A 57671-nucleotide genomic window follows, 5' to 3' on the forward strand; every position below is an offset into this window, starting at 1 on the left:
ACAGGCAGGCATCGGTCAGCAGGTTGCGGGCATCGTGCGCAGCGAGGATGGCCACCGCAAGGGAAGCCGTGCAGCCATTGATGAGGGCTGAGGCATCCTTGGCCTTGAGATCAAATTTGACCGGACCGATGCCGGCTTGCTCGATGGCTTGCGTGGCGCGCATGCGCTGGCCTTGATACATCACCTCGGCTTCATCGAACCCGGCGATAGCCGCTGCCAGATACGCCAGCGGTGCCAGGTCGCCGGAGGCACCGACCGATCCCTTCTGCGGCATGATCGGATGAATGCCCGCATTGATGAAAGCCAGCAGGCGGTCCACCACTTCCACGCGCGGCGCAGAATAGTTCGAAGCGAAGGCATTGGCCCGCAGCAGCATGGTGGCGCGGCTGACTTCTTCCGAGAACGGCTCGCCGATGCCCGCACTGTGGGCGCGGATCAACTGAGTTTGGAACAGCTCGATGTGCTCGACCTTGATGCGCGTGTCCTTGAGCAAACCGACACCAGTATTGAAGCTGTACATCATGGGCGCTTCATCGTGCATCCATGTGGATTCGATGTAGTCGCGGCTTTGCTTGAGGGCGGCAAGCGAAGACTCGGCCAGGGCGACTTGCAGGTGCGGTGCGCGGGCCACGCTGACGACTTGCGCGGCGGTGAGGTTGAATCCGTCGATGGTAATAGTTTGCATGTGTGATCTCTGATGGAATCGTGTGCGATTACTTGGCCCCAGCCTGGAACCACGCGGCCAGTTCGGCGCGTTCTGCATCGGTCATCTGGGTCATGTTGGCCAGCGGCATGTCCTTGGTCTGGACTGCACGCTGGAAGATCTTGGCTGCGTGCTGGTGGATCAGCTCGGGCGTTTGCAGCATCATCCCGGCCGGTGCGGTGGCAAAGCCGGCCTGGGTCGGTTTGTCCGAATGGCAGCTGGCACAGCGCTGGGTGACGATGGCCTGGATGCGTGCAAAGTCCGGTGCGGCAGCGGCCGCCGGGGCCGCGCCTTCGCCTGTGGAGGCAGCAGAAGCAGCAGAAGCAGCAGGGGCAGCAGGTACGATGGGACGCGGTGCAATCGCCACGGCCACGGCCAGCAGCAAGGCCACGCCAGCGATGGGATAGCCCACCGACACCCGGCCCTTGTGCCGCAGATTGAAGAAGTGACGAATCAGCACACCGGCCGCCATGATCGCCGCCAGCACCAGCCAGCTGTAGGCATGCGTGTAGGTCATCGCATAGTGGTTGCTGATCATTATGAAGAGAATGGGCAGCGTGAAGTAATTGTTGTGCACGCTGCGCTGCTTGCCCTTGCGGCCGTGGATGGGGTCGGGCGAGCGGCCGGCCTTCATGGCCTCCACCAGCTTGCGCTGGCCGGGAATGATGACCATGAGCACATTGCCCACCATGATGGTGCCGATCATCGCGCCCACATGGATGTAAGCCGCGCGGCCCGACAGCAGGTGCGTGAGCAGATAGGCCACCGCCACGATGAAGACGAACATCACCAGCCCCAGCAGCCCTTCGCGCTTGCCCAGCGGCGACTTGCACAGCAGGTCGTAGACGATCCAGCCCAGCACCAGGGTGCCGATGCCCACGCCGACCGCTTCCGGCCCGGTGAGGTTGGCCACGGACTTGTCCACCATCATGGCCGAGGCATTGAAGTAATACACGATGAAGAGCATGGCCACACCGGTGATCCAGGTGGCATAGGCCTCCCACTTGAACCAGTGCAGTTCTTCCGGCAGCTCGGCCGGAGCGACCTGATACTTTTGCGGATTGTAGAAACCGCCGCCGTGCACCGCCCACAGCTCGCCGGAAACGCCCTTCTTCTCCAGATCGCTGCCCGGCTTGGGCGGGCGGATGGAGTTGTCCAGCCAGACGAAATAGAACGAGGCACCGATCCAGGCGATGCCCGTGATCAGGTGCAGCCAGCGGACCAGCAGGTTGGCCCAGTCGATGCCATATGAAACCAGGAGTGCTTCCATGTCTTCCCCACGCAGGATTGCTGTCCGCCACCGCGACCTACTCCGGACAGGCGAGGCATTGCCTCAGGAATGGGCCGCCATGAAAGTCTTCCCCCGCCCTGCGTGTACCAGGGCTGCAACTGGATGAGTGGAGTGAAGGCTTCCCGCGCGCCGGGAAGCGCAGGCACCGTGCTGGTGCCGTGGCTGGTCTCCCGTCGTGCTGCCGCTACGACCCGATGGCTGGTGCCATCTGTTTTATGCCGTCCCGCTAGTGCGGAACGGTTGCACGAACGATAAACGCCGGGACTGCGCAAAACATGGTCATCAACGTATATTTGACATACGAATGACGATATACAAAAATGCCCCCTGGATGTGGGACGCTTGCGCTCGCATCACGCCAGGCCGCCGCCCGAGCCGGTCCGGCACACGACAACGATAATGCGCCTGCCCCGATGCAGCCGCCCCAGAGTGAACGAAAAACCGTCACCTGCCCCGCACCACAAGACCCCGGAGACATCCCCATGTCCAGGCTGCCTGACCATCTCGACATCCACCTCATCCGCATTCTTTATCTCCTGCTCTGCGAGAAGAACGTATCGCGGGTCGCCCTGAAGCTGAACCAGCCGCAGCCCTCGATCTCGGCCTCCCTGCGCAAGCTGCGCGAGCTGACCGGCGACCCGCTGCTGGTGCGTGGTGCGCGCGGCATGGTGCCGACCCAGCATGGCGAGAGCCTGTTGAAGCCCGCCAAGCGCATCCTCGACGAAACCGAGCGCCTGTTCGTGCCCAAGACCGCCTTCGTGCCGCAGGAAGAAGAGCGCACCTTCCACATCGCCGCGCCCGACTACATGAACACGCCCTTCTTCACCGAAGTGATCGCCCGCCTGCGGCGCGAGTCGCCGCGCAGCCGCATCGTCATCCACGCACTGGGGCCGGATACCGATTACGTGCGCCTGCTCTCGGATGGAGAACTGGACCTGGTCATTGCCAACTGGGACGAACCGCCTGCGCATTTGCACCTGTCAAAGCTGTTTGACGATCCCATCGTCTGCCTGATGCGTGCCGACTGTGCCTACGCCAAGCGCACCGCGCGTGAGGCCATGAGCATCGAGGACTATCTCTCGCTGCCCCATGCCGCGCCCTCGCAGATCCTGCCCGGCTATCACGGCACCATCGATACCTTCCTCGAAAAACAGAACCTGCATCGCAACGTGGTGGTGGAGTCGGCGCACTTCCGCATGCTGCCCTACATGGTGGCGCAGACCGACCTGGTGCTGACCGCCGGCCAGCAGTTCGCCAGCTTCTACGAAAAACTCCTGGGCCTGAAAAGCTATACGGTGCCCATCAAGTTTCCGCCGCTGCGTTTTTACCAGCTGTGGCACGAGCGGGTGCACCAGGCCACCGAGCACAAATGGCTGCGCGCCCAGGTCAGCGCGGCGGCCAAGATGATGGCGCAGGGCCGCGCCTGAACCGGTGCCGGGCCGCTGCAGCAAAGGAAACGGGCGGTCCGGCATATATCGGGGGCACGCCAGCCGGTATGCCGGGGCTTATATATCGCACTCCCCGGATTGCATTAGTATCGCCAGCATCAGACCGGCATCCGCACACAGGCCCCACCAAGACGCGGAGCACGGTACTGGGCCGGAACCAACTTCAAGCGGCAAGGCACGCCCCCTCACGGATTGATCACGGGGGGCGCGGTCACATGCCAGGTTCCATCGATAAAAAATACCAGGAGACAATCCCATGCAAGCCACTCGCCATCCGGTGGATGAACGCCTACCCGTATTCAAGCTCTTTGCCCTCGGCATGCAGCACGTGCTGGTGATGTATGCCGGCGCGATCGCCGTGCCGCTCATCATCGGCGGTGCGCTCAACCTGCCCAAGTCGGAGATCGCCTACCTCATCAGTGCCGACCTGTTCTGCTGCGGCCTGGTGACCATCATCCAGAGTGCCGGCATCTGGAAATTCGGCATCCGCATGCCCGTCATGATGGGCGTGACCTTTGCCGCCGTGGGGCCGATGGTGGCCATGGCCAACAACCCGCAGCTGAACATCCTCCATATCTATGGCGCGGTGATTGCTTCCGGCGTGTTCTGCATCCTCGCCTCGCCCTACATGAGCAAGCTCATGCGCTACTTCCCGCCGGTGGTCACGGGCACCGTCATCACGGTGATCGGCGTCTCGCTCATGGGCGTAGGGATCAACTGGGCTGCGGGCGGACAGCCGGTGATCGGCAAGCTGGTCGACGGGGTGTTCGTGAAGGTCCCCAATCCCGATTACGGCTCGCCGCTGTCGCTCTCGATTGCGGCGGTGGTGCTGGTCTCGATCCTGCTCATCACCAAGTACACGCGGGGATTCATCTCCAACATTTCGGTGTTGATGGGCATGGTGGTCGGGTTCGTGATTGCCTTTGCCTTGGGCAAGATCAGCTTTGACGGGCTGGATGCGGCGGACTGGTTCGCCTTCATCCAGCCCTTTCACTATGGGCTGCCGCAATTCGACATCGCCTCCATCATCAGCATGTGCCTGGTGATGATCGTGACGATGATCGAATCGACCGGCATGTTCATGGCCCTGGGCGACATCGTCGGCCGCCGCATCGACGACCGCACGCTGGCCAGCGGCTTGCGGGTGGATGGCCTGGGCACGGTGATCGGCGGCCTGTTCAACACCTTCCCCTACACCTCCTTCTCGCAGAACGTCGGGCTGGTCGGCGTGACGGGCATCCGCAGCCGTTTCGTCTGCGTGGCGGCCGGGGTGATCCTGATCGCCTTCGGCCTGTTCCCCAAGATGGCGCACGTGGCCGCTTCGATTCCGCAATTCGTTTTGGGTGGTGCCGGCATCGTGATGTTCGGGATGGTGGCGGCGACCGGCATCAAGATCCTGTCCAAGGTCGATTTCCATGGCAACCGCAACAATCTTTTCATCGTGGCCATCAGCATTGGCGTAGGCATGATCCCCATTGTCGCACCGACCTTCTTCGACAAGATGCCGCACCTGCTGGGCACCATCTTCCACAGCGGCATCCTGCTGGCCTCGGCCATGGCGGTCGGCCTGAACCTGTTCTTCAATGGTCGCGGCAGTGAAGAGGACGTGGCTCGCTATGCGGTGGCAGCGGCGCAGAGTTCGGATCACTGACGCGGGGCGGCGAGATATGCCGCCGCGCATACGGCCCAGATGAAACCGTTGATGCCATCCGGGCCAAGATGTTTTAAAGTCTCATCTGCGCTGCAGACCGCACCGGGCGGGCTTTGGCGCAGACCGTGAGACGACAGCCGCAAGCAACAATCGGTGCCGACAATCCTGATTTTCAGGGTGGAATGGCGGCACGCACTTGCGGCATCACCCATGAACACAGCGAGGGAGCCGGCGGCACGCCGACCGGCCAGCACATGACGACGACACTGGAACAACTGAACGCAGCCGAGACTTCGGCCTTCATCGCCGCCCTGCACGGCATTTATGAGCACTCTCCCTGGATTCCCGAGCGGGCTGCGCTGCAGCGTCCTTTCCGCAACCTGACCGCCTTCAAGCTGGCCTTGCACAAGGTCGTGACCGACGCCAGCCGTGCCGAACAGCTGGGCCTGATCCGTGCCCACCCCGAACTGGCTGGCCGCGCCGCCATTGCCGGCGAGTTGACGGCCGAGTCCACGGGCGAGCAGGCCAAGGCCGGATTGAACTTGTGCAGCCCTGAAGAATTTGCCCGCCTGCAACAACTCAATGCCGACTACAACGCCAAGTTCGGCTTCCCTTTCATCCTGGCGGTGAAGGGCCCCACCGGTGCGGGCCTCACGCGCCAGCAGATCATCGCCACCTTTGCCCGCCGCCTGCGCAACCAGCCGGAAGACGAACTGCGTGAAGCCCTGCGCCAGATCGGCCGCATTGCCGAGATGCGCATCAATGACCTGCTGGGCTATCGCCCTGTGATGGGGGCGACCGTGATGCAATGGGCCGAAGAAATCGGCGCCCTGTCGGAAGACGAAGGCGCCCTCACCTGCACTTATCTCACCGAGACGCACCAACGCACAGCAGAGCAGATTGCGCAGTGGATGCGCGAGGCGGGCATGCATGTGCATATCGATGCGGTGGGCAACGTGGTGGGGCGATATCTTTCCACTGATCCGCAGGCCAGGACCTTGCTGACCGGCTCGCACTACGACACGGTGCGCAATGGCGGCAAGTACGATGGCCGCGAGGGCATCTTGCTGCCCATTGCGGTGGTGAAGCACTTGCATGAACGAGGCGAGACCTTGCCTTTCCATTTCGAGGTGATTGGTTTTTCGGAAGAAGAAGGGGTGCGTTTCAAGAGCACCTTCCTGGGCAGCAATGCGGTGACCGGCCATTTCGACATGAAGCTGCTGGACCTGCAGGACAAGGACGGCATCAGCATGCGCGAGGTGATCACCCAGGCTGGCCATGATGTCGCGGCCATCCCGCAGATAGCGCGCGACCCGGCCGACATCCTGGGCTATGTGGAGGTGCACATCGAGCAGGGACCGGTATTGCTCAATCGTGATTTGCCGGTAGGCATCGTCACCTCGATTGCGGGTAGTTCGCGTTACCTGGTGGAATTGAAGGGGGTAGCCAGCCATGCCGGCACCACACCGATGGACATGCGCAAGGATGCGGCCGCCGCCGCGGCCGAGATCATCTTGTATGTGGAGCAGCGGTGTTCGCAGGACCAGCATGCCGCGCTGGTGGGCACGGTGGGGCAATTGCAGGTACCGCGCGGATCGACGAATGTGATTCCGGGTGGGTGCCAGTTGTCGCTGGACATACGTGCGGCGGTGGATGAGGTGCGTATGGCTGCGGTGAAGGACGTTCTGGGCAAGATCGAGGAGATCTGTGGCCGCCGCAGTATCGATTTCAAACTGGAGGAAACCTTGAGCGCACCGGCAGCGCCGTGTGCGCCGTGGCTGATGGATCAGTTGCGTGCTGCCACGGAGCGTGCCGGGGTGACGCCGTTCGAGCTGGCGTCGGGGGCGGGGCATGATGCGATGGCGATTGCGAAGCTGACGGACGTCTGCATGTTGTTTACGCGTTGTGGCAATGGTGGCATCAGCCACAATCCGCTGGAGACGATGACGGCGGATGATGCGGAGGTATCGGGGCAGATTCTGCTGGATTTCCTGCGCAGTTTTGAAGTGAAGCGTTAACGATTCAAATGATTTAAATGATTTATCGTTCTGCGCGTCTTCGATACGCGGCGATGCCGCTACTCAGTCCGAACAGGAGTGGGAAGACCGAAGGAAGAGCGAAGGAAGAAAAAAGGTAGTGAATAGGTAGTGAAAAGGAAGAGGCAAGACGAAGCCGCAGGCGAGAACGACCGATGCCGAAGGCGAGCAAAAGGGGGCGAGGCCGCAGGCGAGCCCGAGTGGGGGTTGTCCCCATAGAGCCAGCCGTCGCAGCGGAGCGAAAAGTGGATCAGAAGGATAGTCGGAGCGAAGCGACTCTATCCTTCCCACTTTTCGCTTCGCTGCGACGGGGACCCTCCGCAGGAGGGCTGGCTCTTTGGGGTCGCCTTCTTTTGCTTACTTTTCTTGGCGAGACAAGAAAAGTGAGCGGCTGCCGGGCCGCTCCCGGCGCTCCGTTCCGCCCGGAGAGAGAAAGCAATTAAGCTAGAGCGCAGGAAAGCGATCCGTGCAGACTACCCAAAACACAAAACCAGCAAAACCAGCAAAACAGCAGCATTAAACAAAATTTAACGCAAAACAAAACCAGCATTAACCGGCCCTGAACCCTCCCAACAACCCCACCCGTCGCAGTCGTTAATAGGGCAAGAAAGGGACTCCCCCCTGTCACCTGCGCCGACCCGCAAGTCAAACACATCAACAAGGAACCCAAGAAGGAGTCCACCATCATGCAAGAGCAAGCAACAGGCAAGACGCTGTTGATCAGGAACGCGCGCGTCCTGGTCACCATGAACGAAGGTCGTGAAGAGATCGCCAATGGCGCGCTCTACATCAGGGGCCAGGTCATCGAGCAGGTCGGCAAGACCGAAGATCTTCCGCAAGAGGCCGACGAGATCATCGACGCCAGCCACCATGTGGTCATCCCTGGCCTGGTCAACACGCACCACCACATGTACCAGAGCCTCACGCGCGCCATCCCCAGCGCGCAGAATGGCGAGCTGTTCAACTGGCTGACCAACCTGTATCCGATCTGGGCGGGCCTCACGCCCGAGATGATCCGGGTATCGACGCTGACCGCCATGGCAGAGCTGATCCTCTCGGGCTGTACCACCAGCAGCGACCACCTCTACATCTACCCCAACCAGACCCGCCTGGACGACAGCCTGGAGGCCGCTGCCCAGATCGGCATGCGTTTCCACGGTGCGCGCGGTGCCATGAGCGTAGGCCAGTCCAAGGGCGGCTTGCCACCGGACCGTGTGGTGGAAGAAGAGCCTGCCATCCTCAAGGACACGCAACGCCTCATCGAGACTTACCACGACAGCCAGCGCCACGCCATGCAGCGCATCGTCGTCGCCCCCTGCTCTCCTTTCTCGGTCTCGCGCGACCTGATGCGCGAGGCGGCCGACCTGGCGCGCCACTACGGCGTATCGCTGCACACCCACCTGGCCGAAAACGTCAACGACATTGCCTACAGCCGCGAGAAGTTCAACATGACCCCGGCGCAATATGCCGAAGACTGCGGCTGGGTCGGCCATGACGTCTGGCACGCCCACTGCGTGCAGCTGGACGAGCACGGCATCGACCTGTTTGCCCGCACTGGCACGGGTGTGGCGCACTGTCCCTGTTCCAACATGCGGCTGGCCTCCGGCATTGCGCCCATCCGCAAGATGCTGGACGCGGGCGTGCCGGTTGGCCTGGGCGTGGACGGCAGTGCCTCCAATGACAGCGCCCACATGCTGGGCGAAGTCCGCCAGGCCATGCTGCTGCAGCGGGTGGGCTTTGGCCCCGACGCCATGACCGCGCGCCAGGCGCTGGAAGTAGCCACCCTGGGCGGTGCCAAGGTATTGAATCGCGACGACATCGGCGCACTCAAGCCCGGCATGTCCGCCGACGTCGTGATGTTCGACACGCGCCAGATCGCCTTTGCCGGCGCGCTCCATGATCCGGTGGCCGCACTGGTTTTCTGCACACCCGCCAACGTGAACACCAGCATCATCAACGGCCGCGTGATCGTGCGCGAGGGACAGCTCACCACCATTGACCTGGGGGCGGTGCTGGAGCGGCACAATCATCTTGCGTACCAGCTGGCTGAAGCGGCGCGGTGATCGTCGCAGGCAGGCGTTTTCCATAGCATCCGGATACCGTGCAATCCTCTGGCACATGACGTAATATGTGCAGCGGCTGGCGGCCGGCCTCATGCTTGGCGCGCCTGCCTAAAAAATCAATCAGGGGAAAAAATGAAAGTTCGAAATGCCATCGCCGGCGGTGTCCGCGCGTGCGTGATGCTTGCCGTCGCTGCGACCTTGACTGCCTGTGCGACCCGCACACCCTTGCTGCCCGACAACTACGCCGGCCCTACGGCGGTCCTCAAGGATTCGGCCGACATGCTCTCCATGAGCAAGGCCGACATGTACTACGCCGCCAACATCAATGCCGTCGATGTCGACAACGTACGCTTCGCCACCCGCAGAGCCAGCGAGGGACGCGGTGCCCTGATGCTGCTGCAGAAGGTCGAGCGCCGCATCCCCGCCACACCAGTCAAGGTAGAGATCGTGGCCAGAACGGCCTATGCCATGCCCATCATGGCCGTGACCGGTACGGTCTACCAGGTCAAGGGCAAGGTCGAGTTCACGCCGGAGCGTGACAAGAGCTACGTCGTACGCGGCAAGCTGGGGCCGAGCTACAGCGCGGTGTGGATCGAGGAAGAGGCTGGCGGCACCATGGTGGGCGAGAAGATCGAGGTCAACGGTTCAGCCGAACTGGGATTCCTGGATAAATAAGGGCACTGTCAAAGCCTCGACAAGCAAGTTATTCCTCGATCATGAAAACATTCCTTCTACTGTGCGCCAGCATGTGCGCGCTATTGCTCGGCGGCTGCACCACCTACCCGACGGCTGCCTATCCCGACAGTGCGATGGCACGCGTGAGTGCGTCTGATTTGCCACGCAGGGAAGCGCCATTGAAATTGAAAATGGAAGTGCAGTGGCTGAGGAATGGCCACGCGCCAGAGACCAGCGCGCCAGGGCTGGAAATTGCCTTTCCCGGGCCGGATCCCCTGGTCTTGCGCAACAGCCTGGAAGCGGCATTCCGGCAGACCGGCTTCATCGTGATCAGTCAGGACGATGCAGCCGGCACGGTCAAGGTCACGCTCAATGACGTTTCCGACATTGCCGAGGCGATCAACCAGGGAGTACTCCTGGGCGAAAAATGGGGCGACGGCTACGTCACCAACAAGGAGGAGCTGACGATGTCTCTTGCCATCAATGTTGGTAACAAGAGTGCGAATTCGCCCACAGTGCGCGGCGCATTCTATTCGGTGTTGGCCAAATCGCGCCTGCCCGATGACCCGCGTTTCCAATCGATCAAGTCCGTCCAGGAAGACCTGTTCCAGCAATTGGTGATCAGGTGTCTGCTTTCGCTGAACAAGGACGGCAGTCTGCAACGCCTGCAGGCTCCCTGACCGAGGGAACAGCCGCGCCATCCATAGACAAGGAACCCATGAAGTCCGCCCTGACCTTGAGTTTTCTCGCCCTTCTCACCTTATCCGGGTGTGAAACCTATCGCATCACCGGTTATCAACCATCGCCAGCGACGACAGCGGCTATCCTGGCGTCCAGGCCCGTGCCCGTGGCGGTCATGCCGTTTTCGGCAAGCAAGCCCGGCCTGGCTTCCATCACGTGCCGCGCAGCAGGGCCGGTGACCGTTGCGCCGCATTTTGCGGGCTATATCGAGAACGCCTTCATCATCGAACTGCGCAAGGCCGGCGCCTATGACCCGACCTCGCCCATCAAGATCAGCGGCAAGCTCGAAGAAATCGATTTCAGTACCAGCATCACCACGACAACATGGATGCTTTCGCTGACGGTCTCCGATGCCAACCAGAAAAGCTTCACGGTTCAATCCACCCAGCAGTTCGAGGGGAGCTTGTTTGCCCCGGTCGCCTGCAGCATGGCGCGGGACTATTTCATTCCGGCCGTACAGAAACTGGTGCGCGAGGTACTGCTGGATCCGCGTTTCAAACAGATGACCAAACCGGTGCGGGATCTCCTCACGCAGGCTCCAGACCTCTCCGGCAGTGAAGTAAGATAGCGCGTGACCGGCAGTCTCCGGTCATGCGTCATTTATCAGTAATCAATAATCAACCAAATCAAATCGATCAAGGGGAATCATGCTGAAAAGGATTCTGGGACTGGCCGCGCTATGCGCGACCCTGCTGCTCACTGGTTGCGCCACCGTCAAACCAATGGCCTACTCCACCGATGCGCCGCAGGCTGCGGCCAATGACAAGGTGGTCTACCTGATGACGGCCACCATCAGGAATATCTACCGCCCTTCTTATCAGCCCAAGTTGCTGGTGGCGCATGTCGAGATGCCCAATGCCCAGAGCAAGGAAGAGCGCATCAACTTCAAGATCGATGCCGAAGGCAGCCTCGAAAACAGCACGCCCGAAGTCGGCAATACCTATCTCCTGCGCATGGAACTGCCGCCGGGTGAATACAAGCTGGTAGGCCTGACCTGCCTGAACAAATCCTTCCCCTTCATCGTCAACTATCTCGTCCCCATCCATGCCACCGTCAACCAGACCGTGCCGGGCACCTATTATCTCGGCCACGTGGAGGCACTCCTGCGAGAGCGACAAGGCAGCGAATTCCGTGCCGGACCGCCCATCCCGCTGGTAGATCAATCCATAGGAGGCGCTTCAGGCGGGAGCTTTGACGTGGTGTTCTCCGATCGCTGGACGGAAGACTCAGAACTCTTCGTGACGCATTTCCCTGCCATGAAGGACTTGAAGGTGGCCAGCGCACCGCTGCCGCCATTCGATCGCGCCTATGCCCAGAAATGGTGGGAAGACCACTGAGCCCAGCCTGAGCTGATCCGGCCTTTCCTAGAAATGCCGCTGCCCTTAAAGTGCAGCGGCATTTTTTCTGGAGCCCCCTATCCCCATACCTCCGCCACCCGCAACAGGTTGGTACTGCCCGGCTGCCCGAAAGGCATGCCCGCGGTGATCGCGATCTGGTCTCCCTTGCGTGCAAACCCTTCGCGCACGGCCGCCTGACAGGCGGCGCTGACCATCTGGCGCTCGTCATGCACGGCTTCGCTGATGGTGGAATGCACGCCCCACACCAGCGCCAGCCGCCGTGCCGTGGCCAGTTGCGGCGTGATGCAGAGGATGGGCGCCGCAGGACGTTCACGCGCTGCGCGCAGGCTGGTATGCCCCGAGCTGGTATAGGTCACCGTGGCGCTCGCCCCGAGGATGCCCGTGACGTCGCGCAGCGCCGCGCAGATGGCATCAGGCCGGTTGCGCTCGGGGGCGGCGTATTGCGCCTGCATCAGCGTGCGATACAGCGGGTCCTTCTCCACCTCCGCGATCACCCGGTCCATCATCGTGACCGCCTGCAAGGGGTAGCTGCCATTGGCCGATTCGGCCGAGAGCATCACCGCATCCGATCCGTCATAGATCGCACTGGCCACATCCGAGACTTCCGCCCGCGTGGGTACCGGTGCGGCGATCATCGACTCCAGCATCTGCGTGGCGATCACGATGGGCTTGCCCTGCTGGCGGCAGGCACGCAGGATGCGCTTTTGCGTGCCCGGCACGCACTCCGGCGGCAGCTCCACACCGAGATCGCCGCGGGCCACCATGATGGCGTCGGACACGGCCACGATCTCGTCGAGCCGCTCCAGTGCGGCCGGTTTCTCCAGCTTGGAGAGGATGCACGCGCGCCCCGCCACCAGTGCACGCGCCTCCAGCACATCCTCAGGGCGCTGCACGAAGGACAGCGCGATCCAGTCCGCGCCCATCTCGAGCGCGAAGTCCAGGTCACGGCGGTCCTTGGCGGTCAGCGCGGGAATCGGCAAGACCGCATCGGGCACATTGACGCCCTTGCGGTCGGAGACCACGCCACCATTGACCACGCGCGTACGAATGGCATCGCCCTGGCTGGCTTCCACCTGCAAGCGCAGCTTGCCGTCGTCGATGAGCAGGCTCTGTCCTGCTTGAATGGCCTCGAACAATTCAGGATGCGGCAGGCAGACGCGGTGCTGGTCGCCAGGGGCGGCATCACGGTCGAGGGTGAACACGTGTCCGGCCTGCAGCACTGCCCTGCCCCCGGTGAACTGGCCGATGCGCAGCTTGGGTCCCTGCAGGTCGGCCAGCACGCCGATGGGGCGGCCGACTTCGCGCTCCACCTGGCGCACGATCTGGTAACGCGCGTGATGATCGGCATGGCTGCCATGACTGAAGTTGAAACGGAACACGTCGGCCCCGGCGTCGAAGAGCGCGCGGATCATCTCCGGCGTGGCGCTGGAGGGGCCCAGGGTGGCGACGATTTTGGCCTGGCGCAGGCGGCGCATAACAATCTCCCGTAATGCTGGTTGTGATGGCGTGGTCGACATGCGCAAATGCGCAAGCGATGAGGGCTTGCCCGCGGCAAGCCCTCATGGGGATGATGGTGTCCGCTCAGGAAGCCTTGGCAATCTCGTGATTGGACAGGATCTCCACCGCCCGGCACAGCGCAGAGTGATCCATCCCCGCCAGTCCATTGGCGGCGCAGGCATTCATCAGCTCCTGGGCCGCCGCCGTATTGGGCAAGCTGATGCCCAGCGCCTTGGCGCCTTGCAGGGCCAGGTTCAGGTCCTTCTGGTGCAGTTCGATACGGAAGCCCGGTGCGAAGGTCCGCTTGACCATGCGCTCGCCGTGCACCTCCAGGATGCGTGAGGAAGCAAAGCCGCCCATGAGCGCCTGCCGCACGCGTGCCGGATCGGCCCCGGCCTTGGAGGCAAAGAGCAAGGCCTCGGCCACGGCCTGGATGTTCAACGCCACGATGATCTGGTTGGCGACCTTGGTGGTCTGGCCATCGCCGTTGCCGCCGACCAGGGTGATGTTCTTGCCCATCAGCTCGAACAGCGGCTTGACGTCATTGAAAGCCGATTCCGAACCACCAACCATGATGGTGAGCGAAGCCGCCTTGGCCCCCACTTCACCGCCCGAGACCGGCGCATCCAGGTACTGGCAGCCCAGCGCATTGATCTTCTGCGCAAACTCCTTGGTGGCGATGGGCGAGATGGAGCTCATGTCCACCACGATCTTGCCCGGCGAGAGTCCTTCGGCCACGCCCTTCTCGCCAAAGAGAACCGCCTGTACGTGCGGCGTATCCGGCACCATGACGATGACGATGTCGGCGCGGCGCGCTACTTCGGCACCCGACGTGCAAACCGTGGCACCGCCCTCCAGCAAGGGGGCGGGGGGATTTTTCTGGTCGTGCAGGTAGAGCTTGTGGCCGCCCTTCTGCAGGTTGTCCGCCATGGGTGCGCCCATGATGCCCAGGCCGATGAATCCAACTTTTGCCATGCTGTGTCTCCTCAAGAAAGATGAAATCCTGCTGTCATGTGTTCAGGCTGCCTGCAATCCGTGTTGCGCGATCCAGCCCAGGCCGGCGGTGGTCCCGGCCTGCGGCTTGTATTCGCAGCCGATCCAGCCGCGATAGCCGATGTCCTCCAGCCAGTTGAACAGGTAGCGGTAATTGATCTCGCCGCTGCCGGGTTCACCGCGTCCGGGGTTGTCGGCCAGCTGCACGTGGCCGATCAGTGAGAGGTTGGCCTTGAGCGTATTGGCCAGTTCGCCCTCCATGCGCTGCATGTGATAGATGTCGTATTGCACGAAGAGATTGTCCGAGCCCGTGGCCAGGATCAGCTCCACCGCCTGGCGCGTGGTATTGAGGAAGAAGCCGGGAATGTCGAAGTGATTGATCGGCTCGATCAGCAGGCGGATGCCCTGTTCCTTCAAGCGCGTGGCCGCGTATTTCAGGTTGCCGACCAGCACCTCGCGCGCCGCTTCGCGCGAGACGCCCGGCGGCAGGATGCCGACCAGGCAATTGAGCTGCGGCACTTCCAGCGCGCGGGCATAGCGGATGGCCTCATCGACCCCGGCCCGGAACTCGGCCACGCGATCGGGATGGCAGGCGATGCCGCGTTCACCGGCGTCCCAGTTGCCGGCGGGAAGATTGTGCAGCACCAGTTGCAGGCGATGCGTGCGCAATTGGTCGGCGATCTGTTCCGGTGCGAAGGCATAGGGGAAAAGGAATTCCACTGCCCGGAAGCCGGCCTGCGATGCGGCCTGGAAGCGTTCCAGGAAAGGCTGTTCGGTAAACAGCATGGTGAGGTTGGCGGCGAGTCTGGTCATGGCGGGTCTCCTTGTTTTTCAGTCGAGCAGGCTGATGGCGGTGGGCGCATCGTCGGCGCGCTCGGCCAGGGGTTCGAATTCATTGATGGCATCGATCTCGGTGCCCATGGCGATATTGGTGACACGTTCCAGGATGATTTCCACCACCACCGGGACGCGGTACTCGGCCATCCAGCGCTGGGCCTGGGCAAAGGCATCCTGGATGGCATTGGGATCGGTGACGCGGATGGCCTTGCAGCCCAGGCCCTCGACCACGGCCACATGGTCCACGCCATAGCCGTTCAGTTCGGGGGCGTTGATGTTTTCGAAAGCCAGCTGCACGCAGTAATCCATCTCGAAGCCGCGCTGTGCCTGGCGGATCAGGCCGAGGTAGGAGTTGTTGACCAGCACGTGCAGGTAAGGCAGCTTGAACTGCGCGCCCACGGCGAGTTCCTCGATCATGAACTGGAAGTCATAGTCGCCCGAGATGGCCACCACCTTCTTCTGCGGATCGGCCGCCACCACACCCAGTGCCGCAGGAATGGTCCAGCCCAGCGGCCCGGCCTGGCCGCAATTGATCCAATGGCGATCGCGATAGACGTGCAGGAATTGCGCGGCGGCGATCTGCGAGAGGCCAATGGTGGCCACGTAGCAGGTCTCGCGACCGAAGGCGCGGTTCATTTCCTCATACACGCGTTGCGGCTTGACGGGCGTGTCATTGAAGTGGGTGCGCCGCTGCAGGCTCTTCTTGCGCTGCTGGCATTCGGCCAGCCAGGCCGAGCGGTCGGGCAGGCGCCCGGCGGCCTTCCACTCTTTAGCCACCTCGACGAACAGCTTCAACGCGGCACCGGCATCGCTGACGATGCCGTAATCCGGCCCAAAGACGCGGCCGATCTGGGTCGGTTCGATATCGACATGGACGAAGGTACGGCCCTTGGTGAAGACATCGATGGACCCGGTATGGCGATTGGCCCAGCGGTTGCCGATGCCGAGCACGAAGTCCGAGGCCAGCAGGGTCGCATTGCCGTAGCGGTGGCTGGTTTGCAGGCCGACCATGCCGGCCATCTGCGGGTGGTCGTCGGCAATGGCGCCCCAGGCCATGAGGGTCGGGATCACCGGGATGCCGGTGAGCTCGGCGAACTCCACCGCCAGTGCGGCCGCATCGGCGTTGACCACACCGCCGCCGATGGTCAGCAGCGGGCGCTGTGCCGCGTTGAGCATGTCGAATGCTTTTTCGATCTGGGCGCGGGTGGCGGCGGGACGATAGACCGGGAGCGGCGCGTAGGTATCCGGGTCGAAATCGATCTCGGCCATTTGTACATCGAAAGGCAGGTCGATCAAGACCGGACCGGGTCGGCCCGAGCGCATCAGGTGGACGGCTTGCTGGAACACGCGCGGCACCAGGGCTGGTTCCCGCACGGTCACGGCCCATTTGGTGACGGGCTTGGCGATGGATTCGATGTCGACGGCCTGGAAGTCTTCCTTGTAGAGCCGGGCGCGGGGGGCCTGGCCGGTGATGCAGAGGATGGGGATGGAATCGGCCTGGGCCGAATAGAGCCCGGTGACCATGTCGGTCCCGGCCGGACCCGAGGTACCGATGCACAGCCCGATGTTGCCGGCCTTGGCGCGGGTATAGCCCTCGGCCATGTGGGAGGCCCCCTCCACGTGGCGCGCCAGGATATGGCTGATGCCGCCGTGTTTCTTCAAGGCCGAGTAGAAGGGATTGATCGCGGCGCCGGGCACGCCGAAGGCTTGCAGGCAGCCTTCCTTGACCAATACGTGCACTGCCGCGTCGACTGCTCTCATCTTTGCCATGCTCGTTCTCCAGGATGTCCGTTGGTGGATGTGTGATCGCTGGAGGCCATGCTAGTCATTACAAATCCGGATGATAAGTATCATCACAGTCCACTGATTACTGAGCAAAAGTATGGAAACATCCAAAAAGTATTGAATTACACTCAGGCCGGGAGGGATTGATGGACAAGCTCAAGCAGATCGAAGCATTCGTGCTGGTGGTGGACAAGGGCAGCCTGGCGGCTGCGGCGCTGGAGGAGAAGGTGACGCCGGTGATGATGGGGCGGCGCATCGATGCGTTGGAAAAGCGGTTGGGCACCAAGCTCATGCATCGCACGACGCGGCATTTGACGTTGACGGAGCAAGGCAGCGTATTTCTGGATCATTGCCGCAAGTTGCTGGAGCAGATGGACACGGCCGAGAAGAGCATTGCCGAGGGCCGCCACAAGGCCACAGGCCACCTGGTGGTCTCGACCCCGGCGGCGTATGGCCGACTGCATGTGGCACCGCATGCGCCGGCGTTTTTGGCGGCGCATCCGGAGGTGCAGATTTCATTCAACCTGACCGATCGCGTGGTCGATCTTGTGCGCGAGGGGTATGACCTGGGCATTCGCATTGGCGGCGCGATTGAACCGAGCTTTGTGGCGGTGAGGTTGGCGAGCAACCGGCGGGTGGTATGTGCGGCGCCGGAGTATTTGCATCGTCATGGTGTTCCGCGCACGCTGGATGATCTGGCGCAGCACAATTGCCTGGCGTTCAATTTGCAGGGAGGGCAGCAGCGCGGGTGGTATTTCCAGCAGGGTGGCAAGCCGGTGATCGTCAAGGTGCAGGGCAATCTGGATTGCAATGATGGCGAGTTGCTGCATCGCTGGGCCAGTGAAGGGCTGGGGCTGGCGTGGCGGTCGACGTGGGAGATCCAGGCGCAGCTGGCGTCGGGGGAGTTGGTGACGGTGTTGGATGAGTATGCTTTGCCGCATTACGACATCATGGCGGTGTATCCGCAGCAGCGGCATTTGCCGGCGAAGACGCGTTTCTTCATTGATTATTTGAAGGAAGTTTACGGGCAACAGGACTACTGGAATCGCGCGCGAAAGGCATGACAGCCGCGAGGCCGCAGGCGAGCAAGAAAAGGGCGATGCCGCAGGCGAGCCCGTGGGGGTTGGTCCCCATAGAGCCAGCCGTCGCAGCGGAGCGAAAAGTGGATCAGAAGGATAGTCGGAGCGAAGCGACTCTATCCTTCCCACTTTTCGCTTCGCTGCGACGGGCACCCTCCGCAGGAGGGCTGGCTCTTTGGGGTCGCCTTCTTTTGCTTACTTTTCTTGGCGAGACAAGAAAAGTGAGCGGCTGCCGGGCCGCTCCCGGCGCTCCGTTCCGCCCGGAGAGAGAAAGCAATTAAGCTAGAGCGCAGGAAAGCATTCCGTGCAGACTACCCAAAACGCCAAAACGCCAGAGCACCAAAACACCAAAACACCAGCATTAAGAAAACCTTAACGCTGACCAAAACCTGCATTAACCGGACGTAAATCCGGGCAAAGACGAACAGCTGCCAGCACCGAGATCAAATCAGATCAGAACTGCTCCCACTGATCCGAGTCCTTCTCAGGAGAATCGCCGATCAGCTCGGCGCGCTTTGCTGGCGTGGCTTTCTCGGCAAGACGCGGCTTGGCTGCAACGCGCGGTTTGACGGCGGCAGTCCCGGCTGGCTTGGCCGCGCTCCTGGCTGGCCTCGTCACCGCTGACGCAGCAGCTTGCACCGGCTCCGCACCGAGCCGGAACACGCTCATCGCCTCCGACAGGATGCGTGCCTGGTCTTTCAGGGATTCTGCCGCCGCTGCAGCCTCTTCCACGAGCGCTGCATTCTGCTGCGTACCCTGATCCATCTGGCCGATGGCGCGGTTGATTTCATCCAGACCGGCGCTTTGCTCCTGCGTGGCCGAGCTGATTTCGCCCACGATATCGCTGACCTTCCTGACACTATCGACCACCTGACCGATGGTCGTTCCGGCCTGTCCCACCAGCTCGCTACCGGCCTCGACCTTGGCCACCGAATCATTGATGAGGACCTTGATTTCCTTGGCCGCCGCCGCAGAGCGTTGCGCAAGCCCCCGCACCTCCGAGGCGACCACGGCAAAACCGCGGCCCTGCTCGCCGGCACGAGCGGCTTCCACCGCTGCATTGAGGGCCAGGATGTTGGTCTGGAAGGCGATGCCATCGATCACGCTGATGATATCGACGATGCGCTTGGACGATTCGTTGATGGAATCCATGGTCTCCACGACCTTGCCGACCACTTGCCCGCCTTCGATGGCGATACCTGACGCCGACTCGGCGAGCTTGTTGGCCTGACGCGCATTATCGGCATTCTGCTTGACCGTGGACGTGAGCTGCTCCATCGCCGAAGCCGTCTCCTCGATGGACCCGGCCTGCTCTTCCGTGCGTGCCGACAAGTCCGAGTTTCCTCGGGCGATTTCATCGGAGCCGTGGGTAATGCTGTCGGTCGCCGCACGAATCTTTCCGACGATCATCGCCAGTTGCTCCCGCATCTGCGCCACGGAATACAACAGGCTGGAGCGGTCGCCGTTCTTGAGCGCAACCTCCACGGCCAGTTCTCCGGCGGCAATTCGCGAAGCAACGGAAGCGACATCGCCGGGCTCACCGCCAAGCTGGCGCAGGATACTGCGCGTGATCAGCGTGGCCAGCACAAGTGAGACCAGCAAGCCAAAGGCTGCCACCACCAGCAACAACCGGCGGGCAGCAAAATAATCTTCGTGTGCCTGCTTGGCAGCCGCGATATTTTTGCTCACGACGACATCGCGCAACTTGCCCAGTTCATCCGTCCAGGGCTGCAAGGATCTGGCGGTATCCAACATTGCCTGTCTGGTTGCAGCCGCATCACCTTCGGCCTCAACAAGCTGCAGGACTTTCTTCAACTTTGGAATCACGTCACTGGCAATATCGTCGATACGTTTGAGCAACTGGCGTTCCTGCTCAGTCAGGGTGGAATCGGACTCATAGAGCTTGTGCAGGGTTTTCAGCTGGCCGTCATAGGCCAGGAGCCTGTCCTCAATCCCTTTTTTTTCCGCCGCCCTGCGCGCCGGGTCGTCCGTGCCAAGCAAGCGCTGAAGACCGATGGCCGCTCCCTGTGCTTTCCCGATGCCGCTGGCGACTGCGCTGATTTCCTGCGTGCCATAGTCCCCATTCTGGGTCAGGACGTCATTGAGCCCGCTGAGCTTGAACAAAGCCACGATAACCACAGTGGCCAAGGTCGCCAGGACAATACCGAAGCCTATGTACAGGCGCGTCTGGACTTTGAATTGTGTGAAATGCATACCCCCCCCCTTTTAATGGTCATCGTATAACGGCGCAATTACGCACACACTTTAGGCTCTTTACAACATGCAACACGTGCCGGTGAACCCTATCGGAGGAAAATTAGGCCAAGCAAAGCCGCAGGCGAGTCGGAGACCTCGCGAGGCCGAAGGCGAGCCCGTGGGGGTTGCCGTCCCCATAGAGCCAGCCGTCGCAGCGGAGCGAAAAGTGGATCAGAAGGATAGTCGGAGCGAAGCGACTCTATCCTTCCCACTTTTCGCTTCGCTGCGACGGGGACCCTCCGCAGGAGGGCTGGCTCTTTGGGGTCGCCTTCTTTTGCTTACTTTTCTTGGCGAGACAAGAAAAGTGAGCGGCTGCCGGGCCGCTCCCGGCGCGTTCTTCCGACCGGAGAGAGAACACAATTAAGCTAGAGCGCAGGAAGGGATTCCGTGCAGACTACCCAAAGAAGCAAGCAAGCAAACAAGCAAGCAAATAATTTCCCCAAAACAACAAACCCCGCACCAAAAAGCCCCCACCAGATAAAACTGGCAAAATCTCGCCTGCGAAACACCAGATTCCATACCTCCGTGTCACCAATACGCAGCAACAATCTCCAGCGCCAGCGCTGATTTCCGCCGAAAATCCCACTTATAACTCCAGGTTAATAATGGCTATGTGCCAGCCCTTACATCCCTCACATGAAATTCAACGACATTAGCAACGCTGCCAAAACAATGCGAAAAGCACCCCCACCAGCACCGCCCATTTTTTGCCTGCCCCCGGCCCCCACGCATGCCCAAGCGCATGAACGGCGCCCACGCCAGGCAAGTTTTCCGGCGCATAAAAACGGACCAAACGGAGACAACCCACAATGAACGCCTTGAACAAGTTCTTCCGCCTGGAAGAAAACGGCACCACCGTCCGCACCGAGTTGCTGGCCGGCCTGACCACCTTTTTGACGATGGCTTACATCATCTTCGTCAATCCCAGCATCCTGGGCGATGCCGGCATGCCCAAGGATTCGGTCTTTGTGGCCACCTGCGTCGCGGCGGCTGTCGGCACGCTCATCATGGGCCTGTATGCCAATTATCCGATTGGCCTGGCCCCTGGCATGGGCTTGAATGCCTACTTCGCCTATGCCGTCGTCAAGGGCATGGGCTTCCCGTGGCAGGCTGCGCTGGGCGCGGTGCTGATCTCGGGCTGCCTGTTCTTGCTGGTGAGCGTGCTGCGCGTCCGTGAGCTGATCATCAAGAGCATCCCTCAGTCCTTGCGCACGGCCATACCGGCTGGCATCGGGCTGTTCCTGGCCATCATTTCGCTCAAGAGCGCCGGCATCGTCGCCGCCAATCCGGCTACCTTCGTCACCCTCGGCGACCTGCACCAGCCTGCCCCGGTGATGGCCATCATCGGCTTCCTGGTGATCGTGGCGCTGGACCGCCTGAAGGTGCGTGGCGCGCTGCTGATCGGCATCCTGCTGGTGACGGTGCTGTCCTTCGTCTTCGGCGGCAACCATTTCTCGGGCATCTTCGCCGCCCCACCCTCGATCGCCCCCACCTTCCTGCAGCTGGACATCAAGGGCGCCATCTCGATGGGCCTGTTGAACGTGGTGCTGGTGTTCTTCCTGGTCGAGCTGTTTGATGCAACCGGCACCCTGATGGGCGTGGCCACCCGCGCCGGCCTGATGAAGGACGGCAAGATGGAGCGCCTGAACAAGGCCCTCATGGCCGACAGCACCGCCATTGTCGCCGGCTCCCTGCTGGGCACCTCCTCGACCACCGCCTACATCGAAAGCGCTGCCGGCGTACAAGCCGGTGGCCGCACCGGCCTGACTGCGGTCGCCATCGCCGTGCTGTTCCTGCTGTGCCTGTTCATCGCCCCGCTGGCGGGCGTCGTCCCGGCTTACGCCACGGCACCGGCGCTGTTCTTCGTGGCCTGCCTGATGCTGCGCGAACTGGTGCACATCGACTGGGAAGACACCACCGAATGCGTACCGGCCGTGATCACCGCGCTGGTGATGCCCTTCACCTACTCCATCGCCAATGGCCTGGCGCTGGGCTTCATCAGCTATGCAGGATTGAAGCTGCTGACGGGTCGTATGAAGGATGTATCAGTGGTAATCTGGATCATCGCCGCGATCTTCCTGTTCAAGATCATCTACCTCGGCGGTGAATGAGCGGCCAGACCGCCCCATGAAGTAAAAGGAAAAATCGAAGAGGCAGCCCGATCACCAGCCGGGCCGCCTCTTCGGGATCGTGACAAGAGGGAACCCGACAATCGTCCGCAACAATCGCAGGCGGACAATCCGTTTCCTCTTTTGACGACCCCGGCACGTTTCTTGAATGCCATCTGGCCACGGGAGACACCACAGGCCGGCCACCGCCCCAAGCGGAGGTGCCGCCTGAAAGCAGATCCAACAACAAGAAGCACGCCCCACGATACGCCCTGGAGCGCGCCATAAAGCAGTCTGTTTTGTAGACAATCCATTTCGAGTAAAAGCCAAATGCCAGAGACCACCCGCCCCATCCAGTTCTACTTTCGCGGCCAGACCCACGAAGTAGCAGGCCAACCCACCACCCGCACCGTTCTGCAGCATCTGCGCGAGGACCTGCATTGCACCGGCACCAAGGAAGGCTGTGCCGAAGGCGATTGCGGTGCCTGCACGGTGGTCGTGGGCGAACTGCGCGATGACCAGCTGGAACTGAAGACGGTCAATGCCTGCATCCAATTCCTGCCCACGCTGGACGGCCGTGCCTTGTTCACCGTGGAAGACCTGAAGCAAGCCGACGGCTGCCTGCATCCGGTGCAGCAGGCCATGGTGGAATGCCATGGCTCGCAATGCGGCTTCTGCACGCCGGGCTTCGTGATGTCGCTGTGGGGCCTGTACCTGAAGCATGACAAGGACGGCATCACGCCCGACAAGCGCGAGATCGACGATGCCCTCTCCGGCAACCTGTGCCGCTGCACCGGCTATCGCCCCATCATCGATGCGGCGCGCCGCATGGGCGAACTGCCCAAGGTCGAGTTCGACCGCGACGCCGTCAAGTCCGCCCTGCGCGCCATTGACCAGGACACGCCGCTGGCCGTCACGCATGCAGGCCAGACCTTCCACGCACCGCGCACCCTGGCACAGCTGGTGCAGCTGCGCGCCGACCTGCCCAAAGCGCGCATCCTGGCCGGCTCCACCGATGTGGGCCTGTGGGTGACCAAGCAGATGCGCGAGCTGGGCGATATCGTCTACATCGGCCGCGTGGAAGAACTGCGCGCGATGCAGGTGCAGGACGGCATGCTGGAGATCGGCGCCGGTGTCTCGCTGGAAGAGGCCTATGCCGAGGCTGCACGCCACTATCCGCAAGAGCTGTCGGAACTGTGGCAGCGCTTCGCCTCCCTGCCGGTGCGCAATGCCGGCACGCTGGGCGGCAACGTCGCCAATGGTTCGCCCATCGGCGACTCCATGCCCTGGCTGATCGCACTGGGCACGCAGATCGTGCTGGCCAGCGTGCGCGGCCAGCGCGTCATGCCGCTGGAAGACTTCTACCTGGCTTACCAGAAGTCGGCCCTGCAAGCCGATGAAGTGGTGCAGGCCGTGCGCATCCCGCTGCCGCGCAAGGACGTGCGCTTCCGGGTGTACAAACTCTCCAAGCGCTTCGACCAGGACATCTCTGCAGTCTGCGCCGCCTTCGCGCTGCGCATGGAGGGCGACACCATCACCGAGGCGCGCATCGCCTTCGGTGGCATGGCCGCTACGCCCAAGCGCGCCGCCCACGCCGAAGCGCTGCTGCAAGGCGGCACGTGGAACGAAGCGCAAGTGCAAGCCGCCATGGCCGCGCTGGCGCAGGATTACGCGCCGCTGTCGGACATGCGGGCCAGCGCCGCCTATCGCTTGCGCACGGCGCAGAACCTGCTCTATCGCTATTGGCTGGAAACGCGCACCGATGCGCCCCTGGCACGCCAGGATGTGCGCGCCTTCGCGGTCAGCGCCGCGTGAAGCCCTTGGACCGAACCAGCAGGAGAACCGCATGAACAAGCAAACCGAACAATTCCTCAACACCCTGGTGCAGCCGCCAAAGGACTGGGCCACCGTGGGCAAGCCGCATCCGCATGAATCGGCAATCCTGCACGTGACCGGCGAAGCCACCTATACCGATGACATCCCCGAGCTGCACGGCACCCTGCATGCGGCGCTTGGCCTGTCGCAGAAGGCCCACGCACGGGTGCGCGCCATCGACCTGGAGAAGGTGAAAGCCGCGCCGGGTGTGCGTGCCGTCTTCACCGCCGCAGATATTCCGGGCGAAAACGAATGCGGTGCCATCATCCACGACGATCCAGTGCTGGCCGACGGCCTGGTGCAATACGTGGGCCAGCCGGTCTTCATCGTGGTAGCCGACAGCCATGACCAGGCCCGCCGCGCGGCGCGCCTGGCCGTGATCGACTATGAAGAACTGCCGCCCATCCTCACCCCGCGTGATGCCCATGCGGCGCAATCCTACGTGCTGCCACCGATGCATCTCACGCGCGGCGAACCGGCCGTCGCGCTGGCGCTGGCACCGCACAAGCTGCGCGGGCAATTCGATGTGGGCGGGCAGGAACAGTTTTACCTGGAAGGACAGATCTCCTATGCCATCCCCAAGGAGGGACGCGGCATGCACGTGGTTTGCTCGACCCAGCACCCCAGCGAGATGCAGCACCACATTGCCACGGTCCTGAAGCTGGCGTCGCACGATGTGCTGGTGGAATGCCGGCGCATGGGCGGCGGCTTCGGCGGCAAGGAATCGCAATCGGCGCTGTGGGCGTGCGCAGCGGCGGTGGCGGCCGCCAAGCTGCGGCGGCCGGTGAAGCTGCGCGCCGATCGCGATGACGACATGATGGTCACCGGCAAGCGCCACTGCTTTGCCTATGACTACGAGATCGGCTATGACGATGACGGGCGCATCGTCGCCGCCAAGATCGACATGATCTCGCGTGCCGGTTTCTCGGCCGACCTGTCCGGCCCGGTGGCCACGCGCGCGGTCTGCCACTTCGACAATGCCTACTATCTCTCGGACGTGGAAATCCACGCCATGTGCGGCAAGACCAACACGCAATCCAATACCGCCTTCCGTGGCTTCGGCGGACCGCAGGGCGCGCTGGCCATCGAGTACATTCTCGACGACATCGCCCGCAATCTCGGACGCGATCCGCTGGAGATCCGCCGCAACAATTTCTACGGGCCCAGCGATGCCGAGGGACCGGAGGCACGCAACGTCACCCACTATGGCCAGAAGGTGGAAGACAACGTCATCCACGGCCTGGTCGACCAGCTTGAACGGAGCAGCCGCTACCAGGAACGCCGCCGTGCGGTGGCCGAATTCAATGCGGGCAGCACGATATTGAAGAAGGGCCTGGCGCTCACGCCGGTGAAGTTCGGCATTTCCTTCAACGTGCCGCACCTGAACCAGGCTGGCTCGCTGGTGCACGTCTATACCGATGGCTCGGTGCTGGTCAACCACGGTGGTACCGAGATGGGCCAAGGCTTGAACACCAAGGTCGCGCAAGTGGTGGCCAATGCCCTGGGGGTACCGCTGGAGAAGGTGCGCTGCACCGCCACCGATACCAGCAAGATCGCCAACACCTCGGCCACCGCCGCCTCCACCGGCAGCGACCTCAACGGCAAGGCGGCGCAAGATGCCGCGCTGCAGATCCGCGCCCGGCTGGCCGATGTGGCCGCGCGGCATTTCGGCGTCGAGGCGACGACGGTGCGCTTTGCCGATGGCCTGGTGCTGGCGGGAGAACAATCCCTGCCCTTCGTCGAACTGGTGATGAAGGCCTACCTGCAGCGGGTGCAGTTGTGGTCGGACGGTTTCTATTCCACCCCCAAGGTGCATTGGGATGCCAAGCGCATGCACGGCCATCCCTTCTTCTATTTCGCCTATGCGGCGGCGGTGTCGGAAGTGGTGATCGACACCCTCACCGGCGAATGGAAACTGCTGCAGGCCGACCTGCTGTATGACGCCGGCGAGAGCCTGAACCCGGCGCTGGACATCGGCCAGGTCGAAGGCGGATTCATCCAGGGCATGGGCTGGCTGACCACCGAGGAACTGTGGTGGAACAAGGACGGCAAGCTGATGACGCATGCTCCCTCCACCTACAAGATCCCGGCCATCTCGGATTGCCCGGAAGCCTTCCGCACGGAGTTGTATGCCAACAGCAATGTGTCCGACACCATCCACCGTTCCAAGGCGGTCGGTGAACCGCCACTGCTGTTGCCGTTCTCGGTGTTCCTGGCGATCCGCGATGCGGTCTCGTCGGTGGGCGGGCATCGCGTCAATCCGCCGCTGCGCGCACCAGCCACCAGCGAGGCCATCCTCGACGCGGTCGATGCCGTGCGCGCGGCTACGCTCACCCGGTAATGCGCGGCGGAGAAACATCATGACCACATGGCTGAGCGCATTACGCCGCATGCAAGAGGACAGCGTCCCGGCGGTGCTGGTGACGGTGGCGCAGATCCAGGGCTCGACCCCGCGCGAGCCGGGGGCGCGCATGCTCTATACCGCCGGCGACCAGTTCGACACCATCGGCGGTGGCCACCTCGAATGGCGCGCGGCGCAGATCGCGCGCGCCATGCTGCAGGCCGGCTCCGGCGCGCTGGCAGACCGGCGACGACTGGAACGCATCGCGCTCGGGCCCAGCCTGGGGCAGTGTTGCGGTGGCGTGGTGTTCCTCTGCTTCGAGCGCATTGATGCCGAGTCCACCGCCCTGCACACCTGGCAGACACTGGAGCAGTCCTGGTGCAGCGGTACGGACCGCTGGCGCGCCTTGCCGCTGGATCACGACGCACCCTTGCAACTGCTGGAGAACGATCCATCTGACCTCGGCCTGCCGCCGGACGTCCTCCGTCACGCGCGCCAGACCCAGCTGGTGCGCGACGGCCAGGGCCGCCGCTGGCTGCTCGACCTGTGCCGGGCACATCAACCGCAGGTGGTACTGTTCGGCGCCGGCCATGTGGGGGCCGCCATCGTCAAGGTCTTGTCCAACCTGCCTTGCCGGGTGCTGTGGGTGGATGAGCGGGAGGACATGTTCCCGCCCGGCCTGCCGCCGCAGATCCGCATCGAGGCCACCGACGTGCCCAATGCCGCGGTCGACATGGCCGAGCCCGGCGCGTATTATCTCGTGATGACCCACAGCCACGCCCTCGACCAGCAACTGAGCGAACGCATCCTCAAGCGTGACGATGCGGCGTGGTTCGGGCTGATCGGGTCCATCACCAAGCGCAAGCAGTTCGAGCATCGCCTCTCCGAGCGCGGTTTCTCGGCCGCGCAGCTGGAACGGATCACCTGCCCCATCGGCATCCCCGGCATCTACGGCAAGGAACCCGCCAGCATCGCCATCGCGGTGGTGGCGCAACTGATGCAACTGTGGGAACTGCGCTTTACCCACCCCAAACCCAAGGCATGGCCACTGAGTCTGGCCACACACGCTCTGGACGGCAGAGGCTGAAGGAACACCCTGCCGTCACCCTTCCGGGAATCCTGTCGACACGTCCTGGCTGATCGCACGGGATTCCCCTTCGATTCCACTTTCGCAACACGGAATGCATCGTCACGACCATGCCTTCCAGTATGATGACCACTGAATCGACGGCCCGCGCCCGTGCGCGCGGCGCCGCCTGCATCGAGGAAACACCATGAGCCCATCCCTGCAAGCCTACCGCGCCAGCCTGCTGTATTTCACCAACGATCCCGCCTTCGACGAGCACGCCACCCAATGGCACAGCGATGGCCTGCTGCTGGTGCAAGACGGCAAGATCCAGGCCGCCGGCGACTACGCCACGCTGGCCGCCACCCTGCCGCCCGGCACCGCCATCGAAGACCTGCGCGGCAAGATCCTTTGCCCCGGCTTCATCGATACCCACATCCACTATCCGCAGACCGACATCATCGGCTCCCCCGCGCCGGGCCTGCTGCCCTGGCTGGACAACTACACCTTCCCGGCCGAGCGCCGCTTCCAGCAGCCGGAGCACGCTTCCGAAGTGGCCGATTTCTTCCTGGCCGAACTGCTGCGCAATGGCACCACCAGCGCGGCCGTGTATTGCACCGTGCATCCGCAGTCGGTGGATGCCTTCTTCGCGGCCAGCCATGCACGCAACCTGCGCATGGTGGCCGGCAAGTGCCTGATGGACCGCAATGCGCCGGATTTCCTGCGTGATACGGCCGAGTCGGGTGTGCGCGAGAGTGAGGAATTGATCGGGCGCTGGCACAACAAGGGACGCCAGCATTACGCCATTACCGTGCGCTTTGCGCCGACCTCCACCCATGAACAGATGAAGCTGGCCGGCGAACTGGCGGCACAATATCCGGACACGTATATACAAACCCACGTGGCCGAAAATACGGACGAAGTGAAATGGGTGAAGGAGCTCTATCCCGACGCCCGCAGCTACCTGGACGTGTATGACGGCTATGGCCTGATGCGCCAGCGTGCGCTGTATGCCCACTGCATCTGGCTGGATGACCAGGATCGTGCGCGCATGGCGGCCACGCAATCGGCGGCCACCTTGTGCCCGACCTCCAACCTGTTCCTGGGCAGCGGCCTGTTCGACTTCGCCCGCGCCGATGCGGCGCGCGTACCGCTGTCGCTGGCCACTGACGTCGGCGGCGGTACCAGCTTCTCGATGCTGCAGACCATGAACGAGCTCTACAAGGTCGCCCGCATGGGCGGCACTTACCTGCCGGCGCAACGCATGTTCTATCTCGCTACCCTGGGCGGTGCCCGCGCGCTTCAGCTGGAGGGCACCATCGGCAGCTTCACGCCGGGCTGCGACGCCGACTTCATCGTGCTGGATCCGCAGGCCACGCCCTTGCTGGCCCGCCGCAGCGCCACCACCGACAGCCTCGAGGAACAATTGTTCGCACTGGCCATTCTGGGTGATGACCGTGCCATTGCCGCGACCTATTCGGCGGGCGTGCGGGTGCACCAGCGCTGAAATCGTTCATATCGGTCCCGATGCGGGTGGAACCGGGCTTGCCGTTGAGGCAAGTCCGGTTTTTTTGGGGGACTTCATTTGTGGCCATTGATCCAACTTTTTCGCATGCGTGGAAACGCGAATTAAAGGAAGATCCATGCCGGATCAATTCTGGTCTGCAGCGGAATGTGCGAAACCTATGAAGCCTTTTGATATCTGCCCAAACTGTGCCGGCCAGGGAACTGTTCACTATGTCGTCTCGACGGAAAACCGCACATTTGGAGGAGAGACGTTCATCGTACCGGTGCAATATTTCTCCTGCGAGCGCTGCACAGAAAGATTCCAGACAATGGAAATGGAAGACAGCTTGGTCAAGGCCCGCGAAATGTACTGGGCAAAGCAATGCAATAGCGAGAAGTAGCGATTGAATGCTCTGCTTAGATCACTCGACCGACACCCGGCTTGCAGTCGCCCGTGTCGCCTTCTTGTGCTTCTGAATCCCCTCAGCGCGGCTGATACAGATAAAGAAAAGCCTCCACCGCCCGCTGCGCCGACGCCTGCAGCTGGTCCGCCGGAATCTCGGTGACCACGTTGAGCATGCGCACTTCCATCCATTCCGCTTCGATCAACGCGCGAAACTGCATGGCGGCGATCCAGGCGTCAGAGGAGCGCAGCTTGCCCTCCTCCATCTTGACCTTCAGGAAATCGGCAATGCGCGTCCAGCCGCGCTTCGGCCCCCGCTCATACAGCAGCGGCCCCAGCTCGGACTTGCCCGCGTAATACATCCCCAGCCGCTTGACCGCCACGATCTCGGGCCGGAACACCACGCCCAAATAATGATTCGCCAGCCGCAATAAACCTGCGCGTACTTCGTCTTCATTACGCAAGGCCATGAACAATTCTTCAAACTGGCAACCCACCTGCTTGATCATCACCTCCACGAAGATTTCTTCCTTGGAGCTGAAATAGTTGTACAGCGTGGCCTTGGAGCCCCCGATACGGGCCGAGATTTCCGCCATGGAGGCGCCTTCGAAACCGATTTCGTTGAATACCTCGGCAGCGATGTCGATCATCTGCTGCCGCCGTTCTTCACTCTTCTTGCGCATGATTGTCCTGTAATGCCGGCCAGAAAACCGGCCAATCCCGAATTATAGGCGACGATGCCGCCGAAAGCCGCCTGATTGCCATCAAATCGCGGCAAAAAATCCCTGTTGCGGCAATGCCGCAAAAAGACGAGCAATTTATCGCAAAGCGCCTTGACACTTCACAAAAGCGAATACTATACTGAACTGTACAGTTTTTAAACATCGACATCCTGATTCAGTCGTTCACTCCACTCTCCACGCAAATGAACAAGAACTCATCTCTCCCCGACCAGCGCGCGCCCTATCCGGCGCTGCGGTCCGAGCGGCCTACCCTGCCGTGGCGGCGGGCGGCGGCGGTCTCGGCGGCCGTGCTGGCAGCGGCGCTCATGGCCGGCTGCGCCTCCTTCACCGATCTGGGTGCGCGCGCCGAACCCAAGTCCATCGATCATTACCAGAGCAGCCAGACCCTGGCCGCCACGGGAGTGCAAGCGGCCTGGCCGAACGACCAGTGGTGGACGGTCTACGGTGATGCCCAGCTCAATGCGCTCATCGCCGAAGCCCTGCAGAGCGCACCCTCCATGGCCGTCGCCAAGGCCCGCCTGATGAAGGCCGAGGGCACGGCCCAGCAACAAGGGGCGGCGCTCTATCCGCAGGTGAGCGGCAATGCCTCGCTGGACCGCATGAAGCAGTCCTACAACAACGGCGTGCCGCCGGACTTCGTGCCCAAGGGCTACAACAACGAGACCCGCGCCACGCTGGACTTCAGCTATGAAATCGACTTCTGGGGCAAGAACCGCGCCGCATTGGCCGCAGCCACCTCGGAACTGGAAGCCAGCCGTGCGGACGCCGCCCAGGCGCGCATCACCCTGGCCACCTCGATCGCCTCGGCCTACGCCGACCTGGCCCAGCTCTACGCCCAGCGCGACACCAATGCAGCTGCGCTCAAGGTGCGCGAAGAGACGCTGGACCTGTTCAACCAGCGCTTTACCAATGGCCTGGAGACACGCGGCTCGGTCAAGCAGATGGAAGCGCGCCGCGCCATCGCCCAGGCCGACCTCAAGGCCACCGACGAATCCATCGCCCTGCAACGCAACAAGCTGGCCGCACTGGCCGGGGCCGGCCCGGATCGCGGCCTGCAGCTGGCGCGCCCGCAGATCGACCTGTCCAAGCCCTTCGGCCTGCCCGCGCAACTGCCGGTGGAACTGCTGGGCCGCCGTCCCGACATCGTGGCCGCGCGCCTGCGCGCCGAAGCGGCGGGCAAGCAGATCAAGGTGGCGCGTGCTGCCTTCTATCCGAATGTGAACCTGTCGGCTTACTTCGGTTTCCAGTCGCTGGGCATCGACATGCTCACCCGCAGCGGCTCCGACATCGGCAGCTTCGGCCCGGCGATCTCGCTGCCCATCTTCAATGGCGGCCGCCTGCGCGGACAGTTCCGCTCGGCCAGCGCCAGCTATGACGAAGCCGTGGCCAACTACGACCAGGCCGTCACCCAGGCCCTGCAGGATGTGGCCGACGTCGGCGTGAGCGAGAAGGCCCTGGCCGGTCGACTGCAGGATGTGCAGGCCGCAGCCGACGCCGCCGAAGAGGCCTATCGCATCGTCAGCAACCGCTACAACGGCGGCCTCAACACTTACCTGGACGTGCTCAATGCGCAGGACACGCTCATCAGCAACCTGCGCCAGCTCTCCGACCTGCGCTCGCGCCTGTTCACCCTGGATGTCGCGCTGGTGCGCGCCCTGGGCGGCGGCTACCGCGCCGCCGGCGACAGCAAGAGCCAAGACAGCGCCACCGCGCCCCACACCGAACAGCAAGCGAAAGGTTGAACATCATGTCCCACAGCGATTCCCAAGCGGCCCACACCCTGGCCGAAGAAACCCGTCAGCGCAATGAAGAGGCCTCCAAGGCGGCCGCAGCACAAAAGCGCAAGAAGCTCTTTTCCATCTTCGGTGGCGTGGTCGCCATCGCCGCCATCGGCTACGGCAGCTACTGGTACCTGATCGGCTCGCGCTACGTCGAGACCGACAACGCCTACACCGCCACCGAAGTGGCCACCGTCACCCCGGCCATCAACGGCATCGTGGCCGCCGTCGACGTGGTCGATACCCAGGCCGTCAAGAAGGGCGACGTGCTGGTACGCATCGACGACGCCGATGCCAAGCTGGCCGTGGATCAGGCCGCCGCCGACCTGGACCGCACCGAACGCAAGGTCAAGGGCTACTTCGCCAACGATGCCGGCCTGGCCGCCCAGGTGCTGGCTCGTGAAGCCGAGCAGAAGCGCGCCAGTGCCCAGTTGCTGTCGGCGCAGGCCGATATGAAGCGCGCTGAAATCGACCTGCAGCGCCGCGAGGCGCTGGCCAAGTCGGGCTCGGTGTCGGGTGAAGAATTGAGCAATGCGCGCACTGCCCTGCTGACCGCCCAGGCCAACCTGAAGGCAGCCGAAGCCGCTGAAGTGCAGTCGCGCGCCAACATCAAGGCGACCCAGGGTGCGCAGAAGGCCAGTACCGTACTGACGGCCAATACCACCGTGGACGACAACCCGGAAGTGGTCCTGGCCCGCGCCAAGCTGGATCAGGCCAAGCTGGACCTCGAACGCACCGTGCTGCGCGCTCCGGTCGATGGCGTCATCGCCCGCCGCCAGGTGCAAGTCGGCCAGCGCGTGCAGAGCGGTGCCAGCCTGCTGTCGGTGGTGCCGCTGCAGCAGATGCACGTGGATGCCAACTTCAAGGAAGGGCAACTGACCAAGGTGCGCATCGGCCAGCCGGTGACCATGAAGGCGGACATCTATGGCGGTTCGGTGGAATACCACGGCGTCGTCACGGGTCTCTCCGGTGGCACCGGTTCGGCCTTTGCGGTGATCCCCGCGCAGAACGCCACCGGCAACTGGATCAAGGTGGTGCAGCGCCTGCCGGTGCGCATCTCGCTCGATCCCAAGGAACTGGCGCAGCGTCCGCTGTCGGTGGGCCTGTCGATGGTAGTGGAGATCGATACACGCGGCCAGGTGCAGGCCGGTGACGTCCAGCCCAAGTCGGCCAGCACCGAGTCCCGCGCCGCCGCACTGTAATCCGGCGACGACAAGGAAAGACTCATCATGTCATCCACACCAAGCGCAACGGCGGGCGACCTGCCCGCCCCCAAGCCTGCCGCCCAGCCCGGTCCCTTCGAGGCCCCGCTGACCGGCGGCCAGCTGGTGGGCGCCGGCATCCTGCTGGCCGCCGCCAACTTCATCGCGGTGCTCGACACCACCATCGCCAACGTCTCGGTCTCGACCATCGCCGGGGCCCTGGGGGCCTCGACCAGCCAGGGCACCTACGTCATCACCTCCTATGCAGTGGCCGAGGCCATCACGGTACCCCTGACCGGCTGGCTGGCCAATCGTTTCGGCACGGTGCGCGTGTTCATCCTCTCGATGGTCATGTTCGGGCTGTTCTCGGCCCTGTGCGGCCTGGCCAATTCGCTGGGCATGCTGATCGCCTTCCGCGTGATGCAGGGCTTGGCCGGTGGCCCGCTGATGCCGCTGTCACAAACCCTGCTGCTGCGCATCTTCCCCAAGGAAAAAGCGCCAGCTGCCGTGGGGCTGTGGGCCATGACCACGCTGGTGGCACCGATTGCCGGCCCGATCCTGGGCGGGGTGCTGTGCGACCAGTACAGCTGGCCCTACATCTTCTGGATCAACGTGCCGGTGGCGCTGATCTGCGGCTATCTCGGCTGGCGCATGCTCAAGCGCTTCGAGACCAAGACCAGCAAGCTGCCCATTGACCGCGTGGGGCTGATCCTGATGGTGGTCTGGGTGGCCGCCCTGCAACTGATGCTCGATGAAGGCAAGGAAAAGGACTGGTTCGCCTCCACCGAAATCGTGCTGCTGGCCGTGACTGCCGTGGTGTTCTTCATCGCCTTCCTGATCTGGGAGCTGACCGAGCACAATCCCATCGTTGACCTGCGGGTGTTCCGCCATCGCGGCTTCACCGCCAGCGTGACCACCATCTGCCTGGCCTTCGGTGCCTTCTTCGGCTCGGTGGTGTTGACGCCCCTCTGGCTGCAGGGCTACATGGGCTATACCGCCACCTGGTCGGGCTGCATCTCGGCGCTGACCGGCATCCTGGCGGTGTTGACCGCGCCCATGGTGGCCAAGATGTCCACCACCATCGATGCGCGCAAGCTGGTGTGCATCGGCGTGACCTGGCTGGGCTTCATCACCTTCCTGCGGGCCTTCAACACCACCGACATGTCGTTCTTCCAGATCGGCTGGCCGCTGTTCCTGCAGGGGATCGGACTGCCGCTGTTCTTCGTGCCGCTCACCGGCCTGGCGCTTTCCAGCGTGAACGAGGAGGAGACCGCATCGGCCGCCGGCCTCATGAGTTTCTGCCGCACCATGGCCGGGGCGATTGCCACCTCCATCGTCAATACCAGCTGGGAAAACGACGCCACCTACTTCCACGCAGAACTGTCCGGCCTGGTCGATCGTGGCGGCGATGCGGTCAACGCCATGATGGCCTCGGGCATGAGCGCCGAGCAGGCGACGGGCTCGCTGGCGCAGACGGTGCAGAACCAGGCCGTGATGCTGGCCACCAACCACATCTTCATGATGGCCGCGGTGTCCTTCTCGCTGGCGGCGCTGGCGGTGTGGCTGGCACCAAAACCGACACGGGTGGCCGATACGACCTCGGCGCACTGATCGAGCAGCTCTCCCCCACAGTCCGTCTCCCCCCTGCGGACTGGGCAGGCGGCCACTTCGGTGGCCGCCTGTTTTTTTGGGCGGCCGACGCAGCACAGGTGATTTTGCTAGACTGCCCCATCGCTGTTCCCCACGCCCTATCGAGGAGACACCCTGCATGAGAGCCCTGCAAGCCCGCCGCTTCGCCATCGACGGCCTGACCCTGTCCGAGATCGACCGTCCCGTACCACGCCGTGGCGAGATCCTGGTGCGCGTGCGCGCCGCCAGCCTGAACTACCGTGACCTGGCGATCCTCTGTGGCGGCTACATGCCCCAGCTGCCCCTGCCCTATACCCCCTGCTCCGATGCCTGCGGCGTGGTCGAGGCGGTGGGCGAGGATGTGAGCCGCTTCCGGGTCGGCGAGCGCGTCATCCCGGTGTACATCCAGGGCTGGCGCGATGGCGCACTCACGCCCGAGCAGCGCAACGGCGGCAGCCTGGGAGGACCGCTCACCGGGGTGCTGCAGGATTACGTGGTGGTCCCCGCCGAAGAAGCCGTAGCCGCGCCGGACTACCTGGATGATGACCAAGCCAGTACCTTGCCGATTGCCGCCCTGACCGCCTGGTCTTGCCTGCAACAGGGCCGATTGCAGGCCGGCCAGACCGTGCTGGTGCAAGGCACCGGCGGCGTGGCCCTGTTTGCAGCGCAGTTCGCGCGGGCCGCCGGGGCGCGCGTGATCGGGCTCACCTCGTCTGACGCCAAGGCAGCCCTGCTGCGCAGCCTGGGCGTGGACACTGTCATCAACTACCGGCATACCCCCGCCTGGGGCCAGTCGGTGCGCGAGGCGACGGGCGGACGCGGGGTCGACATCGTGGTCGAAACCACCGGCAGCAGCCTGTCTGAATCGCTCACGGCGGTGCGCTTCAACGGCTTCGTGGGCGTGGTCGGCTTCGTCGGCGGGATGGAGACCTCGCTCAACATCCGCCAGCTGATCGGCCCCATGATCCGCATGCAAGGCGTGGTGGTGGGTTCGCGCGCCGCACTGGAGGCGATGATCCGCATGATGGCCCTGCACCAGATCCGGCCGCTGATCGACTCCCGCTTCCCCCTGGCCCAAGCAGCCGAGGGCTTTGCCCGGATGCAACGGGGCGAGCATTCGGGAAAGATCGTCATCTCTTTCGATTGAATTCGAGGCCCCAGGCGGGTCAAACGCGGGCTGTGCGCTTGGCTGCACCGGGTCAAGGGCGTACAATCCCGGCTCATGCATGCGGACCACGGTCCGCATTTTTGATTTATGGCGGGCCCGTGCAGCGGGCCGCCATGACGTCCCGCCGCCAGCGTGGCTTGATGAACCCGTGTGATCCACGGAGATCCAGGCCAGCCCGCGCGGCCATGCTTCCCGAACTTGCAAGAAGCGATCCCCGCATCGCCACCCAGACTCATGACCAAAGACCTCGCCGCCCACACGCCGATGATGCAGCAGTACCTCCGCATCAAGGCCGACCATCCCAACACGCTGGTGTTCTACCGGATGGGCGATTTCTATGAACTCTTCTTCGACGATGCCGAAAAGGCCTCACGCCTCATGGGCGTCACGCTGACCCAGCGCGGCTCTTCCAACGGCAACCCGATCAAGATGGCGGGCGTGCCCTTCCACTCGGTGGAGCAATACCTGGCGCGCCTGATCAAGCTGGGCGAGTCGGTGGCGATCTGCGAACAGATCGGCGACCCGGCCACCAGCAAGGGACCGGTGGAGCGCAAGGTGGTGCGGGTGGTCACGCCCGGCACCCTGACCGATTCCGACCTCTTGCCCGAAAAGGCCGAGCGCTGCCTGCTGGCCATGCAGCTGCTGCCTTCCAAGTCGCGCAAGCAGATGCAGGTCGGCCTGGCCTGGCTGTCCATGGCCAGCGGCGCGCTCAAGATGATGGAGTTCACGGTCGAGAGCACGCTGCTCGATGGCCGCGTGAAGCAGGAGCTGGAACGCATCTCGGCCGCCGAGGTGCTGGTGGCCGACGGCCAGCTGGAGCAGTGCGAGCCGCTGCTGCCCAACCGCGCCGTGACGGTGCCGGACTGGCATTTCGACCAGCCCAGCAGCGAGAAAGCCCTGCTCGACCAACTGGGCGTGGCCACCCTGCACGGCTTCGGTGCCGACGGCCTGGGCCCGGCCATCTGTGCCGCCGGTGCCCTGCTGCGCTATGCGCAATCGACCCAGGGACGCGGCCTGCAGCACGTGCGCACGCTCACCGTCGAATCCGAAAATGAATTCATCGGCCTGGATGCGGCCACCCGCCGCAACCTGGAACTGACCGAGACCATCCGCTCGCAGGATGCCAATGCGCTGGCCCCGACGCTGTTCTCCACGCTGGACCACTGCCGTACCGCGATGGGTTCGCGCCTGCTGCGCCACTGGCTGCATCACGCCCTGCGCGACCAGCAAGTGGCGCGCGAACGCCACGCCGCCATCAATGCGCTCATGCGCACCGACGCCTGCTCGGGCCTGTCGGCCACGCTGGCGGCGGTGCCCGACATCGAACGCATCACCACCCGCATCGCCCTGCTCTCGGCGCGTCCGCGCGACCTGGCGGGCTTGCGCAGCGGCCTGCAGCAGTTGGGTTCATTGCGGGCCTACGTGGAAATGTGCGCCCGCGACGCCGAAGCACCACTGCTGGGCCAGTTGCACGAAGACCTGGCCACGCCCGTGGAATGCCTGGACCTGCTGGAACGCGCCATCATGCTGGAGCCCGCCGCCATGGTGCGCGACGGCGGCGTGATCGCGCGCGGCTATGACGCCGAACTGGACGAACTGCGCGGCCTGTCGGAAAACGCCGGCCAGTACCTGCTGGAACTGGAAGCGCGCGAACGGGAACGCACCGGCATTGCCAACCTGCGCGTGGAATACAACAAGGTGCATGGCTTCTACATCGAGGTCACCCACGGCCAGACCGACAAGGTGCCGGAAGACTATCGCCGCCGCCAGACCCTGAAGAATGCCGAACGCTACATCATCCCCGAGCTGAAGGCTTTCGAGGACAAGGCGCTCTCGGCGCAGGAACGCTCGCTGTCGCGCGAAAAATTCCTCTACGAGCAGCTTCTCAACGACATGGGTGCACACATCGTGCGCCTGCAATCCATCGCCCATGCCCTGGCCCAGCTCGACACGCTGGTGGCCCTGGCCGACCATGCCGTGCGCAACAACTGGTGCGCGCCGCAGCTGGTCGATGAGCCCTGCATCCAGATCGAACAAGGCCGCCATCCGGTGGTGGAAAACCAGATCGAACGCTTCATCGCCAACGACTGCCAGCTCGCCGCCGAACGCAAGCTGCTGCTCATCACCGGTCCCAACATGGGTGGTAAATCGACCTTCATGCGCCAGGTGGCGCTGATCACCCTGCTGGCCTACGTGGGCAGCTTCGTGCCCGCCACCAGTGCGGTGATCGGTCCGATCGACCGCATCTTCACCCGCATCGGCGCCGCCGATGACCTGGCCGGCGGCCGCTCCACCTTCATGGTGGAGATGACCGAATCGGCCTCCATCCTCAACAACGCCACCGAACATTCGCTGGTGTTGATGGATGAGGTCGGCCGTGGCACCTCGACCTTCGACGGCCTGGCCCTGGCCTGGGCGATTGCCAAGCACCTCATCGATGTGACGCGCAGTTTCACCCTCTTCGCGACCCACTACTTCGAACTGACCCAGTTGCCCGAGATCCACCCGACCGCGGCCAACGTGCACCTGTCGGCCGTGGAGCACAAGGACAGCATCGTCTTCCTGCATGCCGTCCAGAGCGGCCCGGCCTCGCAGAGCTACGGGCTGCAGGTGGCGCAACTGGCGGGGGTGCCGGCTCCGGTCATCCGCGCCGCGCGCAAGCATCTCTCGGCGCTGGAAAGCCAATCCATGCAGCCAACGCCGCAGTTCGACCTGTTCAGCTCCCCTTCCTTCATGGAAACGCAAGCTGAAGCTGAAGAAGCAGACGATGAACGCAATCCCGCCAGCGCGGTCGAACCCGATCCGCTGGCCCAGGCCCTGCTGCAATCGCTGGACGGCATCGACCCCGATGCCCTGACGCCGCGCCAGGCGCTGGATGCGCTCTACCAGTTGAAGGCCTTGAGCCGGGGACAATAACAACACCACGACAACACCACGGGGACGCCGGCTTGACGCCGCCCTTTGAACCGCAGAAAGACTGCATGCCGATCCGCCCGATCCGACGCATCCTGCTGTGCACCTGCTTCACCGCTGCCATCGTCATGGCGGGCGGTGCGGCATGGGCCGCCGGACAGGACTTTTCGTTCGGCGTGATCAACCATGCCGCGCCCGGCGTCAAGGGCGATGAAGCGCTACGCCAGGCCCTTGCCGAGACCGATGCCGACAATCTCGCCTTCGTGGTGGTCAACGGCATCAAATCCCCTTCTGAACGCTGCGATGACGCGCTCTATGCAGAGCGCCATGCGATGCTCTCGCAGGCGCAGAACGGCATCTTCGTGTCGCTGGCCGGCAGTGACTGGATCACCTGCCGCGACCGCGAGAACCGTTCGGACGCCATCGAACGCCTGGCACGCATGCGCGAGATCTTCTATGCCAGCGAATTCTCGCTGGGCGCGAGCCGGCTGCCGATGCTGCGCCAGTCGCTCACGCCCAAGTTCCGCAGCTATGCCGAGAACACCCGCTGGGAAATCGGCAACGTGCTCTTCGCTACCGTGAACCTGCCGGCGGCCAACAATCACTTCCTGCTCGATGGCGGACGCAACAATGAGTTCGAGGACCGCCTCATCGCCAATCGCAACTGGCTGCAGCACCTGTTCGCCTTTGCCGCCCTGAAGAAGAGCGCGGCCATCGTCTTCTTCAGTGATGGCAACCCCTTCGGGCCGCCGCCCAAGCGTTCCTTCTTCCGCGCCCAGCGCGATGGCTTTGCGGAGACGCGCAAGCTGTTCTCCGACCTGGCGGGCAAATTCCAGGGCCGCGTACTGGTCGTGCACGCCCAGGGCGGCAAGAGCAAGACGCCTGCACAAATCCTGTGGAGCGGCAACCTGGGCAGTGTGGGCGTGGGCGAGCGCTGGCTCAAGGTGGTGGTGGATGACCATCTGCCGCAGCTGTTTGCAGTGGCCGATGCGGATGGCGAACGGCGCTAGGCGCTTGGATCTTGCTGGAAAACGAGGGTTTCCGGTCCATATGAACAAAAACGCCCGCAGAATGCATCTGCGGGCGTTTTTTCTTGCGCGCCGGAAGAAAATGCCCGATCGACGGGTTTTCTCCGGCGCTGCGGTCAGCGATCAGCGATCAGCGACCAGCGCTCAACGATCAGTTCAGCGGCTGGCTGCGGAAGTGGTCGCCGGCGTCGCCTTCATCTTCATCATCGTGATGATGGTGGTGACCATGGGCACCGTGCACGTGGCCGTGGGCCACTTCTTCTTCGGAGGCGGCGCGCACTTCGGTGACGGCCAGTTCAAAGCGCAGCGCGATGCCGGCCAGCGGATGGTTGCCATCGAGCACGGCCTTGCCGTCCGCCACTTCGGTGACGGTGAAGATGACCGACTCTTCGCTGTCGTCGTCGGGCGAACCTTCGAACTGCATGCCCACTTCCAGCGGCTGCGGCAGGCGCTCGACCGGCTCGATCTTGACCAGCTCGGAATCGTATTCGCCGAAGGCATCTTCCGGCTCGACCTGGATGGTGGTGCTGTAGCCGACTTCCTTGCCGTCCAGCGCTTCTTCGATCTTGGGCAGGGTGTTGTGATAGCCGCCGTGCAGGTAGACCATCGGCTCGCTGCTTTGCTCGATCAGGTTGTTCTGGGCATCCGACAGCTTGTAGTTGACGGAAACGACGGTATTCTTCGCGATCTTCATCGTAAGGGTCCTTTGTATCGATAGTGGTGCGGGAGCGGCAGCTGCTGCGGAAGCGTCGCGCGGGACACCTGCCACCCGGGTTGGGGCCTAAGAACCATCCCCTTGCCATTCCCGCGAGGCAAGGACGCTTTCAAAAACGGTATCTCGACTCCGCGATTATACCTGCATCAAACTTGGCCGCCGCCAAAGGCGTACGGCTGCGCTGGCACCTCTATAATGGCGACCATGAAAAAACTCGATCTGCTCGGCGGCATCACGCCCGCCCAATTCCTGCGTGACTACTGGCACAAGAAGCCGCTCCTGATCCGCAACGCCATCCCCGGTTTCACGGCACCGCTGCCGCGCCAGGAACTGTTCGACCTGGCCCGTCGCGATGAGGTCGAATCGCGCCTCATCACCCATCGCACCGATGGCTGGGACATGCAGCATGGCCCCTTCAACAAGCTCCCGCCCTTGAAGCAAAAGGCCTGGACCCTGCTGGTACAAGGCGTGAACCTGCACCACCCGGCCGCCGACGCCCTGCTGCGCCAGTTCCGTTTCGTGCCCGATGCACGCCTGGACGACCTGATGATCAGCTACGCCACCGATGGCGGTGGCGTCGGCCCGCATTTCGATTCCTATGACGTCTTCCTGCTGCAAGCCCACGGACAACGCCGCTGGCGCATCAGCGCGCAAGACGACCTGACGCTGGAAGAAGGCGTGCCGCTGAAGATCCTCAGCAACTTCCAGGCCGAACAGGAATTCGTGCTGGAACCGGGCGACATGCTCTACCTGCCGCCGCAATACGCGCATGACGGCGTAGCCATCGGTGAATGCATGACCTATTCGGTCGGCTTCCGCTCGCCGGCCTACCAGGAACTGGGCGAATCCTTCCTGGAATTCATGATGGATACCATCGACCTGCCCGGCCGCTATGAAGATCCTGACCTGAAAGCCACCGCCAAGCCGGCGGAATTGCCGCTCGACATGGTGGCGCGCATCCGCGACGAACTCAACAAGATCCGCTTCACCGACGACGACATCACCATCTTCCTGGGTGAGCATCTGTCGGAGCCCAAACACAGTGTTTTCTTCGAGGCGCCGGCCCAGGAATTATCGTTTGCTCGCTTTTTCCAGGGCGCCAAGAAACGTGGCCTGGCGCTGCATCGCAAGACGCGCATGCTGTACCGTGGCTCTCACGTCTTCATCAATGGCGAATCCTTCCAGGTCAATCGCGGTGACAAGGCGATCCTGGCGCGCTTGGCCGACTCGCGTGTGCTGGAGAAAACCGACCTCGACCTGGCCTCCGAAGACCTGCTGGAAGCATTGCATCAATGGCATGAAAGTGGCTGGCTCGAGATTGTTCGAGACTAATCAAATTTATCGCGAACACTTCTCGAAATCACTTTAGAAAATCCCGGAGAGCGGCTTGCGTCAAGACTTTGCGGGCCGCTCCAACGCGATGTAAGTTCTTACAAATTCTTACGAATTCCCATAGTGGCGATGTGATTCCGGAAAAAAATAGCTATAATGATGGGCTGGAAAGTTTTCGTTGTCAGGCGTTGTTTCGGCAGTCAAAAAGAAGCAAGAACCGAAGCCCGACCGTGAGGTCTTACCCGCGGCGAAAGCCTCCCAGTAGAGCGATAATTACCGGTAATTATTCATCGCACAATTTTTAAATATTGAAGGAATATTCATGAAAAAGACTCTGTTGATCGCTTCGTTGTTGGCTGTTGCCCTGGCTGCTTGCGGCAAGAAGGAAGAAGCTCCGGCACCTGCAGCTGCTCCTGCTGCTGAAGCTCCGGCCGCTGCTGCTCCGGCTGCTGATGCAAAGCCGGCTGACGCCGCTCCTGCTGCTGACGCTGCCAAGCCGGCTGACGCCGCTGCTCCGGCTGCTGACGCTAAGCCTGCTGACGCTGCCGCTCCGGCCGCTGATGCAAAGCCGGCTGAAGCCGCTCCGGCCAAGTAATCTTCGGATTATTTTCGGAAAAAACCGGTCGCAAGACCGGTTTTTTTTCGTCCCTGTGTTTCGTCCCTGCTCCGCGTATCGCCCCGTCTTTTCCTTCATCTCCGCCGCTCTTTCCCTCTCCCCCTCGGCATCCAGACTGCGCTGTTCCTTGATCTGGCGCAAACGCATCAGATCGTCCCACAAAGCCTTCGCAGCACCCCGTCCATATGCACGTACTGACAATGGCCTGACGGGCTGCCAAGGCCCTTTTTTCTTATCGGGGATACAAGATCGACGCATGCACGCATGCCGCGCTACGGGTACCCGCAAAAATGAATCTTCAACGTGAATGAAAAGAGAAACAAATTGTTTCTGCGGCGGTGCGACAGTGCTGGGACCAGCCTGACAAAAAGCTGACCCACTCGCGTTTTTTGACTACACGTCCAGCCAGGAAAAACCTTCTTCCTGGCAGGCAATGCCGATGTCGCCAAAGGTCGTGCCGAGCACGCTTTCGATGGCCGCGCGGGCCAGTTCGGGGGTGTTGTTCTGCTGGCTCAGGTGAGCGCCGATGACGCGCTTGAGCCGGCTCTTGTCGAGCAACCGGAGGATCTCTGCGCTGGCATCGTTGGCCAGGTGGCCGTAGTCTCCACCGATGCGGCGCTTGAGGAAGGCCGGATATGGCGAGCGATCCAGCATCTCGCGGTCGTGATTGCATTCCAGCAGCAGGGCATCGCAGGCATCGAGGGCCTGCACCAGGTGCGCGGTCGGCTGGCCGGCGTCGGTCAACACGCCCAGGCGGCGGTCGCCATCGCTGGCCACGTACTGGACCGGCTCACGGGCATCGTGCGGAACGGTATAGGGAGAGAGTTCGAGGTCGCCGATGGCAAGCTTCTGGCCATCGGCACAGAAACGCACATCGACATCGTTGGCCTGCTCGGCCACCGCTTGCCAGGTGCCGTAGCTGAGCCAGACCGGGATGCGATAGCGTCGCGCGAATTTGAAGACGCCGCTGACGTGGTCTGAATGTTCATGCGTGACCACGATGGCCGAGACGTCCGAAGGATCCAGGCCCAGGCGCAGCATGCGCTTTTCGGCTTCGCGCAAAGTAAAGCCGCAGTCCAGCATGACCGTTGTCCCCGAGGAGGGACGCTGGTCGCCGGCTGCGGCCGAGATCAGCAGCGCATTGCCTTCGCTGCCGCTACCGAGGCTCGCGAACTTCATCTGAGCCCCGGGTCCTGCTTACTTCAGCTGGTCGTTGAGCAGACCGAGGATCTTGTCGGAGATACCCGAGGTATCCGGACCACCCTCGCCGTTCTGCACGACGATGTTGCTGCTGTCGGCGCCAGCACCCTTGACCACGATGCGGTACTTGGCAGCCTTCTTGTCCTTGTCCTTGGAGCTGAAGATGCGCGAGAAGAAGCCGTCATCCTTCTTGTCCTTGGCGTCCTGGTTCTGGTCCACGTAGCGCACGTAGTAGATGCCCTGGCTGCGGTCGCGATCTTCCACGGTGAAGCCCACGCGATCCAGTGCCAGGCCGACACGGCGCCATGCGCGGTCGAAACCTTCATCCACTTGCACGCTGTTGCCGGTGGCGGTCTTCTGCAGGCGCGAGCGGGACTGCAGCGAGGGGGCGTTGGCCACGGCGGCCTTGGCCTTGGTTTCTTCAGCACCCAGGCGCACCATCAGGCGCGACAGGAATTCAGCTTCCAGGCCCGGATCGGAAGGACGCGCGGTCCACACCGAGGTTTCCTTGGCCGAACCGGTCAGCACTTCTTCGGCACCGCGATGGCTGATGAAGATTTCGGTGGTGCCGTTGGGGCCGCGCTCCAGGCGGGTGCGGAACTTGTCGCGCTCGCCGGTGGAGTACAGCGAATCAAACACCTTGCCCAGCGTGTTGCGGATGAAGTCCTGCGGGATCTTGGCGCGGTTCTCGGCCCAGTCGGTTTCCATCACGCCGGTATCGGGCGATTCGATGTTGATCAGGAAACCGCTGTCCTGCCAGAAGTCCTTGATCTGCGGCCACAGCTGTTCCGGGGTCTGCTTGACCACCAGCCAGCGCTGCGAGCCATCGCGCTCGATGCGGATCTCGTCGCCCTTGGAGGTCGGCGCCACGGAGGTGACATCGGTGGTCGGCTTGTTCTGCTGTTCCAGCTGGTAACCCGACGCAGTGGCCACGCCCTTGTTGGCTTCAGGGATGGCGTAGCGGTTGTCGCGCTGCAGCTGGGTCAGGTCGGGCGGCACTTCCAGGCGCGGGCCACGGGCCTTTTCGGCGCTCTTGTAATCGATACGGTCGCCTTCGAGCATGTTGCCGATGGACGAGCATCCTGCCAGTCCGGCCAGCGCCAGTGCGACGACGATGCTGCGTTGGGTAAGTGTGTACGCGGAGCGGGAGACCGGACGAACGTTATTGCTATTAGTCATATCGTTACTAGTGAAAGCGGAATCGGATTTCAGGAGACCTGCGCCAAAGCGGCCAAGCCGATCAGTTTAAGACGCCGGACTCGCGCAGGGCGGCACGGACGGTGTCGTGGAAGGACGCACCCAGCGGCGCCAGCGGCAGGCGCATGCCCGACGGGATCAGGCCCATCTCCTGCATGGCCCACTTCACCGGCACCGGGTTGGGCTCGACGAAGAGCTTGTTGTGCAGCGGCAGCAGCTTGTTGTTCAGTTCCACGGCACGGGCGATGTTGCCGCTCATGGCGGCCACGCACAGCTCGTGCATGTCGCGCGGGGCGACGTTGGCCGTCACCGAGATGTTGCCGGCGCCGCCATACAGCATCAAGGCGATGGCGGTAGCGTCGTCACCGGAGTAGACCGCGAAATCCTTGGGGGCCAGGCGGATCAGGTCGGTGCCGCGGGCGATGTTGCCGGTGGCGTCCTTCACACCCACGATGCCCTTGACCTGCGCCAGGCGCAGGATGGTCTCGTTGCTCATGTCGGCCACCGTACGGCCGGGCACGTTGTACAGGATCACCGGCAGATCCACCGCTTCGGCGATGGTCTTGAAGTGCAGGTACATGCCTTCCTGGGTCGGACGGTTGTAGTAGGGCACCACCTGCAGCGAGGCGTCGGCGCCGACCTTCTTGGCGAAGGCGGTCAGCTCGATGGCTTCGGCGGTGGAATTGCCGCCGGTACCGGCGATGATGGGGATGCGTTTGGCCGTATGCTCGACCGCGACCTTGATCAGTTCGCAGTGCTCTTCCATCGAGACGGTGGGCGATTCGCCGGTGGTACCGACGATGACGATGCTGTCGGTTCCCTCGGCGATATGCCAGTCGATCAGCTTGCGCAGGCCGTCGTAGTCGAGGCTGCCGTCCGGATGCATGGGAGTGACGATTGCAACAATGCTACCCTTGATCATGGTGTGCGTATGTAAGGTGGTGGTCAGAATAAAGGCCTGATTGTAGCGGATAGACGCCTCATCAGGTCAATTTGCGGCTGCTACAGTTGAAAGCGGACGTAAAAAAAGCCGGAGAACCCGCCCCTGCGGGCCCCGCGACGGCCTCAAACCCGCTTGCCGCCGGTCAATCACTCAATAACCCAGCCCCATGGCTTCGCGCACGTCGCGCATGGTGTCCTGGGCCAGCTTGCGTGCCTTGTCACAGCCATCGGCGACAATGGCGCGCACCAGCGAGGGATCATCCAGGTAAGGCTGGGCACGTTCCAGCATCGGCTGCTGCTCTTGCAGGATGGCATCGATCACCGGTTGCTTGCACTCCAGGCAACCGATCCCGGCCGAACGGCAGCCCTTGGCTGCCCATTCCTTCACTTCCGACGGGGAATAGACCTGGTGGAATTGCCAGACCGGGCATTTGTCCGGATCGCCCGGATCGCTGCGGCGCACGCGCTGCGGGTCGGTCGGCATGGTCTTGACCTTCTTGGTGACCGAAGCCGCATCTTCACGCAGGGCGATGGCATTGCCATAGCTCTTGGACATCTTGGCTCCATCCAGCCCCGGCAGGCGCGAAGCCTCGGTCAGCATGGCCTGCGGCTCGGTGAGGATCAACTTGCGGCTGCCTTCGAGATAGCCGAACAAACGTTCACGATCGATCATCGACAGGTTCTGGGCATCGTCCAGCATGGCCTTGGCCTGTTCCAAGGCTTCATCATCGCCCTTTTCCTGGAATTGCGTGCGCAGTTCCAGGTACAGCTTGGCGCGCTTGCTGCCCAGCTTCTTGGTGGCAGCCAGGGCCTTTTCCTCGAAGCCTTTTTCCTTGCCGTACAGGTGGTTGAAGCGGCGCGCGATCTCGCGCATGATCTCGATGTGCGGCACCTGGTCCTCACCCACCGGCACCTGGCTGGCGCGGTAGATCAGCACGTCGGCCGCCTGCAGCAGCGGGTAGCCCAGGAAGCCGTAGGTGGCCAGGTCGCGGTCGGCCAGCTTTTCCTGCTGGTCCTTGTAGGTCGGCACGCGTTCCAGCCAGCCCAGCGGGGTGGCCATGGACAGCAGCAGGTGCAGTTCGGCGTGCTCGGGCACGCGCGACTGGATGAACAGCGTCGCCTGGGCAGGATCGACCCCGGCAGCGAGCCAGTCGATCACCATTTCCCAGGTGCTGGTCTCGATCACGGAGGGATCGTCGTAATGGGTGGTCAGTGCATGCCAGTCGGCCACGAAGAACAGGCAGGGCAGCTCGGACTGCAGCTTGACCCAGTTCTTCAGGGCACCGTGATAGTGGCCCAGGTGCAGCGCGCCCGTGGGGCGCATGCCGGAGACGACGCGGTCAGGATACATGGCGTTTGGCGTGGGTTGGCGGTTGGCGGTTCGACATGAACGGGATCAACTCGGTGAACAATCAGAACAACAAGGAAATGGGGAAGGTAATGAGCTGCAGCAGCTTGCTGGCCACATACATCACCGGCGCCATCCACCAGGTGTAGATCACCTTGAGCAGCACCAGCGCCATGACGATGAAGAAGCCGTAGGGCTCGATCTGGGCGAATTTGTAGGCGTATTTGTTCGGCAACAGGCTGGTGAGGATGCGACCGCCATCCAGGGGCGGGATCGGGAACAGGTTGAAGGCGAACATCACCAGGTTGGTCAGCACCCCGGCCTTGGCCATGAGCATGAAGAATTCTTCTTGCACCCCGCCCAGCACCAGGGCATAGATGGCCAGCGTCCACAGCAGCGCCATGAAGAAGTTGGCCGCAGGGCCGGCCAGCGAAACCCAGGCCATGTCGCGCTTGGGCTTGCGCAGGTGGCCGAAGTTGATCGGCACCGGCTTGGCATAGCCGAACAGGAAGGCACCGCTGGTGGCGAAGTACAGCAGGATGGGAATGAGGATGGTACCGAAGGGATCGATGTGCTTGAGCGGGTTGAGGCTCATGCGCCCCATCGAATAAGCAGTCGTATCCCCGAAAAACTTGGCCGCATAGGCATGGGCCGCCTCGTGCAGGGTAATGGCGAAGAGCACGGGCAGCGCGTAAACCGCGACGGTCTGGATGAGTTCGTTCATGGGCGGGGATTTTAGCAGAGGGACAACGAACTGCCCCGGATTCGCTCAGGGCAGGTCCGGCGCGCCGGGTGGGAAGGACAACTACTTCGCTTATGCAGCCTGCAAACCGAAGATGCCGGCGTCTCCCCTGCCCTGCCGCACCAGCACGGGCTCATTGTCATCGGTGAGATCGATCACGGTAGTCGGCTCCAGGCTGCAGGCGCCGCTGTCGATGACCAGGTCGATCTGCTTTTCCAGATGGCTGCGGATGTCTTCGGCACTGGTCAGCGGCAAGTCTTCGTCCGGCAGGATCAGGGTGGTTCCCAGCAGCGGCTGGCCCAGTTCTTCCAGCAGCATGTGGGCGATGCGGTTCTCCGGCACACGCAGGCCGATGGTCTTGCGCGAGGGGTGCGAGAGGCGGCGCGGCACTTCCTTGGTGGCTTCCAGGATGAAGGTATAGGCCCCCGGCGTGGCGGCCTTGAGCAGGCGGTACTGGCGGTTGTCGACCTTGGCGTACTGTGCGATCTCGGAGAGGTCACGGCACAGCAGGGTCAGGTGGTGCTTGTCGTCCACGCCACGGATGCGGCGCACGCGTTCGACGGCATCCTTGTTGTCCAGCTGGCACACCAGCGCGTAGCAGGAGTCGGTAGGCAAGGCCACCAGGCCGCCCTTGTGGATGATCTGCGCGGCTTGCTTGATCAGGCGCAGCTGCGGGTTGTCGGGGTGAATCTCGAAAAACTGGCTCATGATGCGGTTTCCGTTTCCAATCCAAATCCAAATCGTCAAAAGCACAACGGCGGTGTCGCCACCGCCGTTGTCGCTGCCCGCCGGGCTTAGCGCTGGCCGCGCAGGGCGGCGATGCGCTGTTCCAGCGGCGGGTGTGTCGAGAACAGCTCCATGATGCCGGGCTTGTCGCTGATGCCCAGGGCTGCCATGTTCTGCGGCAGGCCTTCCGGCGAAAAGCCGCCCAGGCGCGCCAGGGCATTGATCATCGGCTGGGGCGTACCCAAGAGGCGCGCGGCACCGGCATCGGCCCGGAATTCACGATGGCGCGAGAACCAGGCCACGATGATCGAGGCGCCGATACCGAAGACCACCTGGCACACCATCACCGTCACCATGTAGCCGATGCCGGGGCCGGAGGACTCGTTGTTGCGGCGCAGGGCCGAATCCACGAAATAGCCGACCACCCGCGACAGGAACACCACGAAGGTATTCACCACGCCTTGGATCAGGGTCATCGTCACCATGTCGCCATTGGCGATGTGGGCCACCTCGTGGCCCAGCACGGCTTCCACTTCCTCCTGCGTCATGCCCTGCAGCAGGCCGGTCGAGACCGCCACCAGGGCCGAATCGCGGAAGGCACCGGTGGCAAAGGCATTGGGTTCGCCGTCATAGACCGCCACCTCCGGCATGCCGATCCCGGCGCGCTGGGCCAGCTTGCCCACGGTCTGCAGCAGCCAGGCTTCGGTACCGTTCATGGGCGTTTCGATCACGCGCGCGCCGGTGGACCACTTGGCCATGCTCTTGCTCATCAGCAAGGAGATGATCGATCCGGTGAAACCGACCACCAGCGAGAACACCATCAGCATCGGCAGGTTCAGGCCGGAACGAGTGAGGAAGCGGTCCACGCCCAAGAGGGAGAGGATCACGCTCATCACCACCAGCACGGCGATGTTGGTGGCGATAAACAGCAGGATGCGTTTCATCGGGGAAAACTCCTATCGGAAAAGTGGTTATTAGATAGGAATCGGCCGGCTGAATTCAAGGGCTTCACAGCCCCCAGTCGTGCCAGACCGGCTTGACCCCGGTGGGCAGCGGCGGCAGTCCGCCCAGGTCCATGCGCGACTCGCCCGGACCGTGGAAATCCGAGCCCATCGAGGCCAGAAAGCCGTAACTGCGCGCTACCTGGGCGTATTCCTGGTACTGCTCCGGCGTATGGCTGCCGGTATTGACTTCGATGGCCGCGCCGCCCAGCTGCTTGAACTCGTCGAAGAGCGCGCCGAACTGGGTCTGGGTGTACTTGTAGCGGCCCGGATGGGCGATCACTGCCACCCCGCCAGCCCCGCGGATCCAGCGCACCGACTCTTCCAGCGTGGCCCAGCGGTGCGGCACGTAGCCGGGCTTGCCCTCGGTGAGGTAGTTGGCGAAGACTTCCTTGGTATCGCAGCAGGTGCCGCATTCGACCAGGTAGCGCGCAAAGTGCGTGCGCGAGATCAGGTCGGGATTGCCCACGTGCTTCAACGCACCTTCATACGCACCGCAGATGCCGTGCCGGTCCAGCGCCTCGGCGATCTCGCGGGCGCGGCGTTCGCGGCCGTTGCGGGTGGCGGCCAGTCCTTCAACCAGGTCCTGGTTGGTCTCGTCGATACGCAAGCCCACGATATGCACCGTATGCCCGGCCCAGGTGACCGAAATTTCCACGCCAGCGACATGTTCCATGCCCAGCGCGCGCGCGGCCGCACGGGCGCGTGCCACGCCGCCCACTTCATCGTGGTCGGTCAGCGCCCATACGCCCACACCATTGGCCTTGGCGCGCGCGGCCACTTCTTCCGGCGGCAACAGGCCGTCGGAGACGTTGGAGTGGCAATGCAGATCGAACTTGAGTTCAGACATAGGAAGTCGCAATGACCTCAGCGACCGCGCCGGTCGCTTGTGGCTGCCGCCGGTCAGGGAGGTCCGGGTGATTGGAATGTTTCCATTTTACGCGCTTGGTGCCGACCCCGCACTGCACCGCACGATGCGGCCGGCCTCAGGCCGGCTGCTGCAGGAAAGCCTCGATCAGTTGCGCCAGCCGTTCGGGCTGGTCGTGATGCAGCATGTGGCCGGCATCGGCGATCATCTCCACCTGCGTCTTCGGGATACAGGCGATGCGGCGGTCGATTTCTTCACGTTTCAACGAAGCCGGACCGAAGAAACGCCAGATATCGCTGTCAATCGCCTCGATCCACAGCACCGGCGCGGTAATGCGGCTCCAGCAGGCCATCATTTCATCGACCCGGTACAGGATGGGGCTGACCTGCTTGTGGGCCGGATCACCCAGGATCTGCCACAGGCCGCTCTCATCCTGCTGCGCCCAATGCTGGGCCAGGAAACCGGCGCGCTCGTCCGAGAGGCGTGCATTGTTCTTCTGCAGCCGCGCCGCGACCTCTTCGAGCGTCTCGTAGCCGCGCAATACGGGACGATTCTTCATCTCGTCCAGCCATTGCGTGAAGCGTCCCGGCGCCTGCTCCGGCTTGGCCGTGGGCAGGCCAATGCCTTCCAGGTTCACCAGCCGCTTGATGCGCTGGGGCCGCACGCCCGCATACAGGCTCACCACGTTGCCGCCCATGCTGTGGCCGAGCAGGTTGATGGGCTCCTCGCCGGCATAGTGGTCGAGGATGGCGTCGAGGTCGGCCAGGTAATCGGGGAACCAGTAGGACTGCGCCGGGGCTCGCTCGGTCAGGCCGAAACCGCGCCAGTCGGGGGCGATCACATGCCACTCCCCTTGCAGGGCATCGACCATGAACTGGAACGAGGCCGACATATCCATCCAGCCGTGCATCATGAAGATCTTGGGGGCCTGCGGGTCGCCCCAGTGGCGCACGTGGTAGCGCAGGCCGCGCACATCGAGGAATTCGGAACGGGAGGTTTTTTTGGCGATGGTTTGGCGCATGGCTTGTCTTTTTTGTCGGTACTGCGGGGCGGAACGAAGGATCAAGCCGCAAAGTATAGACAAAAGTGAACGATCGTGCGTCCGCCCTGCCCCGCCAGCCGCCTCAGGGAAGGAAACGCCCGAGGTCGAAGGTGGATGTATGACCGATCTGGGCGAAGTTCTGCTCCAGCCATTCGGAGGCGCGCTCGCGGCCCTGCTGGAACAGGCTGCCGATGAAACTGGCCTGGGTATTGAGCTTGGAGAGGTTGGTCAGCTGCTCCATCAGTTCATTGGCATCGATCATGTGGATGTTGAGCTGGCGCAGCCGCCGCTCCAGCGAGCCGAAGGCCAGGGTTGAATTCTCGGCCTCGCGCTTGGCCAGGGCCAGTCCGCTCAGTTCGGTGAAGAAGGCCGAGCTGAAGCTGATTTCCGAGAGCCGCTGGCCGATGTCGTGGCTGGAGGTGGGCGTGCCGGCGCGGCGACTGGGATGCAGCAGCACCACCATCACGTCGCGCGCGGCACAGGAATGCAGGAGCGGGAAAATCGGCGGGTTGGCGGTCAGGCCGCCATCCCAATAGGCTTCGCCATCGATCTCGATGGGCCGGTGCAGCGAAGGCAGGCAGGCCGAGGCCAACAGCACTTCCACCGACAGATCGGGGTTGCGGAAGATCTTCAACGTGCCGGTGCTGACCTGGGTGGCCGCAATGAACAATTTCAGTTCACGCTGGCTGCGCACGCGTTCGAAATCGACCTGCTCCACCAGGATGTCGCGCAGCGGATTGATATCCAGCGGATTCAATTGCGTGGGCGAGAAGAAGCGCGTCATCGCCAGCAGTGCCTGCATGCCGGGCAGTGGTGCGGGGTTGGCGATGACGGGCGCGCCTTCGGCCGTCACATGGTCCAGCGGCACGCCATTGGAGAGCGCAGTCCAGAAGCGCTCCAGCGCGGCGCGGGCACCGTCGCGGCCATCCTGCACGTAACCCTGGGCCATCACCGCCGCATTCATGGCCCCGGCCGAGGCACCGCTGATGCCTTCCAGGTCCAGCCGGCCATCCTCCAGCAAACGATCCAGCACGCCCCAGGTGAAGGCGCCATGCGAGCCCCCGCCTTGCAGGGCCAGACTGACGATCTTGTTCGACATGATGTCCTTTATCTTCACGTGCCGCGTGACAGGCCCGCACGATGAGGCCGGGCGCAGGGGCAGTGGCGCTGTCACGCCGGCGTCACCACTTCGGCTTATGCTGCACTGCACTATCATGGTATAACAGGAAGACGGCTGGAGATAGTGGCAGCTTGGACAGACATGTTGATTCCAGGAGGAAACATCCTGCCATCCAGCTCAGCCATTGTAACCATGTACTGACGTAACGACGGACACAGCAGAGGACACATGAAATCGATTTGCGTATATTGCGGTTCTTCCCCCGGCGCTTCCCCGGCCTATGCCCAGGCGGCGCGCAAGCTGGCCCAGGAGATGGTGAAGAACAACATCGCCCTGGTCTATGGCGGCGGCAATGTGGGCCTGATGGGCATCATCGCCAGTGAAGTCATGAAGCTCGGCGGCGAAGCCACCGGCGTCATCCCCAAAGCCTTGCTGGACAAGGAACTGGGCCACGATGGCCTGACCCGCCTGCACATCGTCAAGGACATGCACGAACGCAAGGCCATGATGGCCGAGCTGTCCGATGGCTTCGTGGCCATGCCCGGCGGCATGGGCACCCTGGAAGAACTGTTCGAAGTGCTGACCTGGGCCCAGCTGGGCTTCCACTACAAGCCGATCAGCCTGTACAACGTGGACGGCTTCTACAACAACCTGATCGCCTTCGTCGACCACCTGGTCTCGCAGCGCTTCGTCAGCAGCGACCAGTCCGGGCTGATGATGCATGAGGCCGATCCGGTCAAGCTGATCGAACGCTTCCAGACTTTCAAGCCGACCTACAAGACCAAGTGGGCCGATCGGGAAGCGGTGGCCAACCTGGTGCCCTGACACCGGTTTTTTACACAAGCGTTCACCTGGCAGCACCAAGAACAACGCCCGTCCCTCTTGCGAGGCGACGGGCGTGTTGTTTTCTTCACTTCGGCTTGAAACCAGCGTAGATCAGGCCTCCAGCGCCTGGCGGAAATCGGCCACCAGGTCATCGGTATCTTCCAAGCCCACGGAGACACGAATCAACGATTCGGCGATGCCCATGCTGGCGCGGCGCTCGGCGCCCATCTCGTAGAAGATGGTGTGCGCCACCGGGATCACCAGCGTGCGGGTGTCGCCCAGGTTGCTGGCCGCCACGGCCAGGTTCAGGCGGTTGAGGTAATCGAAGCAGTCGATGCTGTCCTTCAGCTCGAATGACATGAGGCTGCCGAAGGAGCGGAACAGCTGCTTGCACAGGGCGTGCTGCGGATGCGACTCCAGCCCCGGATAGTAGACCGCCGCCACGCGCGGATCGGCTTCCAGCATCTGGGCCAGCGCCAGCGCATTCTTGCATTCACGTTCCTGGCGCAGGGCCATGGTCTCGGCGCCGACGGCGATGTGGTGTGCCGCTTCCGGACCCAGCGTCGCGCCGAAGTCGCGCAGCGCCTTGGCGCGGATCTGCGCCATGCCCCATTGCGGGGCCGGGTTCTTCTTGTAGCTGTCGGCAATGTGCGGGTAGCGCGTCCAGTCGTATTCACCGGTATCGGTCAGGGCCCCACCCAGGGCATTGCCGTGGCCGCCGATGGACTTGGTCAGCGAATTGACCACCAGGCCGGCCCCGACCGTCTTGGGACGGAACAGGTAGGGCGAGGTCATGGTGTTGTCCACCACGTAGAGGATGCCGCGCTCGCGGCACAGTTCGCCGATGCGCTTCAGGTCCGCCACCTGGGTGCGCGGGTTGGCGATGGTTTCCACGAAGACCAGGCGGGTCTGCGGCGTGATGACCGCTTCCACGTTCTTCACATCGGTAGCATCCACCATGGAGACCTTGGCACCCTGCGCGCCCACCGTCATCCAGAGACTATTGGTATTACCGAACAGGAAAGCCGACGACACCACATGATCGCCCTCGCGCAGCAAGCCCTGGACGATGGCACCAATGGCGGCCATGCCGGTGGCAAAACAGATGGTGGACTTGCCGTCTTCCATCTTGGTGATCTTGTCTTCCAGCGCCGACACCGTCGGGTTGCCCTGGCGGCCATAGCGATAGCCGGGCTGCTTGCCCTGGAACACTTCGGCCAGCTGGCGCGCATCTTCGTAGCCGAAGGTCACGGAGGTGTGGATGGGCTTGTGCAGCGAGCCGTGTTCGATGCCCTTCTGGCGGTCGCTGTGGAGGATGGTGGTGGTGAAGCCGTAGGTCTTTTTATCGTTCATCGCGTAGTCGGAAAGGCAGAAGAAATGAGCAAGGCCGGCGCAGGGCCAAAGGCAAAATGATAAGCCAGATTCCCGCCGGCTGGTTTGCACGGCACATCAACGCAAAACGCCGGTACCGCCAAAGCGGCCACCGGCGTCCTGGTCCAGCCTGGAGTCAGGCGGCGAAGGTCAGTCCACGCGCGCCAGGTTCAGGTTCAGCTGGGAACGCACCACATCTTCCAGCGCCGGCTTGGGGTTCTTGCGGGCGTATTCGATGCGGTCCAGGTATTCCTGGGTGATGTCGCCGGTGATGTAATGACCGTCGAAGCAGGAGGCCTCGAATTGCTTCAGGGCCGGGTTGGCGTCGGAGATGGCACGCTTCAGGGCTTCCACGTCCTGGTACACCAGGGCATCGGCGGTGATCTCGCGGCAAACCTCTTCGTCGCTGCGGCCGAAGGCGATCAGTTCGTCACGGGTCGGCATGTCGATGCCGTACACGTTGGGGAACTTCACCGGCGGCGCGGCCGACGCGAAGATCACGTTCTTGGCACCCGACTCGCGGGCCATCTGCACGATTTCACGGCTGGTGGTGCCGCGCACGATGGAATCATCCACCAGCAGCACGTTCTTGCCCTTGAACTCGCTGCCGATGGCGTTGAGCTTCTGGCGCACCGACTTCTTGCGCAGTGCCTGGCCCGGCATGATGAAGGTGCGGCCGATGTAGCGGTTCTTGATGAAGCCTTCGCGGTACTCGATGCCCAACTTCAAGGCCAGTTCCATGGCCGCCGGACGCGAGGAATCGGGAATCGGCATGACCACGTCGATCTCGCCATGCTTGAACTGGCTACGGATCTTGTCGGCCAGGAACTCGCCCATCTTCAGGCGGGTGGCGTAGACCGAGGCGCCATCGATGATGGAGTCCGGACGGGCCAGGTAGACGTATTCGAAGGCACAGGGGTTCAGCGTCGGGTTTTCGGCGCATTGCTGGTTGTACAGCTTGCCGTCGTTGTCGATGAAGATCGCTTCACCCGGGTTGACGTCGCGCAGGAAGCGGAAGCCCATGCCTTCCAGGGCCACCGATTCGCTGGCCATCATGTATTCGATGCCCTTGTCGCTCTCGTTGAAGCCCAGGCACATCGGACGGATGCCGTACGGATCGCGGAAGCCCAGGAGGCCATAACCGGCGATCTGCGCTACCACGGCGTAGGAGCCGCGCACGCGCTTGTGGACCATGGCCACGGCCTTGAAGAGCGCCGCCGGATCGAGCGAGTAGCCGGTGGTGGCTTGCTGGATCTCGTGGGCCAGCACGTTCAACAGCACTTCGGTATCGGAATCGGTGTTGATGTGGCGGCGATCGTTCTTGAACATCTCGATCTTCAACTGTTCCGCATTGGTCAGGTTGCCGTTGTGCGCCAGGATGATGCCGAAGGGGGCATTGACGTAGAAGGGCTGCGCTTCTTCTTCCGAGGACGAGCTGCCTGCGGTCGGATAGCGCACCTGGCCGATGCCGGTGTTGCCGGGCAGCGAGCGCATGTTGCGGGTACGGAACACGTCGCGCACCAGGCCATTGGCCTTGTGCATCGAGAAACCGTTGCTGTGGTTGGTTGCGATCCCCGCCGCATCCTGGCCGCGGTGCTGCAGCAGCAGCAGCGCGTCATACAGCATCTGGTTGACGGGACTATGAGAGACGATACCGACGATGCCACACATGGTGGACTCCTAACGAAAAACGAAAACGAAAATGAACCACGACTGCCACGCCACTCCCGCGATCCGGAGGTCCCCGCCACGGGGCCGTCCATCCGCTCACACCGGAGTGGAAAAACTCACATGCTCGGCCAGCTTGCCCGGCAGGTAAGGCAGCACCGCTTCGGCGGCCTGCTCGACCCAGGGGCTGAAGCGTGCCTGCTTCCAGAAATCCTGCTGCGGAATGGCCGTGGTACCGCACAGCAAGGCCACCGCCACCACCAGCAACACCCCGCGCGCCACGCCAAAAATGCTGCCCAGCGTGCGATCGAGGAAACCCAGGCCGGTCGCCTTGACCAGCTCGCCCAGCGTCTTGGCCACCAGCGCCATCAACAGGCGCGTACCGATGAACAGCGCAATGAAGGCCACGATCAAGCGCGTCAGTTCACCCGGCACCACATCAGGCAACATCGTCGACAGCGCCTCGCCATAAGTATTGGCCACCACCAGCGCGACGATCCAGCCGGCCAGGGACAACACCTCGCGCACCAGTCCGCGCAGGGTGCCGATGATCACTGAACAAACAAGGATCAGCAGCACCAGGTAGTCAAATATCGTCACGATGACAACAATATGCGGCTATCTGTAGCCAAATTCAAGCAGGAACAATCGTGGCATTCAGGCCCAGCTTCTTGATTCGGCCGCCCATGCGCTCGGCTTCCTCGCGGCTGGCGAAGGGGCCCACGCGAATGCGCGTGCGCTCTCCTGCCTCGGTTGCGATCTTTTGCGTATACGAATGGATGCCG

47 protein-coding genes (1 of these 47 running past the window's edge) are annotated in these 57671 nt (G+C 63.0%); 24 read left to right on the top strand and 23 right to left on the bottom strand.

Annotation, left to right across the window (positions count from 1 at the left end; genetic code table 11):
- Both FYB76_RS12560 and FYB76_RS12565 read right to left on the bottom strand, forming a co-directional pair.
- On the bottom strand, positions 1-685 hold a 685-nt coding region (locus tag FYB76_RS12560; RefSeq protein ID WP_195724632.1), incomplete at its 3' end, for an aromatic amino acid lyase.
- A gap of 28 nt (positions 686-713) precedes the next feature.
- Positions 714-1973 carry a urate hydroxylase PuuD gene (locus FYB76_RS12565; RefSeq protein WP_154133864.1) on the bottom strand — a complete coding sequence of 420 codons (1260 nt, stop codon included), beginning with the start codon at positions 1971-1973 and terminating at the stop codon, positions 714-716.
- A 503-nt stretch (positions 1974-2476) separates the two neighbouring features.
- Between FYB76_RS12565 and FYB76_RS12570 the strand changes: the two genes are divergently transcribed.
- From FYB76_RS12570 to FYB76_RS12605, 8 genes are all read left to right on the top strand, one after another.
- A complete protein-coding gene (locus tag FYB76_RS12570; protein WP_088754990.1) occupies positions 2477-3421 on the top strand; it encodes a LysR substrate-binding domain-containing protein in 945 nt (314 codons plus the stop codon).
- Positions 3422-3698: 277 nt separating this feature from the next.
- The gene (locus FYB76_RS12575; protein WP_145604196.1) at positions 3699-5093 is read left to right on the top strand and encodes a nucleobase:cation symporter-2 family protein; all 1395 of its coding nucleotides are present in this window, start codon (positions 3699-3701) and stop codon (positions 5091-5093) included.
- A 254-nt stretch (positions 5094-5347) separates the two neighbouring features.
- A complete protein-coding gene (locus FYB76_RS12580; RefSeq protein WP_154133991.1) occupies positions 5348-7111 on the top strand; it encodes an allantoate amidohydrolase in 1764 nt (587 codons plus the stop codon).
- A 704-nt stretch (positions 7112-7815) separates the two neighbouring features.
- On the top strand, positions 7816-9192 hold the full coding sequence (locus tag FYB76_RS12585; RefSeq protein WP_154133865.1) for an 8-oxoguanine deaminase: 1377 nt from the start codon (positions 7816-7818) through the stop codon (positions 9190-9192).
- Between the two features lie 132 nt (positions 9193-9324).
- Positions 9325-9867: a hypothetical protein gene (locus FYB76_RS12590; RefSeq protein WP_154133866.1), complete on the top strand. Its 543-nt coding sequence runs from the start codon at positions 9325-9327 to the stop codon at positions 9865-9867.
- Positions 9868-9908: 41 nt separating this feature from the next.
- Entirely contained in the window at positions 9909-10547 is a 639-nt protein-coding gene (locus FYB76_RS12595; RefSeq protein WP_154133867.1) for a hypothetical protein, read from the top strand.
- A 38-nt stretch (positions 10548-10585) separates the two neighbouring features.
- Complete coding sequence (locus FYB76_RS12600; RefSeq protein ID WP_154133868.1) at positions 10586-11176, top strand: hypothetical protein; 591 nt, start codon at positions 10586-10588, stop codon at positions 11174-11176.
- Positions 11177-11255: 79 nt separating this feature from the next.
- Positions 11256-11945 (top strand): hypothetical protein, encoded by a 690-nt coding sequence (locus FYB76_RS12605; RefSeq protein ID WP_154133869.1) that lies wholly within the window; start codon positions 11256-11258, stop codon positions 11943-11945.
- Positions 11946-12022: 77 nt separating this feature from the next.
- Here the strand turns inward: FYB76_RS12605 and pyk are convergent, their stop codons facing one another.
- The 4 genes from pyk to gcl all read right to left on the bottom strand — a co-directional run bounded on the left by pyk (position 12023) and on the right by gcl (position 17063).
- Positions 12023-13441: a pyruvate kinase gene (gene pyk / locus FYB76_RS12610; protein WP_154133870.1), complete on the bottom strand. Its 1419-nt coding sequence runs from the start codon at positions 13439-13441 to the stop codon at positions 12023-12025.
- A 106-nt stretch (positions 13442-13547) separates the two neighbouring features.
- On the bottom strand, positions 13548-14438 hold the full coding sequence (locus FYB76_RS12615) for a 2-hydroxy-3-oxopropionate reductase (protein WP_088754984.1): 891 nt from the start codon (positions 14436-14438) through the stop codon (positions 13548-13550).
- Between the two features lie 42 nt (positions 14439-14480).
- Complete coding sequence (hyi, locus tag FYB76_RS12620; protein ID WP_154133871.1) at positions 14481-15269, bottom strand: hydroxypyruvate isomerase; 789 nt, start codon at positions 15267-15269, stop codon at positions 14481-14483.
- A gap of 18 nt (positions 15270-15287) precedes the next feature.
- Positions 15288-17063 carry a glyoxylate carboligase gene (gene gcl / locus FYB76_RS12625; RefSeq protein ID WP_154133872.1) on the bottom strand — a complete coding sequence of 592 codons (1776 nt, stop codon included), beginning with the start codon at positions 17061-17063 and terminating at the stop codon, positions 15288-15290.
- Between the two features lie 161 nt (positions 17064-17224).
- Between gcl and FYB76_RS12630 the strand changes: the two genes are divergently transcribed.
- Positions 17225-18142 (top strand): LysR family transcriptional regulator, encoded by a 918-nt coding sequence (locus FYB76_RS12630; RefSeq protein WP_154133873.1) that lies wholly within the window; start codon positions 17225-17227, stop codon positions 18140-18142.
- A 468-nt stretch (positions 18143-18610) separates the two neighbouring features.
- On the opposite strand, the gene FYB76_RS27035 is transcribed toward FYB76_RS12630, so the two are convergent.
- A complete protein-coding gene (locus tag FYB76_RS27035; RefSeq protein WP_154133874.1) occupies positions 18611-20371 on the bottom strand; it encodes a methyl-accepting chemotaxis protein in 1761 nt (586 codons plus the stop codon).
- Between the two features lie 851 nt (positions 20372-21222).
- Here FYB76_RS27035 and FYB76_RS12640 point away from each other — a divergent pair.
- The 6 genes from FYB76_RS12640 to FYB76_RS12665 all read left to right on the top strand — a co-directional run bounded on the left by FYB76_RS12640 (position 21223) and on the right by FYB76_RS12665 (position 29710).
- Complete coding sequence (locus tag FYB76_RS12640) at positions 21223-22524, top strand: NCS2 family permease (RefSeq protein WP_039784743.1); 1302 nt, start codon at positions 21223-21225, stop codon at positions 22522-22524.
- A gap of 327 nt (positions 22525-22851) precedes the next feature.
- The gene (gene xdhA / locus FYB76_RS12645) at positions 22852-24336 is read left to right on the top strand and encodes a xanthine dehydrogenase small subunit (protein WP_154133875.1); all 1485 of its coding nucleotides are present in this window, start codon (positions 22852-22854) and stop codon (positions 24334-24336) included.
- Positions 24337-24367: 31 nt separating this feature from the next.
- Positions 24368-26737, top strand: a complete 2370-nt coding sequence (gene xdhB, locus FYB76_RS12650; RefSeq protein ID WP_154133876.1) for a xanthine dehydrogenase molybdopterin binding subunit — start codon at positions 24368-24370, stop codon at positions 26735-26737.
- A 19-nt stretch (positions 26738-26756) separates the two neighbouring features.
- The gene (gene xdhC, locus FYB76_RS12655) at positions 26757-27824 is read left to right on the top strand and encodes a xanthine dehydrogenase accessory protein XdhC (protein WP_088754977.1); all 1068 of its coding nucleotides are present in this window, start codon (positions 26757-26759) and stop codon (positions 27822-27824) included.
- Positions 27825-28011: 187 nt separating this feature from the next.
- Positions 28012-29310: a guanine deaminase gene (gene guaD / locus FYB76_RS12660; protein WP_154133877.1), complete on the top strand. Its 1299-nt coding sequence runs from the start codon at positions 28012-28014 to the stop codon at positions 29308-29310.
- A gap of 136 nt (positions 29311-29446) precedes the next feature.
- Complete coding sequence (locus FYB76_RS12665; RefSeq protein ID WP_088754975.1) at positions 29447-29710, top strand: hypothetical protein; 264 nt, start codon at positions 29447-29449, stop codon at positions 29708-29710.
- An 82-nt stretch (positions 29711-29792) separates the two neighbouring features.
- On the opposite strand, the gene FYB76_RS12670 is transcribed toward FYB76_RS12665, so the two are convergent.
- Positions 29793-30395, bottom strand: coding sequence for a TetR/AcrR family transcriptional regulator (locus tag FYB76_RS12670; protein ID WP_088754974.1), 603 nt, complete (start codon positions 30393-30395; stop codon positions 29793-29795).
- A gap of 242 nt (positions 30396-30637) precedes the next feature.
- Between FYB76_RS12670 and FYB76_RS12675 the strand changes: the two genes are divergently transcribed.
- The 6 genes from FYB76_RS12675 (at position 30638) to FYB76_RS12700 (ending at position 40155) form a co-directional block, all read left to right on the top strand.
- Complete coding sequence (locus tag FYB76_RS12675) at positions 30638-32197, top strand: efflux transporter outer membrane subunit (RefSeq protein ID WP_255475303.1); 1560 nt, start codon at positions 30638-30640, stop codon at positions 32195-32197.
- Positions 32198-32202: 5 nt separating this feature from the next.
- Positions 32203-33435 carry an HlyD family efflux transporter periplasmic adaptor subunit gene (locus tag FYB76_RS12680; protein WP_195724633.1) on the top strand — a complete coding sequence of 411 codons (1233 nt, stop codon included), beginning with the start codon at positions 32203-32205 and terminating at the stop codon, positions 33433-33435.
- 27 nt (positions 33436-33462) lie between these two features.
- Positions 33463-35046: a DHA2 family efflux MFS transporter permease subunit gene (locus FYB76_RS12685; protein ID WP_187697655.1), complete on the top strand. Its 1584-nt coding sequence runs from the start codon at positions 33463-33465 to the stop codon at positions 35044-35046.
- Between the two features lie 157 nt (positions 35047-35203).
- The gene (locus FYB76_RS12690) at positions 35204-36211 is read left to right on the top strand and encodes an NAD(P)-dependent alcohol dehydrogenase (RefSeq protein WP_088754972.1); all 1008 of its coding nucleotides are present in this window, start codon (positions 35204-35206) and stop codon (positions 36209-36211) included.
- Between the two features lie 255 nt (positions 36212-36466).
- Positions 36467-39148 (top strand): DNA mismatch repair protein MutS, encoded by a 2682-nt coding sequence (gene mutS, locus FYB76_RS12695; protein WP_154133879.1) that lies wholly within the window; start codon positions 36467-36469, stop codon positions 39146-39148.
- Between the two features lie 65 nt (positions 39149-39213).
- Complete coding sequence (locus FYB76_RS12700) at positions 39214-40155, top strand: hypothetical protein (protein WP_154133880.1); 942 nt, start codon at positions 39214-39216, stop codon at positions 40153-40155.
- Positions 40156-40324: 169 nt separating this feature from the next.
- Here FYB76_RS12700 and FYB76_RS12705 read toward each other — a convergent pair whose 3' ends face one another.
- A complete protein-coding gene (locus FYB76_RS12705) occupies positions 40325-40867 on the bottom strand; it encodes a peptidylprolyl isomerase (protein WP_088754969.1) in 543 nt (180 codons plus the stop codon).
- A gap of 225 nt (positions 40868-41092) precedes the next feature.
- Here FYB76_RS12705 and FYB76_RS12710 point away from each other — a divergent pair, with 225 nt between their 5' ends.
- Together FYB76_RS12710 and FYB76_RS12715 are read left to right on the top strand one after the other, a co-directional pair.
- Entirely contained in the window at positions 41093-42220 is a 1128-nt protein-coding gene (locus FYB76_RS12710) for a cupin domain-containing protein (protein WP_195724634.1), read from the top strand.
- A gap of 322 nt (positions 42221-42542) precedes the next feature.
- The gene (locus FYB76_RS12715) at positions 42543-42815 is read left to right on the top strand and encodes a hypothetical protein (protein ID WP_075259113.1); all 273 of its coding nucleotides are present in this window, start codon (positions 42543-42545) and stop codon (positions 42813-42815) included.
- Positions 42816-43229: 414 nt separating this feature from the next.
- Here the strand turns inward: FYB76_RS12715 and FYB76_RS12720 are convergent, their stop codons facing one another.
- From FYB76_RS12720 to FYB76_RS12765, 10 genes are all read right to left on the bottom strand, one after another.
- Positions 43230-44015, bottom strand: a complete 786-nt coding sequence (locus tag FYB76_RS12720) for an MBL fold metallo-hydrolase (RefSeq protein ID WP_154133882.1) — start codon at positions 44013-44015, stop codon at positions 43230-43232.
- 18 nt (positions 44016-44033) lie between these two features.
- A complete protein-coding gene (gene bamC, locus FYB76_RS12725) occupies positions 44034-45215 on the bottom strand; it encodes an outer membrane protein assembly factor BamC (protein WP_088754966.1) in 1182 nt (393 codons plus the stop codon).
- Positions 45216-45276: 61 nt separating this feature from the next.
- A complete protein-coding gene (dapA, locus tag FYB76_RS12730; protein ID WP_088754965.1) occupies positions 45277-46155 on the bottom strand; it encodes a 4-hydroxy-tetrahydrodipicolinate synthase in 879 nt (292 codons plus the stop codon).
- A gap of 171 nt (positions 46156-46326) precedes the next feature.
- On the bottom strand, positions 46327-47526 hold the full coding sequence (locus tag FYB76_RS12735; RefSeq protein WP_088754964.1) for a tryptophan--tRNA ligase: 1200 nt from the start codon (positions 47524-47526) through the stop codon (positions 46327-46329).
- 61 nt (positions 47527-47587) lie between these two features.
- The gene (locus FYB76_RS12740; protein WP_088754963.1) at positions 47588-48247 is read right to left on the bottom strand and encodes a site-2 protease family protein; all 660 of its coding nucleotides are present in this window, start codon (positions 48245-48247) and stop codon (positions 47588-47590) included.
- A gap of 90 nt (positions 48248-48337) precedes the next feature.
- Positions 48338-48973: an L-threonylcarbamoyladenylate synthase gene (locus tag FYB76_RS12745; protein ID WP_088754962.1), complete on the bottom strand. Its 636-nt coding sequence runs from the start codon at positions 48971-48973 to the stop codon at positions 48338-48340.
- Positions 48974-49059: 86 nt separating this feature from the next.
- Positions 49060-49935: a protease HtpX gene (gene htpX, locus FYB76_RS12750; protein ID WP_154133883.1), complete on the bottom strand. Its 876-nt coding sequence runs from the start codon at positions 49933-49935 to the stop codon at positions 49060-49062.
- Positions 49936-49999: 64 nt separating this feature from the next.
- A complete protein-coding gene (locus tag FYB76_RS12755; protein ID WP_154133884.1) occupies positions 50000-50842 on the bottom strand; it encodes a 3',5'-nucleoside bisphosphate phosphatase in 843 nt (280 codons plus the stop codon).
- A gap of 136 nt (positions 50843-50978) precedes the next feature.
- A complete protein-coding gene (locus tag FYB76_RS12760) occupies positions 50979-51881 on the bottom strand; it encodes an alpha/beta fold hydrolase (RefSeq protein WP_154133885.1) in 903 nt (300 codons plus the stop codon).
- Positions 51882-51984: 103 nt separating this feature from the next.
- Positions 51985-53001 carry a patatin-like phospholipase family protein gene (locus FYB76_RS12765; protein WP_154133886.1) on the bottom strand — a complete coding sequence of 339 codons (1017 nt, stop codon included), beginning with the start codon at positions 52999-53001 and terminating at the stop codon, positions 51985-51987.
- A 249-nt stretch (positions 53002-53250) separates the two neighbouring features.
- Here FYB76_RS12765 and FYB76_RS12770 point away from each other — a divergent pair, with 249 nt between their 5' ends.
- Positions 53251-53847: a TIGR00730 family Rossman fold protein gene (locus FYB76_RS12770; RefSeq protein ID WP_154133887.1), complete on the top strand. Its 597-nt coding sequence runs from the start codon at positions 53251-53253 to the stop codon at positions 53845-53847.
- Between the two features lie 111 nt (positions 53848-53958).
- Here FYB76_RS12770 and FYB76_RS12775 read toward each other — a convergent pair whose 3' ends face one another.
- From FYB76_RS12775 to FYB76_RS12790, 4 genes are all read right to left on the bottom strand, one after another.
- Entirely contained in the window at positions 53959-55200 is a 1242-nt protein-coding gene (locus FYB76_RS12775) for a cystathionine gamma-synthase family protein (protein WP_154133888.1), read from the bottom strand.
- Between the two features lie 168 nt (positions 55201-55368).
- On the bottom strand, positions 55369-56889 hold the full coding sequence (gene purF / locus FYB76_RS12780) for an amidophosphoribosyltransferase (protein WP_088754955.1): 1521 nt from the start codon (positions 56887-56889) through the stop codon (positions 55369-55371).
- A gap of 96 nt (positions 56890-56985) precedes the next feature.
- Positions 56986-57486: a CvpA family protein gene (locus tag FYB76_RS12785; protein ID WP_088754954.1), complete on the bottom strand. Its 501-nt coding sequence runs from the start codon at positions 57484-57486 to the stop codon at positions 56986-56988.
- 34 nt (positions 57487-57520) lie between these two features.
- Positions 57521-57671 carry the 3' end of an SPOR domain-containing protein gene (locus FYB76_RS12790; protein WP_154133889.1) on the bottom strand. It continues 836 nt past the right edge of the window, so 151 of the gene's 987 nt are visible here — the last part of the coding sequence; its start codon lies off the right edge, out of view — the gene reads right to left on this strand; the stop codon is at positions 57521-57523.

Source organism: Herbaspirillum sp. CAH-3 (assembly GCF_009668275.1).
GTDB lineage: Bacteria > Pseudomonadota > Gammaproteobacteria > Burkholderiales > Burkholderiaceae_D > Herbaspirillum > Herbaspirillum aquaticum.

Bases quoted from the DNA above. Each gene is read 5' to 3' on its own strand.
- FYB76_RS12590 (WP_154133866.1), top strand. From the start codon at position 9,325: ATGAAAGTTCGAAATGCCATCGCCGGCGGTGTCCGCGCGTGCGTGATG.
- FYB76_RS12595 (WP_154133867.1), top strand. From the start codon at position 9,909: ATGAAAACATTCCTTCTACTGTGCGCCAGCATGTGCGCGCTATTGCTC.
- xdhB (WP_154133876.1), top strand. From the start codon at position 24,368: ATGAACAAGCAAACCGAACAATTCCTCAACACCCTGGTGCAGCCGCCA.
- FYB76_RS12720 (WP_154133882.1), bottom strand. From the start codon at position 44,015: ATGAAGTTCGCGAGCCTCGGTAGCGGCAGCGAAGGCAATGCGCTGCTG.
- FYB76_RS12715 (WP_075259113.1), top strand. From the start codon at position 42,543: ATGAAAAAGACTCTGTTGATCGCTTCGTTGTTGGCTGTTGCCCTGGCT.
- dapA (WP_088754965.1), bottom strand. From the start codon at position 46,155: ATGATCAAGGGTAGCATTGTTGCAATCGTCACTCCCATGCATCCGGAC.
- FYB76_RS12775 (WP_154133888.1), bottom strand. From the start codon at position 55,200: ATGAACGATAAAAAGACCTACGGCTTCACCACCACCATCCTCCACAGC.
- FYB76_RS12745 (WP_088754962.1), bottom strand. From the start codon at position 48,973: ATGAGCCAGTTTTTCGAGATTCACCCCGACAACCCGCAGCTGCGCCTG.
- FYB76_RS12770 (WP_154133887.1), top strand. From the start codon at position 53,251: ATGAAATCGATTTGCGTATATTGCGGTTCTTCCCCCGGCGCTTCCCCG.
- FYB76_RS12740 (WP_088754963.1), bottom strand. From the start codon at position 48,247: ATGAACGAACTCATCCAGACCGTCGCGGTTTACGCGCTGCCCGTGCTC.
- xdhC (WP_088754977.1), top strand. From the start codon at position 26,757: ATGACCACATGGCTGAGCGCATTACGCCGCATGCAAGAGGACAGCGTC.
- pyk (WP_154133870.1), bottom strand. From the start codon at position 13,441: ATGCGCCGCCTGCGCCAGGCCAAAATCGTCGCCACCCTGGGCCCCTCC.
- FYB76_RS12690 (WP_088754972.1), top strand. From the start codon at position 35,204: ATGAGAGCCCTGCAAGCCCGCCGCTTCGCCATCGACGGCCTGACCCTG.
- FYB76_RS12760 (WP_154133885.1), bottom strand. From the start codon at position 51,881: ATGCGCCAAACCATCGCCAAAAAAACCTCCCGTTCCGAATTCCTCGAT.
- FYB76_RS12675 (WP_255475303.1), top strand. From the start codon at position 30,638: ATGAACAAGAACTCATCTCTCCCCGACCAGCGCGCGCCCTATCCGGCG.
- FYB76_RS12765 (WP_154133886.1), bottom strand. From the start codon at position 53,001: ATGTCGAACAAGATCGTCAGTCTGGCCCTGCAAGGCGGGGGCTCGCAT.
- FYB76_RS12735 (WP_088754964.1), bottom strand. From the start codon at position 47,526: ATGTATCCTGACCGCGTCGTCTCCGGCATGCGCCCCACGGGCGCGCTG.
- purF (WP_088754955.1), bottom strand. From the start codon at position 56,889: ATGTGTGGCATCGTCGGTATCGTCTCTCATAGTCCCGTCAACCAGATG.
- FYB76_RS12600 (WP_154133868.1), top strand. From the start codon at position 10,586: ATGAAGTCCGCCCTGACCTTGAGTTTTCTCGCCCTTCTCACCTTATCC.
- FYB76_RS12685 (WP_187697655.1), top strand. From the start codon at position 33,463: ATGTCATCCACACCAAGCGCAACGGCGGGCGACCTGCCCGCCCCCAAG.
- FYB76_RS12640 (WP_039784743.1), top strand. From the start codon at position 21,223: ATGAACGCCTTGAACAAGTTCTTCCGCCTGGAAGAAAACGGCACCACC.
- FYB76_RS12755 (WP_154133884.1), bottom strand. From the start codon at position 50,842: ATGTCTGAACTCAAGTTCGATCTGCATTGCCACTCCAACGTCTCCGAC.
- FYB76_RS12585 (WP_154133865.1), top strand. From the start codon at position 7,816: ATGCAAGAGCAAGCAACAGGCAAGACGCTGTTGATCAGGAACGCGCGC.
- FYB76_RS12670 (WP_088754974.1), bottom strand. From the start codon at position 30,395: ATGCGCAAGAAGAGTGAAGAACGGCGGCAGCAGATGATCGACATCGCT.
- FYB76_RS12680 (WP_195724633.1), top strand. From the start codon at position 32,203: ATGTCCCACAGCGATTCCCAAGCGGCCCACACCCTGGCCGAAGAAACC.
- FYB76_RS12605 (WP_154133869.1), top strand. From the start codon at position 11,256: ATGCTGAAAAGGATTCTGGGACTGGCCGCGCTATGCGCGACCCTGCTG.
- bamC (WP_088754966.1), bottom strand. From the start codon at position 45,215: ATGACTAATAGCAATAACGTTCGTCCGGTCTCCCGCTCCGCGTACACA.
- htpX (WP_154133883.1), bottom strand. From the start codon at position 49,935: ATGAAACGCATCCTGCTGTTTATCGCCACCAACATCGCCGTGCTGGTG.
- guaD (WP_154133877.1), top strand. From the start codon at position 28,012: ATGAGCCCATCCCTGCAAGCCTACCGCGCCAGCCTGCTGTATTTCACC.
- FYB76_RS12700 (WP_154133880.1), top strand. From the start codon at position 39,214: ATGCCGATCCGCCCGATCCGACGCATCCTGCTGTGCACCTGCTTCACC.
- gcl (WP_154133872.1), bottom strand. From the start codon at position 17,063: ATGGCAAAGATGAGAGCAGTCGACGCGGCAGTGCACGTATTGGTCAAG.
- FYB76_RS12575 (WP_145604196.1), top strand. From the start codon at position 3,699: ATGCAAGCCACTCGCCATCCGGTGGATGAACGCCTACCCGTATTCAAG.
- FYB76_RS12710 (WP_195724634.1), top strand. From the start codon at position 41,093: ATGAAAAAACTCGATCTGCTCGGCGGCATCACGCCCGCCCAATTCCTG.
- xdhA (WP_154133875.1), top strand. From the start codon at position 22,852: ATGCCAGAGACCACCCGCCCCATCCAGTTCTACTTTCGCGGCCAGACC.
- FYB76_RS12580 (WP_154133991.1), top strand. From the start codon at position 5,348: ATGACGACGACACTGGAACAACTGAACGCAGCCGAGACTTCGGCCTTC.
- hyi (WP_154133871.1), bottom strand. From the start codon at position 15,269: ATGACCAGACTCGCCGCCAACCTCACCATGCTGTTTACCGAACAGCCT.
- FYB76_RS12570 (WP_088754990.1), top strand. From the start codon at position 2,477: ATGTCCAGGCTGCCTGACCATCTCGACATCCACCTCATCCGCATTCTT.
- FYB76_RS12705 (WP_088754969.1), bottom strand. From the start codon at position 40,867: ATGAAGATCGCGAAGAATACCGTCGTTTCCGTCAACTACAAGCTGTCG.
- FYB76_RS12615 (WP_088754984.1), bottom strand. From the start codon at position 14,438: ATGGCAAAAGTTGGATTCATCGGCCTGGGCATCATGGGCGCACCCATG.
- FYB76_RS12565 (WP_154133864.1), bottom strand. From the start codon at position 1,973: ATGGAAGCACTCCTGGTTTCATATGGCATCGACTGGGCCAACCTGCTG.
- FYB76_RS12630 (WP_154133873.1), top strand. From the start codon at position 17,225: ATGGACAAGCTCAAGCAGATCGAAGCATTCGTGCTGGTGGTGGACAAG.
- FYB76_RS27035 (WP_154133874.1), bottom strand. From the start codon at position 20,371: ATGCATTTCACACAATTCAAAGTCCAGACGCGCCTGTACATAGGCTTC.
- mutS (WP_154133879.1), top strand. From the start codon at position 36,467: ATGACCAAAGACCTCGCCGCCCACACGCCGATGATGCAGCAGTACCTC.
- FYB76_RS12665 (WP_088754975.1), top strand. From the start codon at position 29,447: ATGCCGGATCAATTCTGGTCTGCAGCGGAATGTGCGAAACCTATGAAG.